30 protein-coding genes and 2 pseudogenes (2 of these 32 running past the window's edge) are annotated in these 57671 nt (G+C 74.0%); 25 read left to right on the top strand and 7 right to left on the bottom strand.

Annotated features, from left to right (window positions below):
• The 3 genes in view from ACFY3U_RS14055 to ACFY3U_RS14045 are tightly spaced (each overlapping or abutting the next) and all read right to left on the bottom strand, a layout consistent with a single transcriptional unit that may run on beyond the window.
• On the bottom strand, positions 1-137 hold the 5' end (the start) of the coding sequence (locus tag ACFY3U_RS14055; RefSeq protein ID WP_387200265.1) for an amino acid adenylation domain-containing protein. 3145 nt of this gene lie to the left of the window's left edge; only the first 137 of its 3282 coding nucleotides appear in the window; it begins with the start codon at positions 135-137; its stop codon lies beyond the left edge, outside the window.
• Positions 134-1288 carry a M20/M25/M40 family metallo-hydrolase gene (locus ACFY3U_RS14050; protein ID WP_387200262.1) on the bottom strand — a complete coding sequence of 385 codons (1155 nt, stop codon included), beginning with the start codon at positions 1286-1288 and terminating at the stop codon, positions 134-136. Before ACFY3U_RS14050 ends, ACFY3U_RS14055 begins: the two co-directional genes overlap by 4 nt.
• On the bottom strand, positions 1285-2163 hold the full coding sequence (locus ACFY3U_RS14045) for a RimK family alpha-L-glutamate ligase (protein ID WP_387200259.1): 879 nt from the start codon (positions 2161-2163) through the stop codon (positions 1285-1287). The genes ACFY3U_RS14050 and ACFY3U_RS14045 overlap by 4 nt, the downstream gene beginning before the upstream one ends.
• Positions 2164-2369: 206 nt before the next feature.
• On the opposite strand from ACFY3U_RS14045, the gene ACFY3U_RS14040 reads away from it, so the two are divergent.
• From ACFY3U_RS14040 to ACFY3U_RS13980, 13 genes are all read left to right on the top strand, one after another.
• Positions 2370-3101, top strand: coding sequence for a hypothetical protein (locus ACFY3U_RS14040; protein WP_387200256.1), 732 nt, complete (start codon positions 2370-2372; stop codon positions 3099-3101).
• A 354-nt stretch (positions 3102-3455) separates the two neighbouring features.
• Complete coding sequence (locus tag ACFY3U_RS14035) at positions 3456-4046, top strand: hypothetical protein (protein ID WP_387200254.1); 591 nt, start codon at positions 3456-3458, stop codon at positions 4044-4046.
• Positions 4036-5058, top strand: a complete 1023-nt coding sequence (locus ACFY3U_RS14030) for a BtrH N-terminal domain-containing protein (RefSeq protein WP_387200252.1) — start codon at positions 4036-4038, stop codon at positions 5056-5058. Before ACFY3U_RS14035 ends, ACFY3U_RS14030 begins: the two co-directional genes overlap by 11 nt.
• A 20-nt stretch (positions 5059-5078) precedes the next feature.
• Positions 5079-6371: a DegT/DnrJ/EryC1/StrS family aminotransferase gene (locus tag ACFY3U_RS14025; RefSeq protein ID WP_387200249.1), complete on the top strand. Its 1293-nt coding sequence runs from the start codon at positions 5079-5081 to the stop codon at positions 6369-6371.
• A complete protein-coding gene (locus ACFY3U_RS14020; protein ID WP_387200246.1) occupies positions 6368-7198 on the top strand; it encodes a transketolase in 831 nt (276 codons plus the stop codon). The genes ACFY3U_RS14025 and ACFY3U_RS14020 overlap by 4 nt, the downstream gene beginning before the upstream one ends.
• Positions 7195-8145 (top strand): transketolase family protein, encoded by a 951-nt coding sequence (locus ACFY3U_RS14015; protein WP_387200243.1) that lies wholly within the window; start codon positions 7195-7197, stop codon positions 8143-8145. Before ACFY3U_RS14020 ends, ACFY3U_RS14015 begins: the two co-directional genes overlap by 4 nt.
• 13 nt (positions 8146-8158) lie before the next feature.
• A complete protein-coding gene (locus ACFY3U_RS14010) occupies positions 8159-8332 on the top strand; it encodes a lysine biosynthesis protein LysW (RefSeq protein WP_387200240.1) in 174 nt (57 codons plus the stop codon).
• Positions 8329-9348: an N-acetyl-gamma-glutamyl-phosphate reductase gene (argC, locus tag ACFY3U_RS14005; RefSeq protein WP_387200238.1), complete on the top strand. Its 1020-nt coding sequence runs from the start codon at positions 8329-8331 to the stop codon at positions 9346-9348. The genes ACFY3U_RS14010 and argC overlap by 4 nt, the downstream gene beginning before the upstream one ends.
• Positions 9349-9355: 7 nt before the next feature.
• Positions 9356-10219: a [LysW]-aminoadipate kinase gene (locus ACFY3U_RS14000; RefSeq protein ID WP_387200235.1), complete on the top strand. Its 864-nt coding sequence runs from the start codon at positions 9356-9358 to the stop codon at positions 10217-10219.
• Positions 10220-10221: 2 nt separating this feature from the next.
• The gene (locus tag ACFY3U_RS13995) at positions 10222-10416 is read left to right on the top strand and encodes an MbtH family NRPS accessory protein (protein ID WP_363675101.1); all 195 of its coding nucleotides are present in this window, start codon (positions 10222-10224) and stop codon (positions 10414-10416) included.
• Positions 10417-10464: 48 nt separating this feature from the next.
• Positions 10465-17835: an amino acid adenylation domain-containing protein gene (locus ACFY3U_RS13990; protein WP_387200232.1), complete on the top strand. Its 7371-nt coding sequence runs from the start codon at positions 10465-10467 to the stop codon at positions 17833-17835.
• Between the two features lie 3 nt (positions 17836-17838).
• Positions 17839-20976: an amino acid adenylation domain-containing protein gene (locus ACFY3U_RS13985; RefSeq protein ID WP_387200229.1), complete on the top strand. Its 3138-nt coding sequence runs from the start codon at positions 17839-17841 to the stop codon at positions 20974-20976.
• A 345-nt stretch (positions 20977-21321) separates the two neighbouring features.
• Positions 21322-22323 carry a beta-ketoacyl-ACP synthase 3 gene (locus tag ACFY3U_RS13980; RefSeq protein WP_387200226.1) on the top strand — a complete coding sequence of 334 codons (1002 nt, stop codon included), beginning with the start codon at positions 21322-21324 and terminating at the stop codon, positions 22321-22323.
• A gap of 370 nt (positions 22324-22693) precedes the next feature.
• On the opposite strand, the gene ACFY3U_RS13975 is transcribed toward ACFY3U_RS13980, so the two are convergent.
• Positions 22694-23932 (bottom strand): alpha/beta fold hydrolase, encoded by a 1239-nt coding sequence (locus ACFY3U_RS13975; protein ID WP_387200223.1) that lies wholly within the window; start codon positions 23930-23932, stop codon positions 22694-22696.
• A 349-nt stretch (positions 23933-24281) separates the two neighbouring features.
• Here ACFY3U_RS13975 and ACFY3U_RS13970 point away from each other — a divergent pair, with 349 nt between their 5' ends.
• Genes ACFY3U_RS13970 through ACFY3U_RS13960 form a run of 3 tightly spaced genes read left to right on the top strand, consistent with a single transcriptional unit; the run spans position 24282 to position 27135 of the window.
• On the top strand, positions 24282-25052 hold the full coding sequence (locus tag ACFY3U_RS13970; protein ID WP_387200221.1) for a LuxR C-terminal-related transcriptional regulator: 771 nt from the start codon (positions 24282-24284) through the stop codon (positions 25050-25052).
• Positions 25052-25954: a branched-chain amino acid transaminase gene (locus tag ACFY3U_RS13965; RefSeq protein ID WP_387200218.1), complete on the top strand. Its 903-nt coding sequence runs from the start codon at positions 25052-25054 to the stop codon at positions 25952-25954. Before ACFY3U_RS13970 ends, ACFY3U_RS13965 begins: the two co-directional genes overlap by 1 nt.
• Entirely contained in the window at positions 25951-27135 is a 1185-nt protein-coding gene (locus ACFY3U_RS13960) for an acyl-CoA dehydrogenase family protein (RefSeq protein WP_387200215.1), read from the top strand. Before ACFY3U_RS13965 ends, ACFY3U_RS13960 begins: the two co-directional genes overlap by 4 nt.
• Positions 27136-27182: 47 nt before the next feature.
• Here ACFY3U_RS13960 and ACFY3U_RS13955 read toward each other — a convergent pair whose 3' ends face one another.
• The 3 genes from ACFY3U_RS13955 to ACFY3U_RS13945 form a co-directional block, all read right to left on the bottom strand.
• The gene (locus ACFY3U_RS13955) at positions 27183-28793 is read right to left on the bottom strand and encodes an AMP-binding protein (RefSeq protein WP_387200212.1); all 1611 of its coding nucleotides are present in this window, start codon (positions 28791-28793) and stop codon (positions 27183-27185) included.
• 119 nt (positions 28794-28912) lie between these two features.
• On the bottom strand, positions 28913-29461 hold the full coding sequence (locus tag ACFY3U_RS13950) for a ferritin-like domain-containing protein (protein WP_387200209.1): 549 nt from the start codon (positions 29459-29461) through the stop codon (positions 28913-28915).
• Positions 29458-29706 (bottom strand): acyl carrier protein, encoded by a 249-nt coding sequence (locus ACFY3U_RS13945; protein ID WP_387200206.1) that lies wholly within the window; start codon positions 29704-29706, stop codon positions 29458-29460. Before ACFY3U_RS13945 ends, ACFY3U_RS13950 begins: the two co-directional genes overlap by 4 nt.
• Before the next feature lie 307 nt (positions 29707-30013).
• Between ACFY3U_RS13945 and alr the strand changes: the two genes are divergently transcribed.
• From alr to ACFY3U_RS13900, 9 genes and pseudogenes are all read left to right on the top strand, one after another.
• The gene (gene alr / locus ACFY3U_RS13940) at positions 30014-31117 is read left to right on the top strand and encodes an alanine racemase (RefSeq protein WP_387200202.1); all 1104 of its coding nucleotides are present in this window, start codon (positions 30014-30016) and stop codon (positions 31115-31117) included.
• 173 nt (positions 31118-31290) lie between these two features.
• Positions 31291-32064 (top strand): tryptophan 2,3-dioxygenase family protein, encoded by a 774-nt coding sequence (locus tag ACFY3U_RS13935; RefSeq protein WP_387200199.1) that lies wholly within the window; start codon positions 31291-31293, stop codon positions 32062-32064.
• Positions 32065-32284: 220 nt separating this feature from the next.
• Positions 32285-33373 carry an acyltransferase domain-containing protein gene (locus ACFY3U_RS13930; RefSeq protein WP_387200196.1) on the top strand — a complete coding sequence of 363 codons (1089 nt, stop codon included), beginning with the start codon at positions 32285-32287 and terminating at the stop codon, positions 33371-33373.
• Complete coding sequence (locus ACFY3U_RS13925; protein ID WP_387200194.1) at positions 33373-36597, top strand: amino acid adenylation domain-containing protein; 3225 nt, start codon at positions 33373-33375, stop codon at positions 36595-36597. The genes ACFY3U_RS13930 and ACFY3U_RS13925 overlap by 1 nt, the downstream gene beginning before the upstream one ends.
• Positions 36598-36672: 75 nt before the next feature.
• A pseudogene (locus tag ACFY3U_RS13920) lies at positions 36673-47646 on the top strand (amino acid adenylation domain-containing protein); the annotation flags it as partial.
• A pseudogene (locus ACFY3U_RS13915) lies at positions 47620-49143 on the top strand (amino acid adenylation domain-containing protein); the annotation flags it as partial. The pseudogenes ACFY3U_RS13920 and ACFY3U_RS13915, both read left to right, overlap by 27 nt.
• The gene (locus ACFY3U_RS13910) at positions 49138-50712 is read left to right on the top strand and encodes a thioester reductase domain-containing protein (protein ID WP_387200638.1); all 1575 of its coding nucleotides are present in this window, start codon (positions 49138-49140) and stop codon (positions 50710-50712) included. The pseudogene ACFY3U_RS13915 and the gene ACFY3U_RS13910, both read left to right, overlap by 6 nt.
• Positions 50699-51916: an FAD-dependent oxidoreductase gene (locus ACFY3U_RS13905; RefSeq protein ID WP_387200191.1), complete on the top strand. Its 1218-nt coding sequence runs from the start codon at positions 50699-50701 to the stop codon at positions 51914-51916. Before ACFY3U_RS13910 ends, ACFY3U_RS13905 begins: the two co-directional genes overlap by 14 nt.
• A 312-nt stretch (positions 51917-52228) precedes the next feature.
• A protein-coding gene (locus ACFY3U_RS13900) for an amino acid adenylation domain-containing protein (protein ID WP_387200188.1) crosses the window boundary here: on the top strand, positions 52229-57671 show its 5' portion. It continues 707 nt past the right edge of the window; only the first 5443 of its 6150 coding nucleotides appear in the window; its start codon is at positions 52229-52231; the stop codon falls past the right edge of the window.

Here is a 57671-nt window from a genome sequence, read left to right as displayed (position 1 = left end):
AGCGGCACGTTGTCGCGATCCTGTCGGCGCTGCGGCCCGCCGGTGACCCTCGCACGCGCGTTGGCCAACATCGCGGCGAGCGACTGCTTCTTGTCGCCGGCGACACTGTCCGGCGCTGATCTCACGTCTGAACTCACGCGAAGCTCCCGTTCAAGTTGGTCGCATCGATCGTCGGAGGGTCTTCCCGGGAACCGGTCTGCTGATCACCGTCCGACCTGACGGGCAGGTGCGCCAGTTCCGAGATGGCGATGGACAGCACGTCGATGCCACGCAGGTAGTCGGACAACACGATGTGCTCGGTGTCAGCGTGGTCGAGCCGGCTGTCGCCGGGGCCGTAGGTGGCCATCGGGATGTCCCAGACCTCGGCGAGGGTGTTCATGTCCGAGGTGGCGGTCTTCACCAGGAACCGCGGCTGGCCGTGCAGCCGCCGGATACTGGACACCAGGGCGCGCGCCACCGGCGTGGACCGGCTCGCACGGCAGGCGGCGACCGAGTTCAGCACCTCGATGTCACCGGCCGGCAGGCGGTCACGCAGGTCGCGGACCAGCGCTTCGGCGTCGTGGCCCGGTGGGGTGCGGATGCTGAGGTCGACGGTCGCCGTGGTCAGGTCCGCGTTGAGCTGGCAGAGCGTCGCGCCCGGCCGATCGAACACGCCGAGGCTCGCGTCCGGCCCGAGCAGGTCGACCAGCGTGGTCCAGCAGGCGACCGCCAGGTCGGAGGCCTTCGGTGCCGGGTTGCTCGGGTGGGTGGACGGAAGCCTGACCGTGTAGCGCAGGTCGAGTTTGCCCTTGTAGCCGAGCACCACGCTCGACCATCCGCTCGGTTCGCCGACGATCAGCGCGTCCGGCTGTTCGTGGGTGACCCGGATCGCCATCGCCCCGCGTGAGCACGGGGTCTCCTCCTCCACGGCGCCGACCACGACGAGTCGGCCGGGGAAGTCCACCGCGCTGGCCGCGGCGCAGATCATCGCCGCCAGGGGTCCCTTCGCGTCGACCGCGCCCCGGCCGTAGAGCTTGCCGTCCTCGGAGTGGACCGGGATCTCGCCCGGGATGGTGTCGAGGTGTCCCATCAGCATCAAGGTCGGTCCGTCACCGCGATCGATCACGCCGATGACGTTGCCGACCGCGTCGATGTGGGACCGGAAGCCCAGGACCGCCATGGCGTCGGCCAGGAAATCAGCCAGCGCGCGTTCCTGGTAGGAGGGGGACGGGACCTCCAGCATCCCGCGCAGCAGACCCACGGCGTACGTCTCGGTGACCGCTCCGGACGAGGTGAATGCGAAGTTCATCGAGGTCCTCGCTCGAGTAGGTGTTCCACGATGCGGTCCGCGACGTCGACGCGGTCGCCGAGCGCGGCCTGGAAGCCGGAGAACTCGACCCGGTGGTTGACCTCCAGGACCAGCAGCCGGCCCTCGCTGTCCTCGATCAGGTCGACGCCGGCGATGTCGGCGCCGACCGCGGCGGCGGCGTCGGTCGACAGCTTGGTGATCTCGGGTGTCGGTTCGCACGGCCGGGCCTGGCCGCCGAGCGCCACGTTGGTCCGCCACACCTCGGCGACCCGGTAGACGGCGCCCAGCAGTTCACCGCCGACCATGATGGCCCGGAGGTCCCGGCCGGGCTTGTCGACGAGTTCCTGTACGTACCCGAGGTGCGACTGGGGGCCGGGCAGCGCGGCGACGTACTCGAGTACGCCTTCCGCGGCGGCGCGGTCAGGTAGCCGGACCACGAGCCGACCCCACGACCCGACCAGCGGTTTGATCAGCGCGGGATAGCCGATGGCGTCCAGCGCGTCGAGTGTGGCCTCGGGGGTGAGGCCGAGCGCGGTGCGGGGCACCGGCAGCCCGGCCGCCTGCAACGCCATGGTGGTACGCCACTTGTCCCCACACAGCGCGGTCGCGTCGGCGCTGTTGACCACGCGGACGCCGGCCGAGGTGAGGCAGCGGGCCGCGTACTCGGCCCGAACCTGGCCGATCTCCCGGTTCAGCACGAGCTGCCAGGGCAGGTCGCGCTGCCCGGCCGCGAACCAACGCCGTCGTGTGTCGACCTGGTCGAAGGCGACACCACGCCGGTCGAGCGCCTCGAACAGTCGCTTCTCGTCCGCGCCGACCCGGCTGGCCAACACGGCGATCCGGCCGTCGTCGGGATGCTCCGGTATCGATGGCATCATGTCCTCCGTGATGGGACGGCACAATTCGGCTGCCCCGTGACGCTACAGGCGACTCGACCTTGAACGCGTCCGTGCGAGGCTCATCCGGGACGACGCGTTACATTGACATGCACCAGTGCAAAGTGCGGTTTTGGCTTACCCGATCCGCACCCGACCTGTACGACAATGGACTACGTTCAATGCGTCAAAACGGAGGGAATCACATGGAAAGCAACCCCGAGCGGATGTCGGTGCTCGCGCTGTGGAGCGCGCCGCGCAGTCGCTCCACCGCCTTCGCCCGGATGATGGCGGAGCGGAACGACCACCTCGTGGTGCACGAACCGTTCTCCCAGGTGGTCGACTTCGGTGAGGCGAAGGTGGGAGACCGGGTCGCGCACAGCGAACAGGACGTGCTCGCCGCCCTGCGCGCGGTCGCCGCCGAGCGTCCGGTGTTCTTCAAGGACACCATGGACTTTCGCTACCCGGCGCTGCTCGCCGATCGAGCCTTCCTGAAGGCCGCCACCCACACGTTCATCATTCGCCACCCGACCGAGGCCATCGCCTCGCACTTCGCGCTGAACCCGAACCTGGGGCGCGACGAGATCGGCTTCGCCTGGCTGTGCGAGGTCTTCGACGCGGTGCGGTCGGCCACCGGTACGACGCCGACCGTGATTGATTCGGACGACCTGCTGGACCGGCCGGAGGACACCGTGCGGGCGTACTGCGCGGCGGTGGGCATCCCGTTCGTGCCGGAGGCGTTGAGCTGGCGGCCGGGCATGCGGCCGGAGTGGCAGGCGACCGGCCGGTGGCACCAGTCGACCAGCCAGACCACGGGTTTCGGGCGGAAGGCCGGTGACAGCGCCGCGGTGGTCGACGCGAATCCGGTGCTGCGGGGCTACCGCGATTACCACCTGCCGTACTACGAGCGGTTGCGCGTGGCGGCACTCCGGCCCTGACCACCGGGCGCGCGGCGCCGGTCGCGGATCAGCTCGGTCAGGCGGGTCGGGCCACCCGTGGGCAGCGGGGGGCTGACCGGAAGGCCGGCGATGAGGCTCCCGTGCCGGGCGGCGCGCACTGGTCCACCGCCGTCCCACCGGGAGCCTCGTCCTGTCCGGAGGATCGACATGCCCCCACCTGCCCGACCAGCCGCCCTTGATCACGATGAAAAGGGGCTAAATAGTCAGTTTGATTACCCGGAGAGTGCATCGAAAGGTCATTCTAGACATTTGCGGTAATCACTGGAGAGATGAGCAGAGGGATTCGGCCGCATAGATTGGTACCACCGAAGGGCCTTCCAGTGAGGGGGAGACATGCTCGTCTCCAGTGCCGTAACCCGGCGGTGCGATCCGGTCGACATATCCGATCACCGCAACAACGTCGCCATCTCGTCGGCGACGGCGACGAAGGCCGGCCACTTCAACGTGTGGGGAAACTCGTTCGCCGCCGAGCACCTGCCGGCCAGCGAAAGCCTCGTCCACGTCGCGGGCGTGCCCTTCCGCTTCCCACCCGTGTGCGTCGGCCCGGACAACGTCCGCTGCGAAGGACAGTTCATCGCCGTGGCGGAGGGCCGTTACGACTGGGTGCACGTGCTGGCGGCGGCCGAGCGGCGCTGCGAGGACACCGTCGAGCTGAATTTCAGTGACGGCCCGGTCGACGCCGAGTGGCTGCGGGTCTCCGACTTCTGGGCGGCACCGGCCTGGTTCGGCGAAATCCTGGCGTTCCAGAGCCCGGTCATGCACTACCCGCACCACGTACAGCAGGGCGTGCCGGCCGTCATGTGGGCCCAACGGGTGCCGGTTCCCCGGCGTGCCGACCTCGCCGGCATCCGCCTGCCGCGCAACGCCGCGATGCACATCTTCGCGGTCACCGTCCAACACGCGGAGGCCGATCATGACCAGTGAGGTGACGGCCCGGACCTACCTGATCGCCGAGCCTGAGCTGTGGTACCGCGACCTGATCAGCTGCCTGCAGGCCACGTTCGGCACGCTGGTGGCCCGGCGGGGTGCCGACCCGCTGGCCGTGCTCGGGGCGGGCTGGCGGTTCCTGCACCTGCCGGGTGACGTCCGGTTCGACGAGTTCTACTACCCCTGCCCGGACGGCGACCTGGGCGCGGCCCTGGCCCCGCACCACGAGCTGCGGGCCCGCTGGTGGCAGCCGGCCGACGAGGACGACGTCTGGCGAGAGGTCCGCGAGTCGCTGGCCCGCGACCAGCCGGTCATCGCCGCGGTGGACAACTTCTACCTGCCGTTCCGACCCGCCTACGGCGACGTGCACGCCGCTCACCTCGTGGTGATCTACGGCTTGGACGAGGACCGCGGACTCGTCCACGTCTCGGACGCGATGCCGCCGGCCTACCGCGGCCCGGTCCCGATCGGGGAGTTCCTGAACAGCTGGGGTTCGGCCAACCCGGCCGACGTGCAGGACGCGTTCTTCAGCGACTCGCGGATCGGCCGGCGCTGTCTCGACGTCCGGCTCGATGCCCCGCCCGCGCCGCTGACCCCCGAACTGCTCCGCGGGTACCTGCGCGTCGACGTCGACGGCTTCACCACCGCCACCGCGGCCCGCACCGGTCTCGCCGGGTTCGACGCGTTCGCCGGAGAACTCGTCGACCGATGCCGGGCCGGGGACGCCGCCGTGCTGCGCGAGCTGTACCCGTTCGGTTGGGGCATGCAGGCGCAGGCGTCGCTGCACGGGGAACTCCTGCGCCGCTGCGGCCGGGAGTGGGGCGACCCGGCCCTCGCCGGAGCCGGCCGGGCGGTCGAGGCGGTCGCCCACGCCTGGACCGGGCTGCGCATCACCGGCGCGCACGGGATCGCCGATGCCCGGGCGGTCTCCGCCGACATCGCTCACCACGCCACCGTCCTGCGTGGCACGTACGCGTACGCCGTTGACGCCGTCGACGCGGCGATCTGACCACCCCGGGAGAGGCAGCGATGAGCAAGCTGGCAGCGTTCGGCGGCTCGGCCGCCGTACCGAAGGACCGGCGCGGCGTGGACTGGCCGCTGATCGAGGACGAGGACCGCAAGGCCGTCCTCGACACGCTCGACGGCGGCCGGTTGGTGTCCAACACCGAGGGCGTGAACCCGGTCGCCACCCTCGAGGCGAACTGGGCGCAGCGGTTCGGCTTCGACCACTGCGTCGCGGTGTCCACCGGTACGGCCGCGCTGTCCCTGGCGCTGGCCGGGCTGGGGATCGGTCCGGGCGACGAGGTGATCGTGCCCGCGCTCAGCTTCATCGCCACCGGGCTCGCCCCGGTACACCAGATGGCCGTTCCCGTGTTCGCCGACGTCGACCCGGTCACGTTCAACCTCGACCCGGACGATGTCGAGCGTCGGATCACGCCGAGGACCGCGGCGATCATCCCGGTGCACCTGCACGGCGCGCCGGCCGACATGGACCGGATCCTCGACATCGCACGCCGGCACGGCCTCGCGGTGATCGAGGACGCGGCCCAGGCCCCCGGCGCGACCTACCGGGGTCGGCCGGTCGGCGGGATCGGTGACGCGGGAGCGTTCAGCCTGCAGGTCACGAAGAACATCCCGACCTGCGGCGAGGGCGGCCTGCTGGTGACCGGCCGTGCCGAGCTGGCCGAGGCGGTCCGGCGGGCCCGACAGTTCGGCGAGGTGATCGAGAGTGGCCGCGACCGTGACTACGTGTCCCACGGCCTGGGCTGGAACCACAAGATGAACGCGATCCAGGCCGCTTTCACCATCGCGCAGCTCGCCCGGTTCGACGAGTACGAACGCCGGCGGCAACGCAACGTCACCGAATTTCTCGCCCGGCTCGCGGCGCTGCCCGGCCTGCGCGTGCCGACCGCGCTCCCGGACACCACACATGTCTGGCACATCCTGCGGATCCGGTTCGAGCGGGCCGGGTTCGGTCTCTCCGACGACGTACGGCCGGCGGCGCTGCGCTCGGCGCTGCGGCGTTTGCTGCGCGCCGAAGGTGTGCCGATGTCGCAGTACCAGCTCATGCCGCTGCCCGACCAAAAGGTGTTCGTCGACCGCGTCGGGTTCGGCGCCGGCCATCCGTGGACGGTGACCGGCGAACCGGCCCCGGGTGGGGACTACCCGGTGGCCCGGGCGATCATCGCCGACTCCCTCGCCCTCCAGAAGCGTCACCTCAATCCGGGATCGGGCGAGCTGCTCGGCCGCTACGCGGACGCGTTCGAGAAGGTCTGGGCGAACGGGGACGCGGTGGCGACGCTCGCGGCGGCGGCGTCATGACCACGGCCCAGGACACGCTGGAGGCGGTCGCCGCCCGCATCCGCACCCACGTCGTCGACATGTGCGCGGGGCCGGAAGGCGGCCACCTCGGCGGCGCCTTCTCCTGCGTCGAGGTGCTCAGCGCGCTGTACTTCTCGGTGCTCAACGTGGACCCGGGGCGGCCGGACCACCCGGACCGCGACCGCTTCCTGCTCAGCAAGGGTCACGCCGCGCTGGCCCTCTACGCGACGCTCGCCGAACGGGGTTTCTTCCCGGTCGAGGAGCTCGCCGGATACGGACGGCCAGGTAGCCGGTTGATGGGTCATCCGGTGCGGGCGGTGCCCGGTGTCGAGCTGCCGACCGGGTCGCTCGGCCACGGTCTCGCGCTGGCATGCGGGTTCGCGCTGGCCAACCGGTACGCCGGCCGTGACTCACGCAGCTTCGTGCTGCTCGGCGACGGTGAACTCCAGGAGGGTTCGGTGTGGGAGGCGGCCATCGCGGCCGCGTCGCTGCGGCTGGACCGGTTGGTCGCGGTCGTGGACCGCAACGGGCTGCAGCTCACCGGCCCGGCCGAGCGGATCGCGCCGATGGAACCGTTGGCCGAGCGCTGGCGCAGCTTCGGTTGGGCGGTCCGCGACCTGGACGGCCACGACGCGACCGGCCTGGCCGACCACCTCGCCGCCGCACCGTGGGAGCCGGGCCGGCCGAGCGTGCTGATCGCCCGCACGGTCAAGGGGCACGGGCTCTCATTCCTCGCCGGCCGGCCCGACAGCCACTACGTGACACTGTCGCCGCGCAACCATGCCCGGGCGCTCGCCGCGCTAACCGTCACGGACGGCACCCGATGAGCCGCGCGGTCCGAGAGGCGTACCGGGACTGCCTGCTCTCCCTGCTGGAGCGGCATCCGGATGTGATCTGCCTGGACACGGACACCGGCCTGTTCCGCCCGGAGCACGCCTCGGCGGCCGGGGACCAGTACCTCAACCTCGGCATCGCCGAGCACAACCTGATGGGGATCGCCGCCGGAATGGCCGCCTGCGGGCGCATGCCGTTCGTGAACACGATGGCCGCGTTCGCCACCTCGCGCGCACTGGAAGCCATCAAGATCGACATTGCGTACAACCGGCTGCCGGTCCGCATCATGGCCACCCACGGGGGTCTCGCCGCCGGCCACCTCGGCCCGACCCACCAGGCCCTGGAGGACCTCGCCGTGCTGCGGGTGCTACCAGGGATGACCGTGGTGGTGCCGGCCGACGCGGCGGCCACGGAGGCGTTCGTCGCGCAGAGCCTGAGCCTGCCGGGACCGCTCTACGTCCGCCTCGACCGTAAACCGTCGCCGCCGCTGCCGCCGGCCCCCGCGCCGGTCATCGGTCGCGCGCAGACGCTGCGATCGGGCGGCGACGCCGTCCTCGCGTGCTGCGGCCCCTACCCCACGTTGGCCTGCCTCGCCGCGGCGGACACCCTCGCCGGGTACGGCATCGAGACCACCGTGCTGAACCTGCACACGGTGCGACCCCTCGACACCGGGACGCTGATCGAGGCGGCGCGACCGGCCGCGCTCGTGGTGACGGTCGAGGAGCACTGGCGCAGCGGCGGCCTGGGCGGCGCGGTGACCGAAGCCCTGGCCGAGGCCGCGCCGACGAAGGTCCTGCGGCTGGGGATGCCGGACCAGTTCGTCGACACGGTCGGCAACCAGGAACACCTCCTCACGCACTACGACATCACCTCGGAACGGATCGTGACCATGGTCCGCACCGCACTCGACGCGATGGCTCGCCTCGGGACCCACCAGTGAAAGGACGTCACCCATGACCACCATGTCGGCCTGCCCAGAATGCGCGGACGAGGTGCCGATCAGCGATGCGGTACGGCTCAACGAGATCATCGAGTGCGTCGGCTGCCGGAACGATCTGGAGATCGTTGCCCTGAGTCCGGCGGTGCTCGCGCTGGCTCCCGAGATCGAAGAGGACTGGGGCGAGTGATCCGCGTCGCTGTCGTTGGCGCGGGCGGATTCATCGGCGGGGAGTTGCTGCGACTGCTCGTCGGCCATCCCGCGGTCGAGGTGACGGCCGCGGTCTCGTCCCGGTTCGCCGGAAAACGGGTCGACGGGGTCCACCCGAACCTGCGATCCGCCACCGACCTGCTGTTCTGTTCGGTGGACGACGTGGACGAGTACGACACCGTCTTCCTGGCCACGCCGCACGGCACCGCGATGACCCAGATCGACCGCTGGATCGGACACACCAAGCAGGTCATCGACCTCACCGGCGACTTTCGGCTGGACGACACCGAGGTCTTCCAGCGCTACTACAGGACTCCGCACGCCGCGCCACACCTGCTCGGCGAGTTCGTCCCGGGAATTCCGGAGCTGCACCGGGAGCGCCTACGCGGCGCCGACCTGGTCAGCGTGCCCGGATGCATGGCGGTGGCCGGCGTGCTCTCGCTGCACCCGATCCGAGACATGATCGGGCCGGACGCGCGGCTGGACGCGCGCACCGGATCCAGTGGATCCGGGGCCACCGCCGGCGAGGGCAACCTCCACGCGCTCCGCAGCGGGGCGATGCGGGTGTTCGCGCCGACCGGACACCGGCACGAGGCCGAGATCACCCGGCACGTCGGCGTGCGGGTCACCATGACCGCGACCGGGGTGGAGGCGGTGCGGGGCGTGCAGACGATCTGTCACGTCACCCCGAAACCCGGCGTCGACTCCAAGGCGATACGCCGGGCGTTCCGGGAGCGGTACCGCGATGAGCCGTTCGTCCGGCTGGTCGCGCAGCAACGCGGCCTGTACCGGTACCCGGAGCCGAAGATCCTGGCGGGTTCGAACTTCTGCGACGTCGGGTTCGCGTTCGACGAGGACACCGGCCGGCTGACCGTCATCGCGGCGTTGGACAACCTCATGAAGGGCGGCGCCGGCAACGCGGTCCAGTGCCTGAACATCCGCATGGACTGGCCGGAGACCCTCGGCCTGTCCTTCGCCGGCCTGCACCCCGGCTAGGAGAGCCGTGACCAGACTGCTGACGGTCGTCAAGTGCGGCGGGAACCCGGCCGTGGACTCCACGAGCATCTGTGCCGACGTCGCCCGGCTCGTCCAGAGGGGCGAGTCCGTCGTGCTGGTGCACGGCGGCTCCGGCGAGATCGCCCGGCTGGCCGGCAAGCTGGGTGTGCCGCAGCGCACCCTGGTCGCCCCGGACGGGGTGTCGGCCCGATACACCGATCCGGCGATGCTGGAGGTCGTCCTGCTCGCGCTGGCCGGGGCGGTCAAGCCGGCGCTCGTCGCCGCGTTGTCCGGCCTCGGGGTGCCCGCCGTCGGCCTCACCGGCCTCGACGGCGGCATGCTGCAGGCCCGTCGCAAACCGGCCGTCCGCTCGGTGGTGGACGGCCGGACCGTGCTGGTGCGGGACAACCACAGCGGCCAGATCGGCGCCGTACGCACCGAACTGCTGGAATGCCTGCTGCGGTCCGGTCTCGTGCCCGTGGTGTCGCCGCCCGCCATCGACGAGCACGACCACCCGGTGAACGTCAACGCCGACCGGGTGGCGGCGGCGCTCACGGTGGCGCTCGGCGCCGACCGGCTGGTGCTGCTGACCGGCGCACCGGGCGTGCTCGCCGACCCGGGGGACGACACCAGCGTGCAGAGCACCTACGAGGTGCCCCCGACCGGCGCGCCCGGACCCGTCGCCGGCGGCGGCATGGCGCTCAAACTCGTCGCCGCCCGTGAGGCGTTGGCGGGCGGAGTGACCTCGGTGCGGATCGCCGACGGACGGGTGCCCGATCCGATCAGCCGGGCCCTGGCCGGGTCCGGAACAACGGTGACCATGTCCGCTGCCTCGTCGGTGGCCGGCCGGTCCGCGCGAGAGGGGAACTGACGATGGACCGCACCTACCTCGTGGTCGTCAACGACGAGGAGCAGTACTCGATCTGGGACGCCGACCGTGAGCTGCCGGCCGGGTGGCGCGGTGAGGGCTTCCGCGGCCCCGAGGCAGACTGCCTGGCCCACATCGAGGAGATCTGGACCGACATGCGTCCGCTGAGCCTGCGCCGTGCCATGGCGTCGGGTGCCTGACCCACGACGCCACGAATCAAGCCGCCACCACCAGAGGAAGCATGCCTGATGATCCTCGATCAGTTCCATTCCCGCGTCACCCAGGCGCCGGATGCGGTCGCCGTGCAGGACGGCGACCGGCGGCTCACCTACCGGGAGTTGGCCGGACACGCCTGCGGTCTGGCGGTCCGGCTCACCCGGCGTGGAGTGCGACCGGGTGACGCGGTCGCCGTCTACGTCGACCGGTCCGCCGAGATCGTCGTCGCCGAGCTGGCCGTGCTGCTGGCCGGCGCGGCCTACGTACCGCTCGATCCGGCCCATCCGGCGACGCGGACCACGGAGCTGCTGGGCCTGGCCCGGGCCGCCGCCGTGATCACCACCCGGCCGCTGCTGTCGGCCGGCGTGGAGCTCGACGATCCCGAGGTCGTCGACCTGGCGCAGGCGCCCACCGGACGCTACGAGCCCGTCCCGCGACCGGACGACGACGCGCTGGCCTATGTCATCTTCACGTCCGGCTCGACGGGCCGGCCCAAGGCGGCCGCGGTCCGCCACGGCGGCCTCGCGAACCTCATGCGCTGGCACGGGGACGCCTTCGGCCTGGGCCCGCAGGACCGCACGACGCTGCTGTGCGCCCCCGGATTCGACGTCTCGGTGTGGGACACCTGGCCCACGCTGGCGGCCGGCGGCACGCTGGTGGTGCCGCCCGCGGCCGTGCGCGCCTCGCCGCCGGACCTGGTCACCTGGCTGGCCGACGAGCGGATCACCGCGACCTTCCTGCCCACGCCGCTGGCCGAGGCGGTGCTCGACGTGCCGTGGCCGGCGCACAGCACGCTGCGGTGGATGCACACCGGCGGCTCCGCGCTGCAGCGCGGAGCGCCGCCCGGCCTGCCGTTCACCCTGGTCAACGTGTACGGCCCGGCCGAGTGCACGGTGGCCGCGACGACCGCCGCGGTGCCGTCGGACGGGCCGGTGCCGCCACCCATCGGCGTGCCCGTCGACGGCGTGCGCTGTCACGTGCTCGACGGCTTCGACGTGGTACCCGACGGCGAGCCCGGCGAGATGTGCCTGGCCGGCGCGTGCGTGGCTCGCGGCTACCTGAACGATCCGGCCGCCACCGCGCGGTCGTTCGTGCCCGACGTCACCGTCCCTGGCCAGCGGATGTACCGCACCGGCGATCTGGTCCGCCGCCGGCCCGACGGCACCTTCGAGTACCTCGGCCGGCTCGACGACCAGGTCAAGATCCGTGGGTTCCGGATCGAGCCCGGCGAGATCGCGGCCGTCCTGCGCCAGCACCCGGCCGTCCGGGAGTCCTACGTGGCCGCCCAGCGCACCGGCTCCGCCGACCCGGTGCTGCACGCCTACGTCGCCGCGGACGCCACACCGGCCGAGCTGCTCGCGTTCGTGGCGGCCCGGCTGCCCGACTACATGGTGCCCGCCGCCGTCGTCGTGCTGCCCGCGCTGCCGATGACCGCCAACGACAAGGTGGATCGGGCCGCGCTGCCCGCGCCCGACCGGGTGGCCGCCGGCCTGGCCGGGGTGACCGCGCCGCATCGCACGCCGACCCAGAGCGCGGTGGCCGGGATCGTGTCCGACCTGCTCGGTGGCGTGGCGGTCGGCGCCGACGACGACTTCTTCGCCCTCGGCGGCACCTCGCTGCTGGTCGGCCGGCTCTCGGCCCGGATCGCCGTCGAGCTCGACGCGAAGCTCAGCCTGGCCGAGCTGGCCTGCGCCCGTACGATCGCCGCGTTCGCCGACCTGGTCGACGAGCGGACCGGCCGACCAGAGGTGGACACCGACCCGGACCTGAACTCGCCGGTCCCACCGACCCCGCCGTCGATCGCCCGGGCCGACCGCGGTCGGCTCATTCCCCTGTCGTTCCAGCAGGAACGGGTGTGGTTCTTCGCGCAGTTGGCCCCGGACAACATCGCCTACAACTTCCAGGCCACGGTGTCGCTGCACGGCGACGTGGACACCGGGGCCCTGCGCGCCGCGCTCGACGAGATCGTGCGCCGGCACGAGATGCTGCGGACCGCCTTCGTCAGCGTCGACGGCGTCGCGGTGCAGCAGCCGGTGGCACACGTGGGCGCGCCGCTGCGCGTGGTGGACGTACCGCGCGAGCAGGCCGACGACGTGGTCGCCGCCGAGCTGGCCCAGCCGTTCGACCTGGCGAGCGCGCCGCTGGCCCGCTGGCTGCTGCTGCGCCACGGGGACGGCGAGAACACGTTCGTCCACGTCGAACACCACTTCATCCACGACGGCTGGTCGCTCGCGGTGTTCCTGTCCGAACTGTCGGCGCTCTATCCGGCGTTCGCCGCCGGTCAGCCGTCGCCCCTGCCGGAGCTGGCCGTCCAGTACGCGGACTACGCGATCTGGCAGCGGGAGTGGATGAGCGGTGACGTGCTGAAGGCCCACGTCAACCACTGGACCACCCGGCTCGCCGGCGCGTCCGCTCTGCTGGAGCTGCCGGTCGACCACTCGCGGCCGCCGGTCATGAGCCTGCGTGGCGCGGCGCCGCGGATCAAGGTCCCGGCCGAGCTGGCCCGCGCGCTGCGCGCGTTCAGCCGGCAGCACCGGGTGTCGCTGTTCTCGACCATGTACACCGCCTTCGCCGCCCTGCTGCACCGGTACACCGGGCAGCGGGACCTGCTGGTCGGCACCGGCATGGCCAACCGGAGCCTGCCCGAGATCCAGCCGTTGATCGGCATGATCGTCAACACGGTTGTGCTGCGGACCCGGCCACACGGCCGGATGTCGTTCACCGACCTGCTCGACCAGGTCCAGGAGACCGTGCTCGACGCGCTGGCCTGGTCGGACACCCCGCTGGACACGGTGATCAACGCGATCGGGCCGGAACGCGACGCCGCGCGGCTCCCACTGTTCCAGGTCATGTTCAGCTTCCACGACTCGGCCGTGCCGGACCTCGACTTCGGTGGGCTTACCGGTGCGGTCACCGAGCGGGCGAACGGCTCGGCCAAGGCCGACCTCAACATCATCGTGGTGCCGCGAGGGGCGCAGCGCGTGGGCCGGGAGTCCCGACCCGAGGATGACGATCTGAACCTGATCTGGGAGTACTCGACCGACCTGTTCGACGCGTCGACCATGTCCCGGATGGCCGAGCACTACCTGAACCTGCTCACCGACGCCCTGGCCCGACCGGGCACCGCGATCGACGGGCTGCGGCTCATCCCAGACGACGAGTCGCGGCGGCTCGCGCGCTGGAGCCGCGGGCCCGCGGTGGCCGACGCCGAGCCGGGCCGGACGATCCCCGCCCTGTTCGCGGCCCAGGTCGCGAGCCGGCCGGACGCGACGGCGCTGGTCTTCGGCACCGAATCCATGACCTACGCGGAGCTGGACCGGCGCAGCAACGCCCTGGCTTCGCGGCTGCGCCGCCACGGGGTGGCCACCGACGTGCCGGTCGCGGTGGCGATGGAGCGCGGCTTCGATCTGGTGGTGGCTCTGCTGGCCGTGTCGAAGGCCGGCGGCGCGTACCTGCCGATCGACGCGGGCGGTCCGGCGCCCAGGGTGGCGGCCATGATCGCCGCCGCTGGCGCCCGGCTCCTGCTGGCGACGCGGGCCACCGACCGGGCCGAGATGCCCGGGGTGGACACGGTGTACGTCGACGCCGAGCCCACCGACGCCGCCGAGGAGTGGACGGCGTTGCCGGAGCTGTCCCACCCGGACAGCCTGGCCTACATCAGCTTCACCTCGGGCTCGACCGGCGTACCGAAGGGTGTCGCCGTGCCGCACCGCGGGGTGGCACGGCTCGTCCACGACCCGTCGTTCGCCCCGCTCGGCCCGGGCCAGCGGCTCCTCCATCTCGCCCCGGTCGCGTTCGACGCGTCCACGTGGGAACTGTGGGGCGCGCTGCTGACCGGCGCGACGGCGGTGATCGCGCCGCCCGGCCCGCTCGGGCTGCCGGAGATCGCCGCCCTGCTGCGCACCACCGACGTGACGGTCGCCTGGCTCACCGCCGGCCTGTTCCACCAGCTGGCCGAGGCGGATGTCGAGGCCGTCGCCGGTGTCCCCGTCCTCCTGGCGGGCGGCGACGCACTCAGCCCTGGCACGGTGCGCGCCGTCCTGTCGGCCCGCGGCCGCCGACCGCTGGTCAACGGATACGGCCCGACCGAGAACACCACGTTCACCACCTGCCACGTCATGACCGACCCGCACCAGGTGGCGTCGACGGTGCCGATCGGCCGCCCGATCCAGGGCACCTCCGTGCACCTGCTCGACGAGAGCGGCCAGCCGGTGCCGATCGGTGTGACCGGCGAGCTGTTCACCGGTGGGGACGGCCTCGCCCGCGGCTACGTCGGCAACGCCTCGGCCACCGCGCGGGCCTTCGTGCCTGATCCCCACGGGTGCGGCACGCGCTTGTACCGGACCGGGGACCTGGCCCGTTGGCGCGCCGACGGGACACTCGAGTTCGTCGGCCGCGCCGATGACCAGATCAAGATCCGCGGTTTCCGGGTCGAGCCCGGCGAGGTCGCGTCGGTCCTCCGCGCGTATCCGGACGTGGGTGACACGGTCGTCCTGGCGGCCGGTCAGGGCGCGCAGCGGCACCTGGTCGCGTACGTGACACCGGCCGACGGTGTCGACCCGGGTCTCCTGCGGCCGCCGTCGCTGCGCGACTTCCTGGTCGGTCGCCTGCCGGAATACCTGGTACCCACCGGGTTCAGGGCCCTCGACCGGTTCCCGCTCAACGCCAACGGCAAGATCGACCGGGGCGCGCTGCCCGCACCGGAGGTCCAGACCCGCGGGCAGGTCACCCCGCCGCGGGGTGACACCGAGGAGCGGTTGGCCGACACCTGGCGGCGGCTGCTGCCCGCCCACGGCCCGTACGGCGGCGACGTCGGCCGCGAGGACAGCTTCTTCGCCCTCGGTGGCAACTCGCTCCTGGCGTCCCGCCTGATGTTCCGGATCCGCGAGGTGTTCGACGTCGAGCTGCCCATGGCCACCTTCTACGAGAAGCCCACGCTCGTCGACTGTGCCGCAGCGATCGACGCCGCCCGCGACCGGACCGCGACCGTCGCGGCGCGACCGGCCACCATCGGCCGCCAGGACCGCCGCGCCTACCGCGCCCGTGCCCCGAAGCCGCCGCCGGGCCGGAAACTCGCGCCGCACCTGGTCCACCTGGGTGGCGACTGGGCGCTGTGGCGGACGGTCTGCCTGCGGGCGGCCGGTTTCCCGGCCCACCTGCTGACCGGCCTCGGCGCCGCCGATCTGGCCGCGGCGGCGGACGCCGTCGTCGCCGCGGGCGAGCCGGCCAGGGCCACCTACTCGGCCGAGTTCACCGCGGCGGTACGACGCCAGTCTGCGGTCCTGCACGAGGTGGCCAGCCGGCCGGCGCTGCGGGAAGCGGTCGCCTGGCAGAACCGGCACGCGCTGACGACCGGCCTCGATCCGGTCGTCCGGCGCGGGCCGCAGCCGGCCAAGCGGGACACCAGGGACCGTCAACACGAGGCGCTCATCGCGAGCTACCTGCAGCGGTACTGCGCGAAGAACGACACCATCGGCTTCTTCGGCCCGGTGGGTTGGTCGCGGATCGACGACGGCGCCGGCATCCGGATCACGCACGATCCGGCGGGGCGGTTCCTGGCCGAGCGCCTCACCTACCTGGAGGGCTGGGCGGTCGCCGCGGTCCTGGCCGACCACACCACGGCCCTTCGGCCCTGGCTCGTACCGCGCCGGATGCCGTTCGTCGGCCTCGACGGCAGCCAGCTCCGGGTGCCACTGGCACCGCCGGTGCCGCTGACCCCGGCCGAGGCGGCGGTCCTGCGGGCCGTCGACGGCGCGCGTGACGGCGGCGCGGTCGCCGACCTGGCGCTCGCTGACGAGTCGGCCGGGCTGCGTGACGTCGAGGAGGTCTTCACCGTGCTGGCCCGGCTGGCGGACCAGCGCCGACTGGCCTGGCAGGTCGAGATCTCCCCGCCCGACATCCATCCGGAGCGGACCATGCGGGCGCTGCTGGCCCGGGTCACCCACGCCGACGTCCGGGCGGCGGCCACCCGGGCGCTCGACGAGCTGACCACCGCCCGGGACGAGCTGGCCGGGGCGGCCGGTGACCCGGAGGGGGTGGCCGCGGCCATGGCCGGCCTGGAGGCGACGTTCACCCGCCTGGCCGGCGTCCCGCCCACCCGACGGGCCGGCGAGCTGTACGCCGGCCGCACGGTCGCCTACGAGGAGTGCCGGCGCGCCGACAGCGTGCGGCTCGGCGCCGACACGCTGGACGGGATCCGGGATGCGTTGGCGCTGGTGCTCGACAGCGCCCGTTGGTTCCTCGGCGCCTGTGCCGAGGCGTACACCGGCCATTTCGAGGCGGCCTACCGGAAGCGGGCCGCCGCGCTCGGCACCGACGTCGTGCCGTTCGCCGACTTCTGGCTGCTTGTCAACGACGCCCTGTTCCACCGGGCGTCGGCCATCATCCAGCCCGCGGTGACGGCGCTGCAGGAGCGCTGGTCGGCGATCCTCGATCTGCCCGAAGGCTCCCGGCGGGTCCGGTTGCGCTCGGCCGACCTGCGACGGCGGGCGGCCGACCGGTTCCCGGCGCCGCCACGGCCGTGGCCGACGGCCGTGTTCCACAGTCCGGACCTGATGATCGCCGGAGCGGACGCCGCCACTGGCGGCCGGCTCACCTGGGTGCTCGGTGAGGTCCACCCCAGCAAGGTCACCGCCCGCTACGGCACGTGGCTGGAGCTGCACGACGACCCGGACGGCTACCACGCGGCCATGCGGCACGACCTCGCCGGACCGGTCGTCTGGCAGGCCGAGACGGCCGAGGTCGGCGGCAGCGCCACCCGGCAGGCCGGTGCGTTGGTGTCCCCGGGCGACCGGTGGCTCGTCTGGTCGCACGACGCCAACGGCTACGACCCGGCCACGACCCTGGCCGTGGGCGACTGCGACGTGATCGACTCGTCGACCGGGCTGCGGGTCCGGCGCCGCGACGGCACATTCGAGCGCGACCTGCTCCCGGTCCTCGGCGACCTGATCATCAGCGTGATCGTCAACAGCTTCGACCCGGTGCCGCCCGCCCCCCACACGCCCCGCATCACCGTCGACGATCTCGTGGTCGGTCGGGAGCGGTGGACGTTCGCCGCCGCTGACCTGGCGTTCGCCGGTACGGGCGACGAGAGCGCCCGGTACCTGCAGGCCCGGGCCTGGGCGACCGGCCACGGACTGCCCCGGCACGTGTTCCTCCGGTTCACCGGCGAGCGCAAGCCGATCTACGCGGACCTGACCAGCCTCGCGTCGATCGACATGCTTTCCCGGTCGGTGCGACGCTGTCGCCGCCACGGCGGGGCGGAGGCGACGGTGACCGTCGTGGAGATGCTGCCGGAACCGGATCAGGCCTGGCTCGTCGACGCCGACGGCCAGCGCTACACCAGCGAAATGCGCCTGGTCGCAGTGGACCAGAAGAACGCTGAGCAGAGTCAGGAAGGCTGAGGTGTGGCAATCTACGAGCTCCCGACGTCGTTCGCCCAGCGGCGGATGTGGCTGCTGGTCGAGATGGACCCCGACCTGCCCACGTACAACATCTCCTGGGCGGTGTGGCTGGACGGTCCGCTCGACGTCGACGCGCTGCAAGGAGCCTGGGACGCGGCCCTGGCCCGGCACGAGGCCCTGCGCACCACGTTCCGCCACGAGGCCGGCGTGCCGGTGCAGATCGTCGACGACGAGCCGGATCCGCGACCGCTGCTGATCACCTCGGTCGAGCACCGGCCCGACGCCGAGCGGGTACCGGCCGCCCAGGCGCTGATCCGCGACATGGCCGGCATCACCTTCGACGTGGCTGACGGGCCGCTCGCCGTGGCCACCCTGGTCCGGATGTCGCCGGAGGCCCATGTCCTCGCGGTCGTGGCCCACCACATCGTGGCCGACGGCTGGTCGTTCCGGGTCCTCTTCGACGAGCTGTCCACCGACTACGAGGCGATGCTCCGCGACGGCGCCCCGACCGTCGCGGAGCCGGCAATCCAGTACGCCGACTACGCCATCTGGCAGCTCGGGCACGCCGAGGACGGCGGGTACGCGCCGGCCGGCCGGTTCTGGCAGGACGAGCTGGCCGAGGCGCCGTCGGCGCTGTCGCTGCCGAACGACGAGCCGTACCCGGCCCGCCAGACCTTCGCCGGTCGGTCCATCCACACCACTCTGGACAACGGCCTGGCCGACGCGCTCCGACAGCTCGCGGCCCGGCAGGGCAGCACGGTGTTCGCCGTCCTGCTGGCCGCCTACGCGGTCGTGCTGTCCCGGCTGACCGACAGCGACGACCTGGTGATCGCGGTACCGATGGCCGCCCGGACCCGACCGGAGACGGAGACGATGGTCGGCCTGCTGATGAACACCGTGCCGATCCGGGTCCGGATCGACCGGGACGCCACGCTCGGCGACCTGGTGCGATCCGTCCACCGCGCGACCGTGCGGGCGCTGGCCCACCAGGAGCTGCCGTTCGAGCGGATGGTGGAGCTGTTGCGCCCGGACCGCGACCCGGCCCGGTTCACGCTGACCCAGGTGATGTTCGCGATGGAGGAGTCCTGGGCCGTCCCGGACCGCGGCGGGCTCCACTGGCGACCCGAGCTGGTGGAGAACGGCACCGCGAAGTTCGAGATCGAGCTGACCGTCACCGAGGCGGCGGACGGCCCGCGGGTGCGGGTCAGCTACAACAGCGACCTCTTTCACGACGCGACCGGGCAACTCGTGACCGACGGCTTCCGGGCGATCCTGCGCCGCCTCGCCGACGACCCGGACGGCGTGGTCGCCGACGCGGAGATCATGTCCCCCGATCTGTCGGCCCTGGTCACCGACCGCTGGCCGGACGGCGGCCCGCACCTCGACCCGGGGGCGACCGCGGTGGCCCGGCTGCACGCGGCATGTGACGGCGACGCGGTCGTCGTCACCGGCGGCGACGGCGAGCTGACCGGCGCGCAGGTGCGGGACCGGGCTCGGCGGATCGCCGCCGCGCTCGCCGACCGGGGCGTCGGCGCGGCCGACCGGGTGGGGATCCTGCTGCCCCGCGGCGCCCGGCTCCTGCCCACGGTCCTCGGCGTCTGGTCGACCGGCGCGGCCTACATACCGCTGGACCCGATCTATCCGGAACAGCGCATCGCCATGATGCTGGCCGATGCCGGGGCGGCCGCGATCGTGGTCGACAGCGGCGTCGCGGTCGCGCCGGCCCTCCCGCCGGCGGCGGCGTCGATACCGGTCGTGGATCTGGCCGCGCTCCCGGCGGACCTCGAGCAGCCCGATCCCGTACTCGACGGGCCGCCGTCGGCCCCGGCCGTGACCATCTTCACCTCGGGGTCGACCGGCCGGCCCAAGGCGGTCACCGTGACCCAGGGCGGCATCGCGGCGCTGCTCGACGCGGTCGTGCCGATGCTGGCCCTCGGCCCGCGGGACCGGTTCGTCGCCGTGTCGACGTTCGCGTTCGACATCGCCCTGGTCGAGCTGCTCGCGCCGGTACTGGCCGGCGGCCGCGTCGCGGTCGCCGATACCGACCAGGTCAAGGACCCGGCCCGACTGCGCGACCTGCTGATCGACAGCGGCGCGACGGCCATGCAGGCCACGCCGGCCGGCTGGCGGATGCTCGTCGACGCCGACGGCATCCCGGAGACCGTGACGCTGCGGATGACCGCCGGGGAGCCGCTGCCCAGGGACCTCGCCGACGTGATGGGCGCCGGCCGTGGAGCGCGGGTGTGGAACCTGTACGGCCCGACCGAGACGACGATCTACTCCGGCGGTGACCTCGTCGCCGGATCGCCGGCCCCGATCGAGATCGGGTCGATCATCGCCGGGACCCGGCTGTACGTGCTGGACTCCCGGCAGCGGCCGGTCCCGCCCGGCGTCTTCGGCGAGGTCTACATCGCGGGAGCCGGGGTGGCCCACGGCTATCACGGTTCACCCGGGATGACCGCGGCCCGTTTCCGGCCCGACCCGTTCACCGGGCGGCCGGGTGCCCGCCTGTACCGCACCGGTGACGTCGGCCGGTGGCGCCGGACCGGTCGGATCGAGCTGGCCGGTCGGGCCGACCGGCAGATCAAGATCCGCGGGTACCGGATCGAGAGCGGCGAGGTGGAGGTGGCCCTACGCAGCCACCCGGACGTCGCCGAGGCCGTGGTGTCGGTGCGTGGCGGCAGAGACGACGTGCGCCTCGTCGGCTACATCGTCACCGCGAACGGCGCCGACCGGCCGCCTGCGGGGCTGAGCGAACACCTGCGGCGGACGCTTCCCGACTACATGGTCCCGGCCGCGTACGTGGTGCTTCCCGAGCTGCCGCTCACGCGCAGCGGCAAGGTCGACCACCGCAAGCTGCCCGAGCCCGACTGGAGCGCGTCGTCGAGTCAGGAGTCGGTCGCTCCGCGCACACCGGTCGAGGCCCGCCTGGCCGCGGTCGTGGCCGAGCTGTTGCTGCTGCCGGCGCCGGTCGGCGTGCGGGACAACTTCTTCGCCCTCGGCGGGCACTCGCTGACGGCGGCCCGGTTGATGGCCCGGATCCGCGCGGACTACGGCATCGACCTACCGATCCGTACGCTGTTCGCCGATCCCACGGTCGCCGGTCTGGCCGCCACGATGGCTGCCGGCGGGCCCGGCTGACCCGACCGATCGGTCCCCGCTCCTGGAATCGCGGCACCTGGACTCGGGTGCGCTCCACGCTCTCGATGATCACCATCGGCCGCGGTCGGACCTCGGCAGCGGTGGGATCGGTTCGACGGCGCCCGAAAACGGCGGGCAATGGCCCGTCAGGGCGTACGTCCGGAGTGGACGGACGGGTTGCCGGGGGTGACCGGACGGAGGGTACGAACGGGTACTCCGGTCGTCCTGATGCGCCGGCACGGACGGGCCATGCGGGCGGGGATCGTCGCCACCGGCGCACCCGGGTGAGGATGGCTGCGACGCCCGTAGCCGGGCGCCGAGCCGACCACGGGCAGGGAGGGACTGGTGGAGGTGTCGAGACTGACCGGGCGGCACGCCTCGATCGTCGGTGTCGGGAGCTGTCTGCCCGAGCGGGTGGTCGGCAACCAGGAGGTGTGCGCCGGCATCGACTCGACCGACGAGTGGATCGTGCGGCGTTCCGGCATCCGCCAGCGGAGGTTTGCCGGGCCGCAGGAGAGCCTGGCGGTGATGGGGTACGGCGCGGGCACGAAGGCGCTCGCGGCGGCCGGTCTCCCGGTGGAGCGGGTCGACTGCGTGATTGCCACGACCATGAGCCACCTGCGGCAGGCCCCGGCCGTCGCGACCCAGATCGTGCGCCTGTTCGGCCCGGGGGCGGACGTGGCGGCCGCCTTCGACCTCAACGCCGGGTGTGCCGGCTTCTGCTACGCGCTGGGCGTGGCGCGGGACCTGGTCGCCGCCGGCTCCGCGGAGCACGTCCTGGTGGTCGGGGTCGAGCGGATGAGCGACATCGTGGATCCGCGCGACCGGTCCTCGGCCTTCCTCTTCGGTGACGGTGCCGGTGCGGCGGTGGTGGCGCCGTCCCGTCAGCCGGGCATCTCGCCGGTGGTCTGGGGGTCGGAGAGCGGCCGCGGTGACGCCATCGCGCAGCCCCGGTCCTGGTCGGCGTTGCGCGATGACCCGGACGCCGGCTTCCCCTACCTGCGCCTGCAGGGGCCGACGGTCTTCCGGTGGGCGGTCACCCGGATGCGGGAGGTGGCCCGGGCCGCGCTGGCGGCGGCGGGCGTGACGGCGGCCGAGCTGACCGCGTTCGTTCCCCACCAGGCCAACGACCGGATCACGGACGCCCTGGTGGAGGGGCTCGACCTGCCCTCGTCGGTGGTCGTGGCGCGGGACGTGGCGGAGCTGGGCAACACGGCCGCCGCGTCGGTGCCGATGGCGATGGACCGGTTGGTGGCCCGGGTTCCGGAGGTGAGCGGTGGCCTCGCCCTGCTGCTCGGCTTCGGCGCGGGACTGCTCTACGCCGGTCAGGTCGTCCGGCTGCCCTGAGCTCCGTGCCGGGTCGGCTCGTCCGGCTGCCCGAACGCCCTCGGGTGGGCCCGGTGCACCGGCGACCGGCGCCGGCCATTGCCGTTCCGGAAACGGCCGTTAATATTTGCGCGCTCAAGAATTTAGTTACTGTCGAGTATCTCCGGCGCGGGCTGCCAAAATGCTTCTGCGAAGGGGTGGAGAGCAGTTCTGTCGCCGGTTGAGCGGGTCGTGGCGGCGTGGCTAAATCGACACGGTGAACGGGTGAACACCATCTCGGTGAGCAGAAGCTAGCACAATTTCCAACGATGAAGGAAAGCCCTGTTCAGAGGCCATGTCCGGCACCCTGGTCGGCCGTCGAGTCGTCGTCCGTCGATGCCGGCGGGCGGGGTCAACGCGTCCCGCGATAGCCCGCGGGAGGCTCGGCGCCCAACCAGACCGGCCAGGGGACCGGCCGGTCGGCCAGGAACGCGTCGATCACGGCCAGGAACCGGTCGGGCTGTTCCAGGTAGTGCTGGTGGCCGCAGTCGCCGAAGTAGAGCAGCCGACTGCCGGGCACGCTGTCCCGGTAGTCGACCGCCAACGACCAGGGCAGGTAGTCGCAGCCGCCCTTGAGGATCAGGGCCGGTACGCGCACCGCACCGAGGGCGGGGCGGATGTCGTCGGCCGGCCGGGTGCTGTTCAACGGCACCTCGTTGGCGTAGAAGCCGGGTCGGACCGGCGGCGGTGGCGGCGGGCTGCCGGGGCACACCAGGCCGGGCGCCGACTGCGCGTAGAGGGTGACGAAGCGGCTGTCCATCTCGTCGTCGCCGGAGAGCGCGTGCGCCGCCCGGGGGTCGGCCTTGAGTAGGCTGTAGGTCAGCGTCGCCCGCGGCCGTAGCAGGGTCGCGAACGCCGCCAGCCGCTGCCGCGGGGCCAGCCGGCCGAGCATTCCGGTGCCACTGACGTCCCCGACCTCGGGCACCAGCCGCCCGGGCGAGGAGAAGACCACCCGGGAGACGTGCTCGGGGCGGCGGGCGAGGTACGTCGCGGCCAGCGTGGCCCCGTAGGAGTGGCCGATCAGCGCCATCCGGGGCGTGCCGATCAGCCGACGGACCTGCTCCAGGTCCGCCACGTCGCGCTCCAGCGAATACCCGCGCGGATCGGCCAGCCGGCTGGAGCGACCCGCCCCGACCTGGTCGTACAACCAGACGTCACGGCCGCTGTCGGCCAGCCGGGCCAGCACCGGGGCGTCGTGGTCCGGGTCCGCCACACCCGGGCCGCCGTGCAGGAACACCACCGGGTCGGCGGTCGCCGCGGGACGCGCGGAAATCCGCAGCGCGGCGATCCGGTTGCCGTCCGGCAGGGTCCAGAAGCGGGTGCCTTCCGGTGCGGGTGGCACGTCGGGCCGCTGCGGGTCGAGGACCGCCCACGCCGCCGGCACGAGGACCAGGGCCACCGCGACGGCGGCCAGCGCGACGCGCGAGCGTCCGGTCGGTTCGCCGGCCGGGTGCCGGGTGAGCCACCACACGGCCGGTGTCAGCGTGAGGGCGTACCCCAGCAGCCCGGCGGTGAGGAAGAGCGCCGGCCGCTCGGTGGCCCGCGCCACGGCGAACGTCGCTGCCCAGCCGACCCCAATCGCAACGGCCATCAATGCTAATGCGCCTGCTGTGCGCAGAACGGTCATTATCGCCCGCCTCGTTGCTGAGTTGATCGGCACAACGCATGCTTGCACGACCGGCCCAGCAGCGAAAGCCGCTATGCCGGCCGTCGCCGACCGAACCGCCAACCACTCACCAGAGTTCTATTCCTGTTTTCTGGTGCGAACGGCCGATCGCAGTTAGCATTCGCTGAAATGATCGACCGGGCCGGATGTCTGGCCCTGTCCGTCCGGTCAGTCACGTCCCCCTCGACGGTGTCGGCGAAACGCGGCCAGGGGTCGGCCGCCGGTGTCGGATGCCGGGTGCGCGAGGGGCCAAACCGGCCCGCGGAGGAGAAGCATGCACGAGGTGAGCGAGAACCGGCTGCGGGCGGGGGCCGTCGCGGTCCTGGTGGTGATCGACAACGAGTTGACCCGGTGCGGTCTCAGTCAGATGCTGACCGACCTGCCGGGCGTGACGGCCGTGGACGCTGGTGAGGATCCGCAGGCCACCATCGGGCTGCTGGAGACCGGGAGGTACCAGATCCTGATCGTCGCGGTGGACGGGGCGGCGCAGGGCACGGGGGAGCTGCTCGCGGCCGCCGCCCGGGCCGGTACGTCGACGCTGTTCCTGCTGCGCAGGACCGAGGACGCGCTGCTGCCCGATGTCGCGGCGCTGCCGGTCGACGGGTTTCTGCTCGAACCCGGCCTCAACCGGGCCATTCTCGCCGACAGCCTGCGCAAGTTGCGGCACGGCGAGATGCCCATCCCGGGCTCGCTGGCGCGGCGCATTCTCGACGAGCTGCGGACCACTGGCAAGCCCCGGTCGGACCCGCCGTTCATGCTCACGCCCCGTGAGCGGCAGGCCCTTAAGCTCCTCGCCGAAGGGCTCAGCAACAAGCAGATCGCCCGTCGGCTCGGCATCTCCGAGCACGGCGCGAAGCGGCACGTCGGCAACGTCCTGGCCAAGCTCAACTGTCCCAACCGGACAGTGGCGGTGACCGTCGCCCTCAACCACGGCCTGCTCACCGAGGAGCGTGCGGCCCCTCCGGATCCCGCCGTGGTGAACCTTCGCCGCCGCATCGTGTCCGCGCCGGAGCAGCAGCGGTGGGGCAATGGAGGGAGAGCGTGATGACCGGTGCCAAGGTGTGGCTGGACGGTTCGCTGGTCGACTGGGACGACGCGCAGGTGCATGTCAGCGCGCACGGCCTGCACTACGGGATCGGATTCTTCGAGGGGGTCCGCTGTCACGGCACCCCGCAGGGGCCGGCGGTGTTCCGGCTCACCGACCACCTGCGCCGCCTCGCCCGGTCCGCCGCGACCTACCTGGTCCGGCTGCCGTACGAAGTGGAGGACCTGGCCGAGGCCTGCCGGTCGGTGGTACGCGCCAACGGGCTCACCGACGCGTACCTGCGGCCGATCGTCTTCCTCGGCGCCGGGGAGAGCCCACTCACCGCGCCGTACCGGGTGGCGGTGCTGGCCTCCTCCGACGGGCCGCTCGCCGGCGGCGCCAAGCAGCACGGGGTGAAGGCCAAGGTGGCCAGCTTCCAGCGGATGCCCTCGAACGTGCTGCCCCCCGCGGCGAAGGCCACCGGCCAGTACCTCAACTCCTACCTGGCCCAGATGGAGGCCCTCACCAGCGGGTACGACGAGGCGATCATGCTCAACACCGAGGGGCACGTCACCGACGGCTGGGCACACAACCTCTTCGTGGTCCGCGACGGCGAGCTGCGTACCCCACAGCTGGCCTCCGGCGCGTTGGAGGGCGTCGTCCGGGACACGGTGTTGACGCTGGCCACCGAGGCCGGCGTGCCGGCCCGCGCCGACGTCCTGGTCCGGACCGACCTCTACCACGCCGACGAGTGCTTCCTCACCGGCACGGCGGCCGGGATCGTCCCGGTGCTCAACGTGGATGGTCGCCCGATCGGCGGCGGCAAGGTCGGCCCGGTGACCCAGCGGATCGCCGCCGGCTACGTCGACCTGACCACCGGGCGCGACACCGCCCACCCCGAGTGGCGGGAGCTGGTGGCGTGAGCGCGCCGGCCACCGTGACGGAGCGCGAGTACCGCGGCTCGGTGCGGGCCGCGCTCGCCGCCCTCGACGCGGACCGGAGGCCGGACTGGGCCGCGGCCGGGCATCTCCCGCGGGAGGTGCTGCCCATCCTGGCGGCGCACGGGGTGTTCCGGGAGCGGTGGCTGCCCGGTGCCGCGGCCGGCGTGCCCCGGCTGATCGCCATGGCCGAGGAGTTGAGCGAGTTCGACAGCGGGCTCGCGCTCGCCGCGATGGGGCACAGCGAGGTCTTCGTCGGGGCGCTGCGCTGGCTGGCCGACGGCGACGCCCAGCGGACGCTGCTCGACGACGCGCTCGACGGGCGGGCCGTCGGCTGCTTCGGGGCGACCGAGCCGCATGGCGGGTCGGACCTGGCCGGCCTGCGCACCACCGCGACCCGGCAAGGGGACGGCTGGCGCCTGGTCGGCCGGAAACGCTACGTGTCGAACCTGGGAGCCGCGACCCACCTGCTCGCGGTGGGCCGGGTCGCCGGCAGCGGCCCCCGTGACCTCGCCCTGTTCCTGGTGCCGCTGGACGCGCCGGGAGTCCACGTGGAGGGCTTCTTCGCCGCCGCCGGCCTGCGCTCCTGCGACGTGGGCGAGGTCGGCCTCGACGCCCACCTCGGCCCGGAGGCGCTGCTCGGCGCGCCCGGCATGGGTCTGGCGTACGCCAGCCGGCTGCTGCAGTTCGAGCGGCTGTCCATCTGCGCCCAGCTGCTCACCGCCGGCCGGATGGCCCTGGGCCTCGCGGCCGCGTTCGCCCGCCGTCGGGTTATCGAGGGCAGGCCGCTGCTGGACAAGCAGGTGGTCCGGCACCGGCTCGCCCACGCCCACGCGCGGCTCGGCGTGGCCGCCGCCGCCCTGCGCGACACCGTGGCCCGCGCGGTCGCCGGAGAGGGCTTCGCGCACGAGGTGGCCGCGCTCAAACTGGTCGTCTGCGACACGGTGGAGGGCGTCACCGACGACTGCCTCCAGACCTTCGGCGCCCGCGGCTACACCACCAACTTCCCGCTGGAGGGCTGGTGGCGCGACGTGCGGCTGGCCCGCATCGGCGGTGGCGCCGACGAGGTGCTCACCGAGCTGCTGGCCAGCCGGTTGTTCCGGGCCGACCCCCGCTTCGACGCGGAGCTGGACCTGCTGGCCGCCGGGGACGCGCCGCGACCGTGAGACATCGGAAGGGGGTGGGGCGCGCCGTGCGCCCCACCCCCTTCCCTTCAGGCCAGGGTGGCCAGTACCCGACGGGGTGGCAGTTCCCCGCCGAGAACGGCGTCCCGCAGCGCCCAGCGGCGCGGCTTGCCGGAGGTGGTACGCGGAATCGCCCCCCGCTGCACCACCAGGACCGGCGCCGCCCGGGTGCCGAGCGCCTCGCTGACCGCTCGCCGGGCCGTACGGGCCAGCTCGGTGGCGGCCTGCCGTTCGCGCGGGGAGATCTCCAGCACCAGTCCGAAGCGCTCGCCGCCCTCGGTCCGGTGCTTGAACGCCGCACAGCCCAGCAGCTCCGGTCCGCCCGAGCCGAGCGCCACCGCCTCGACGTCCTCGGCGAACACGTTGTGGCCCGAGACCGACGCCACATCGGCCCGCCGACCGATCACGAACAGCTCGCCGTCGTGCACGAACGCCGCGTCGTCGGTGTCGAACGGCCCGGGCGTCCGGTCCTGGAAACCGTCGGCAGTCCAGTAGCCCTCGAAGAGCCAGTCGGAGTCGAGCAGCAAGCTGCCGGCGGGGTCCCCGCCCGAGACGGCGTACCGGTTTCCGGGCAGCGGCGGGCCGAGTGAGACGTGCCCGTCGGGCCCGAGCACCGGGCCCCGGTCGTGCGGGGCGCAGGACACGCCGACCGTCCCCTCCGCCAGCCCGTACGCGGGCATGACGGCCTCCCAGGGGAACCCGAGCGGGCCGGCCACCCGGTGGAAGTCCAGCAGGTCCGACCAGACCACCCGCTCGGCGGCGTTCAGGCAGGCCCGCATCGCGGACAGGTCCAGCCCCGGCGGGTACGGCACCCGGGAGGCGAGCCGGAATCCGAAGTTCGGCGCCCCGCTGATCGTGGCCCGCTCGGCCGCGAGCAGCGTCAGCCAGCGGCTCGGGTCCAGCACGAACGCCCTGGGATCGAGGTGCGTCTGGGTGATCCGGGCGTAGAACGCCGAGCCGAAGAAGCACACGAAGCCCAGGTCGTGGTAGAGCGGCAACCAGGTCGCCATCGTGTCGCGGTCGGGATCGAGGCCGAAGCAGCGACTGATCATCTTGACGTGCCCGGCGAAGGTGTCGCCGCGCACGGCGACGCCCTTGGGCGTGCCGATGCTGCCGGAGGTGAACTGCACCAGCGCCGTACGGGGGATGGTGGGCTCGGGATCGGCCACCCGCTCCTCGCCGTGCAGGGCGGCGACCGGCAGGCCGCGCACCCGGGGAGTCAACGGCGCCTCGTCCGGCGCGTCGGTCAGGTACAGCCGGCACTCCATGGCGTCGAGCACCGGGCCGAACCGCTGAGCGTACCCGGCGCGGTCGCGTCGCGGCGGCGGCGGCAGCGAGACCAGGGTGCCACCGGCGGCCCAGATCCCCAACGCGGCAGTGACCGTGGGCAGGTCGTTGGCGACGGTGAGGGCCACCGGGTCGCCCGGGCGCAGACCGGCGGCCCGCAACCGGTGTGCGGCGTAGGTGATCCGCCGGGCCAGCAGGTCGTAACTGGCGCCGTCACGGGCGCCGTCGGCGGCGAGGAAGCTGACCATCGCCGACGACCCGTACGGCCGGACGATCTCTTCGAGGCTCAGGCCCGGCTCGGTCGCGTAGCTCTCCGGCCAGGTGACGGTGGGGGACAGGTCGAGCTGCGTCATCGGGTCGCCAATCGTCGTCGAGGCTGCGGCGGAGTCGAACTGGCCCGGCGGGTGGCGTGGGTGCCGGACGGGACACCGGCTGCGCCCGCCGCCGCGGGCACAGCCGGTACGACCTCGCGTCAGGCGTTCGTCGCCTCGGCCTCCAGCTCGGCCACCGCCCGCACGTCGGCCTCGTGGGCGCGGTCGATGATGTCGTCCACCCGTCGGTCCTCCCGGGCCCGTTCCCGCAGCGCCTCCTCGATGTAGGAGACGTGCCAGGCCTCGTCACGGATGATGGCGCGCAGCGGGCGGCGGACCTCCTGCGGCAGGTCCTCCTGGCCCACGTGCAGCTCGTACTCCGACAGCCCGCGCTTCTCCGACACCAGGGTCAGCGCCAGCATGTCGGTGAGCGTCTTCGGGATGCCGAAGTGCGCGGAGAGGCGGGCCTGGTAGGGCTGTGCCACCTCCACCACCTCGCCGCCGAACTCCTCGATCGCACGGGTCCACAACCAGGCGTGCACCGCCTCGTCCCGCAGGTGCCGGGACAGGTCGCTGCGCAGCCGGCCGGTGTCGGCGAGCCGGGCCATCCGCATGATGGCGCCCGCGCCGTGCACCTCCGCGGCGCGGTACTGGTTGAGGATCCAGACCGGATCCTCCGGGTCGATGTGTCGGCCGGTAGCGGTGATCACGGGGTGGCCTCCTGCTGGGTCAGCGCACGTCCGACGTCCCCGATCGTGCGCAGGTCGGACAGGTCGGACAGGGGAAGGTGGGTGCCGGTCTCGGTGTGCAGGGCCGCGAGCAGCTCCGAGGCGTCCAGGGAATCGAAACCGAGGTCGTCCACGAGACTCGTCTCCGGGCTCAGGGCGCGCACGTCCACTCCCCGGCCCCGGGCCACCAGGCTGGTCACCAGTGCCAATGCCTGTTGTTCGTCCATCGCTCGCTCCCACCGGTCTGCCGCACGCGGATACCTGTCGGCTTGCCGGTCCACGGGGACGGGCAGCCGCGTTCCGGACGCTAAGCCCGCCCCGGTGGCCCCGTACCCCCGGAAGAGGGACCCACTTCGTCGCCGCCGGCCGGCCGTGGCGGTCGGAGTACCCGACCAGGCCCGGTCGGGGTGCCGGTTCGTACCCACCCGGTCCGGGGCGGGTGGGCCGCGGGCCGTTCCCCGGCCACGCGGACCGGCACACCGGACGGTCCGATCGGGTAGTGCGCCGCGCCAGCCCGCGGACCACAGTCGCGGCATGGTCGGATGCGAAGCGGAGATCGATCTCGCGGCCATCGCGCACAACGTCTCCGCGCTGCGCCACCTGCGGGCCGCGGAGGTGATGGCCGTGGTCAAGGCGGACGGGTACGGCCACGGCCTGGTCCCCGCCGCCCGGGCGGCGCTCACCGGCGGCGCGAGCTGGCTCGGCACCGCCTACCTGCCGGAGGCGCTGGCGTTGCGGGCCGCCGGGATCACCGCGCCGGTGCTGTGCTGGCTGCCCCGGCCGGGCGAGGACCTGGCGCCGGCCGTATCGGCGGACGTCGACGTCTCCGTCTCCGACCGGTGGGTGCTCGACGAACTGCTGGCCGCCGCCCGGCGGACCGGACGGGCGGCCCGGGTGCACCTCAAGGTCGACACCGGCTGCGCCCGCGCCGGCGCCACCCCGGCCCGCTGGCCGGAGCTGCTGCTCGCAGCCGGGAAGTCCGTCGGGGACGAGCTGGACGTGGTCGGCGTGTGGAGCCACCTGGCCAACGCCGACCAGCCGGGTCATCCGTCGACCGAACGACAGCTGGCGGCCTTCGCGGAGGCGCTCGAGGTGGCGGCGGCCCACGGCATCACCCCCCGGCTGCGCCACCTGGCCAACTCGGCCGCCGCGCTGTCCGTGCCGGCGGCCGGGTACGACCTGGTCCGGCCCGGCATCGCGATCTACGGCGTCAACCCACTGCCCGGACCGCCGCCGGTGGAGCTGATCCCGGCGATGACCCTGCGCGCCCCGGTCGTGCTGGCCCGTGAGGTGGCGGCCGGCACCCCGGTCTCCTACGGCCACGAGTACGTCACCACCCGCCGCACCACCCTCGCCCTGGTGGCCGCCGGGTACGCCGACGGCGTGCCGCGCGCCGCCGGGAACCGGGCCGAGGTCCTGCTCGCCGCGCGGCGGCGCCGGATCAGCGGCCGGGTCTGCATGGACCAGTTCGTGGTCGACGTGCCCGACGCCCCGGTGGTCGCCGGCGACCCGGTGGTGCTCTTCGGGCCGGGCACCGGTGGCGAGCCGACGCTGGTGGAGCTGGCCGACGCGGTCGGCACCATCCCCAACGAGCTGCTCACCCGCCTCGGCCCACGGGTGCACCGGACCTACCGCTGACCGCCCCGGTGTCGCACCGACGTCCGCCCCGATCGGGCCGGTCCATCGGGTGGGTGGCGGGGCCCCGGTCGTCGGGGGCGTTGGTGGCTGTCCGCGGTGACGGGACGGTGCCAGATTCACCATCGTCGGTGGCGACCCACGCCGCCGACCGGAACGGAAGGCGGTTCGCGGCGATGACCCTCCACCAGGACCAGCGCGCCGAGCCGGGCGCCGCCGCGTCGGCCCCGGCACCCGTCGACTACGGCTCCTTCCTGCACCTGGACGCCCTGATGGCGGCGACCGAACAGGTGCCGGACCACCCGGACGGCCGGTTCTTCGTGCTGGTGCACCAGGCGTTCGAGGTGTGGTTCGAGCTGATCCTGCACGAGCTGGTCGCCGCCCGTGCCGCCCTTTACGCCGATGCGCTGCCCGCCGCGCTGGACCGGCTTCGCCGGGTGGTGGCGGTGGACCGGTTGCTGGTGAGCCAGCTCGACACCCTCACCACCCTCACCCCGGCCGGCTTCGCCGGCCTGCGCTCCCACCTCGGCTCCGCCAGCGGATTCCAGTCCGTCCGCTACCGGGAGATCGAGTACCTGTCCGGCCTGCGGCGCCGGCGGCACGCGGGGGTGCTCACGCCCGGCAGCGTCGACCTCGCCCGGCTGGAGCGCCGGCTGGGTGAGCCGAGCGTCGGCGACGCCTTCCGGGCGGTGCTGCGCCGACGGGGCGTGGCCGACCCGGTCCGGCTGCTGCGCGCCGACGGCGCCGACCGGGACCTGCTCGCCGTCGCCGAGTCGCTGCTCGACCACGACGAGTCGTGGGCGATGTGGCGCTCGCGGCACGCCCTGGCCGTGGAGCGGTTGATCGGCCACCGGCCGGGCACCGGCGGCTCCAGCGGGGTGGAGTACCTCCGATCGCGGCGCGACGAACGGTTCTTCCCGGAGCTGTGGGAGATGCGGACCCGGTTGTGACCGCGTCGATCACCCCCACTGCACCGCCCACCCGCCCCGGGGCGCCCGGTGCGGGTAGCCGTTCGGGCACCGCGGGCGGGCCCCGCCGGGGTGTGCCCGGGCGGAGTCTCCGTCCGAGGGCGGCCGGGCCGCCGGCCGGACGGCAACGTGATCGACGGGCGGTGTCGCGGCGCCGGTGCCGGCGCACCGACCGGCGTGGGCACGGCGGAGAGGGGACCCGATGACCGAGACGTCCCGGTCCACCGCGTGGGTGGACGCGCCGGCGCCGGACGCCCTGACCACCGATCGCCCGCCCCGACTGGTCCTCCTGTACCCCGGGCGGGCGGCCGTGCGGGCCGGCATGGGACGCGCCCCGTACGACGCCGAGCCGGTGGTCCGCGCCGAACTCGACGCCGCGCTGGCCACCCTGGATGCGACCCTCCGTGACCGGGTACGGGCGGCGCTGCTCGGCCCACCGAACCGGGCCGTGCCGGCGGACTGCGCGGCTGTCGCCCTGTTCGCCCTGGAGTACGCGCTGACCCGGCAGCTCGCCGCCGGCGGGCTGCGCCCCGACGCCGTGCTCGGCTACGGCGCGGGTGAACTCACCGCCGCCTGCGTGGCCGGCGTCCTCGACCCGACGGAGGCGTTGTGGCTGGCGACCGCGTACGGCCGACTCGACGCCGACCTGCCGCCGACCGCGACCATGACGGTCGGGATGCCTGCCAGCGAGGTGACCCGGCAACTGCCACCGGGCGTCCGGTTGGTGGCCGTGGACACGCCGGAGTGCTGCGTGGTCGCCGGACCGGAACCGGAGCTGCGGCGGTGGGAACGCGCCCTCGCCCAGCTCTACGTGACCTGCCACCGGCCGGTGGTGCCGGTCACCGGACACCCCGACGACGTGCCGTCCCGGCTCGGGCCGGTCGCCGCGGCACTGAGCCGCACGACGCCCCGCCCGCCCCGGATCACCTGGATCAGCACGGTCAGCGGACGCCCGGTCAGCGCCGAGGAGTCGGTCGACCGGGAGCACTGGCTGCGCCTGCCCGGCTGGCCCGTCCGCTTCGCCGACGCGGCCGGGCAGCTCGCCGACCGCGACGTGCCGGTGGAGGTGGGGCCGGGCGGCACCCTGACCGCGCTGTTGACCCAGCTCACCCCGGACCGGCCGGCCCTGCCCGTCGGGCCGGCCCGCGCCGGCGCCGAACCGGCCGGGCGGCGCCCGGATCCCGTCGCCGCCGTCCGGGCGCTGCTCGCGGACCCCGCCGCCCGGCGGGACCGACCCCACCCGCCCGACCACACGCGAGCCGGCACACCCCGGCCCGGGAGGAGAATCTGATGGAGCTCGAGGGCATCGAGGACGTCTACGAGCTGTCCCCGATCCAGGAGGGGCTGCTGTTCCACAATCTGTACTCGCCCGGCAGCGGCATCTACCTGGAACAGGTGACCATGCGGATGCGCGGCCCGCTCGACGTCGGCGCGTACCGGTCCGCCTGGCAGGCCATCGTGGACCGGCACGCGGTGCTGCGGACCAGCTTCCACTGGGAGGGCGTCGACAAGGCCCTCCAGGTGGTGCACCGGGACGTGGAGTTCCCGATCGACGTGCTGGACTGGCGCGCCGCGGACCCGGCCGAGCAGCGGGAGCGGTACGACGAGTTCGCCCACGCGGACCGGATGACCGGCTTCGACTACGCCACCGCTCCGCTGATGCGTGGGCGGCTGATCCGCTTCGCCGACGAGGAGTGGGAGTTCTTCTGGAGCTTCTCGCACCTGCTGATGGACGGCTGGTCGTTCGGCCTCGCCTTCGCGGAGCTGACCAGCCTCTACAACGCGTACGCCACCGGCGGTGCCGCGGACCTGCCGCCGGCCCGGCCCTACCGGGCGTACCTGTCCTGGTGGGCCCGGCAGGACCGGTCGGCGACCGAGGAGTTCTGGCGCGAGCACCTGGCCGGCTACACCGCCCCGGACACGCTCGAGCTGGGCCCCGCGCCCGTCGTGCCGCTGCCCGAGGGTGAGCCCACCCACGCGGTGCTGCCGACGCCGGAGCTGCTGGAGCAGATCCCTCCACTGACCACCTTCGCCCGGGAGCACGGTCTCACCCTGAACACCGTCATGCAGGGCGCCTGGATGCTGGTGCTCAGCCGCTACCTGGGCCGGGCCGATGTCCTGGCCGGCTCCACCGGCACCCAGCGCCCGGCGACCCTGACCGGCAGCGAACGGATCATGGGGCCGATGCTGGCCACCATGCCGGTGCGGGCCCGGATCCGCGACGACGCACCGCTCGTCGACTGGCTGCGGGAGCTGCAGACGGACATGGCCCGGGCTCGTGAGCACGCCGACATCTCGCTGACCGACCTGCGCCGGCTGGCCGACCTGCCGGGCAACCGTCCGCTGTTCGAGCTGGACCTGGCCTTCGAGAACGTGCCCGTGCCCGACCTCGGTCTGGACGGCGTCGAGCTGGTGGAGTCCACCTACGACGGCCGCCCACACTTCCCGATCACCATGATCGTGATGCCGGGCGAGGCGATGCCGGTGCCGCGGATGGTCTACGACCAGACCCGGTTCACCGCCACCGCGGTGCGTCGGCTGGTGGACCAGTTCTCCGCCACCCTGACCAACATGACGCGCTACCCCGAGCTGCGGCTGGGCGACATGGACATCATGCCCACCGAGCAGTGGCGACAGGTGCTGCTGGAGTGGAACGCCACCGAGCCGCAGCCGGTCGCCGCGCTGCCCGAGCTGTTCTCCCGCGCCGTCACGGCCACCCCGGACGCCACCGCGGTGGTGTACGCGGGACAGCGGCTCAGCTACGCCGAGCTCGCCGCCCGGGCCAACCGACTCGCCCACCACCTGCGCGAATCCGGCGTACGCCCCGGCGACCGGGTCGGGCTGTGCCTGCACCGGTCGCTGGAGACCGTGGTCGGCGTGCTCGGCGTGCTCACCGCCGGGGCGGCGTACGTGCCGCTGGACCTGGGTCACCCGGCCGAGCGGATGCGCTGGATCCTCGCCGACGCCGAGGTGGACGTGCTGGTGACCCACCGGGCGGCGGCCGAAGCCGTACCGGAGTTCGCCGGCCGGGTGGTGGACCTGGACGCCGAGGCCGATGCCATCGCGGCGCGTCCGGCCGAGCCGCCGGCGGACGGCCCGGTCCCCGACGACGTCGCCTACCTGATCTACACCTCCGGCTCCACCGGGCACCCGAAGGGGGTGCTGGTCAGCCACGCCAACGTGGCCCGACTGGTGGCCGGTGCGGGCACCCGGATGGAGTTCACCGCCGAGGACGGGTGGAGCATGGTCCACTCGTACGCCTTCGACGTGTCGGTGTTCGAGATGTGGGGCGCGTTCGGGCACGGGGCCCGGCTGGTGGTGGTGCCGCACGAGGCGGTCCGCGACCCGGAGGCGCTGCTGGCCCTGCTCGCCGCCGAGCGGGTCACCGTGTTCAGCCAGACCCCGTCGGCGTTCCGGCAGTTCATGCCCCCGGCCCTGGCCGACGGCGCGCCCCGGCTGCCGCTGCGGTACGTGATCTTCGCCGGTGAGTACCTGGACATCCCGGCGCTGGCGCCCTGGGTCGACCGGTACGGCGACGAGCAGCCCCGCCTGGTCAACATGTACGGGATCACCGAGACCACGGTGCACTCCACCTACCGGCGGATCACCCGCGCCGACCTCACCGGCCCGGTCCGCAGCAACGTCGGCCGACCCCTGCCCGACCTGCGGATCTACCTGCTCGACGAGCGCGGCATGCCGGTGCCGCCGGGGATGCGGGGCGAGATCTTCGTGGCCGGCGCCGGGGTCACCCTCGGCTACCGGAACCTGCCCGAGCTGACCGCCGCCCGCTTCCGGTCCGACCCGTACGCCGGCGAGGGCGAGCAGCGCATGTACCGCTCCGGCGACCTGGCCCGGTGGACCGACGACGGCGAGCTGGAGTTCCTCGGCCGCGCCGACCAGCAGGTCAAGATTCGGGGCTTCCGGGTGGAGCCGGGCGAGATCGAGGCGGTGCTGCGGGACCGGCCGGAGATCGCCGACGCCGTGGTGCTGCCGAGGGAGATCGCCGGGGACACCCGGCTGGTGGCGTACCTGGTGCCGGCGGACTCCACGACCGTGGTCGACGTCGAGGTGACCGAGGGGCTGCGCGCGCTGCTGCCGGAGTACATGGTCCCCGCCCACCTGGTGACGCTGGACCGGTTCCCGCTCACCCCGAACGGAAAGACCGACCGGGGCGCGCTGCCGGACTTCGACGGCGCCCGGACGAGCGTGGACCGGGAGTACGTCGCGCCCCGCACCGGGACCGAGGAGGCGGTGGCGGCGGCCTGGCGGGAGATGCTCGGGGTGGAGAAGGCCGGCGCGCACGACGACTTCTTCGCCCTCGGCGGGCACTCCCTGCTCGCCACCCGGGTCGCCTTCAAGCTGCGCGGCAGCCTCGGCGTCGAGGTGCCGGTCCGCGCGGTCTTCGACCACCCCGTCCTGGAACGGCTGGCCGCCGCCATCGACGACCTGGCGAAGCGGCCGGCCGTCGCCGCGCCGGCGATCACCCGCCAGCCCCGGCTGGCCCAGCGGGTCTGACCCCCACGGCCCGCGCGCCCGGACGGGCGCGCGGGCCCCCGCACCGTCCGTGCCACCACAGCGAGGAGTGTCCGCGTGAGCGTCGATGACAACCCGGTCAGCACCCGGGAGGCGTACCTGCTGCCGGCGTCGTACGGGCAGCGCCGGCTCTGGTTCCTGGACCTGCTCGAACCGGGCAGCGCGACGTCGTACACCGAGCACGGCGCGCTGCGGATCACCGGCGAGCTGGACCGGGCCGCCCTCGACGCGGCGGTGGCGGCCATGGTCCGCCGGCACGAGACCCTGCGCACCGGGCTGGTCCTGGTCGACGGGGAACCGGCGCAGGCCGTGGCCACCGAGCTGACCGTGGGGGTGGAGTGGGTCGACGTCACCGGTCTGGTGCCCGCCGGGTCGGACACGGCGACCGTGCACGCCGCCCTGGCCGAGCGGATCCGCGAGCTGCTGGCCCGCCCGTTCGACCTGACCCGGCCGCCGCTGTTCCGGGTGGTGGTCCACCGCCTCGGCCCGGCCGACCAGGTGCTGGTGGTGGCGTTCCACCACGCCGTCTACGACCAGTGGTCCGGGGCGGTCTTCGTGCGCGAGCTGCTGGCCTGCTACGACGCCGCCCTGGCCGGGGTGGAACCGACGCTGCCCGAGCTGACCGTGCAGTACGGCGACTTCGCCGCCTGGCAGCGCCAGTGGGTCGGCGGCGAGGAGGAGGCCGGGCAGCTCGACCACTGGGAGCGCCGCCTGGCCGGGCTGCCGCCGCTGGAGCTGCCCACCGACCGGCCGCGGCCGAGCACCCAGACCTTCGCCGGCGGCACCGTCGAGGCGGTGCTCCCCACCGAGCTGACCGCCGGCCTGGACCGGCTCGGGCGCGACCACCAGGCCACCCTCTTCATGACCGTGCTGACCGGCTTCGCGGCGGTGTTGGCCCGGCACTGCAACCAGGACGACCTGGCGGTCGGTACCCCCGTCGCGGGGCGGCGCGCCCCCGAGCTGGAGAACCTGATCGGCTTCTTCGTCAACAACCTGGTGCTCCGGATCGACGCCGGCGCCGACCCGGGCTTCGCCGACCTGCTCGATCGGGTCCGGGACACCTGCCTGGACGCGTACGCGCACGCCGACGTGCCGTTCGAGCGGGTGGTGGAGCGGGTCCGCCCGGAGCGGGACCTGGCCCGCAGCCCGCTGTTCCAGGTGATGTTCGTCTTCGGCAACGTGCCGCTGCCCGCGCTGACCGCCACCGGGTTCACCGCCGAACTGTTCCGGGTCGACCCCGGCACCGCCAAGTTCGACCTCTTCGTCACCTGCGTGCCCCGCGCGGACGGCGGCCTCACCGTCACCGTGGAGCACAACACCGCACTGTTCGATCCGGACACCGCCCGGCGGCTGCTGGCCCACCTTCGGCAGGTGCTCGACGCGGCGGTCGACACGCCGGACCGGCCGCTGTCCGCGCTGCCGCTGCTCACCGAGGACGAGCGGACGCTACTCGTCGACCGGGGGCGCGGGCCGCGGCGGGAGCTGCCGGCCGAGACGTTGCCCGCCCTGGTCGCCGCCCGGGCCGCCGCCGACCCGGACCGCACCGCGGTGACCGGCGTCTCCGGCCGCCTCGGGTACGCGGACCTGGTGGCCCGCGCCCGGCGGATCGCCGCCGCCCTGCACGCCGCCGGGGTACGCCCCGGGCAGCTCGTCGGGGTGGCCGTGGACCGGGACGTCGACCTGCCGCCGGCGCTGCTCGGCGTCCTCGGCGCCGGGGCGGCCTATCTGCCGGTGGACCCGGCGCTGCCGGCCGAGCGGCTGCGCTTCGTGCTCGCCGACGGCGAGGCCGCGCTGGTGCTCACCGACGGGACGACCGTCGACGCGCTGCCCGAGGGCACACCGGTGCTGCGCCTCGACGGTGACCTGCCCGAGGCCGCCGACTGGCCGGCGTCCCCGGGGCCGGACGACCTGGCGTACGTCATCCACACCTCCGGCTCCACCGGCACGCCCAAGGGCGTCGCCGTGCCGCACCGGGCGCTGGTCAACCTGCTGAACACCCTCGCCGAGCGGCCCGGCCTGGACGCGGACACCGTGCTGTCCGCCGTCACCACGCTGTCGTTCGACATCGCCGCGCTGGAACTGCTCGGCCCGCTGCTGGTCGGTGGCCGGGTCGACGTCGTGCCCCGGGAGGTCGCCGCCGACGGCCCCCGGCTCGCCGCCCACCTGGCGAAGGCCGGTGCGACAGTGGTGCAGGCCACCCCGGCCACCTGGCGGCTGCTGCTGGCCGCCGACTGGCGCCCGGGCCCCGGCTTCGCGGTCTGGTGCGGCGGCGAGGCGTTCCCGCCCGACCTGGCCCACGCCCTGACCGGCGCCGGCGCCGCCGTGTGGAACCTGTACGGGCCGACCGAGACCACCGTCTGGTCCACCGTGTACCCGGTGGCCGGCGACGAGGACCCGGTGCCGCTCGGCTCGCCGGTGGCCAACACCGAACTGCTCGTGGTGGACCCGGCCGGGCGGCGGTGCCCGGTCGGGGTGCCGGGGGAGCTGTGGGTCGGCGGCGCCGGCGTCGCCACCGGCTACCTGCGCCGCGACGAGCTGACCCGGGAACGCTTCGTGCCGCACCCGGAGCGCCCGGACGCCCGGGTCTACCGCACCGGGGACCTGGTGCGCTGGCGGGCCGACGGCCGGCTGGAGTTCCTCGGCCGACTGGACCACCAGGTCAAGGTGCGCGGGCACCGGATCGAACCGGGGGAGATCGAGTCGCTGCTGCGCGCCGAGCCCGGGGTACGCGACGCGGTGGTGGTGGTCCGCGAGGACACCCCGGGCGACCAGCGGCTGGTGGCGTACGTGGTGGGGGAGGCCGCGCCGGACGCGCTGCGCGCCGCCTGCGCCGCCCGGCTGCCCGCGTACCTGGTGCCGGCCACCGTCGCGGCCCTGCCGGCGCTGCCGCTGACCCCGAACGGCAAGCTCGACCGGCGCGCCCTGCCGGCCCCCGACCCGGTGCGGCGGGGCAGCCACTACGAGGCCCCGCGCGGGCCCGCGGAGGAACGGCTCGCCGCCATCTTCGCCACGGTGCTCGGGGTCGACCGGGTCGGCCGGGACGACGACTTCTTCGCCCTCGGCGGGCACTCCCTACTGGCCACCGGTCTGGTCGGACGGATCGCCGCCGAGCTGGATGCCGAGGTACCGGTCCGTGCCGTCTTCGCCCACCCCACGGTCGCCCGCCTCGCCGCGGTGCTCGACCTGGCCGGCCCGGGCGACTCCCCGCGGGTCACCCCGGCACCCCGCCGGCCGGGCGCCGACGGGCTGGTCCGGCTACCCGCCTCCTTCCAGCAGCGCCGAGTGTGGTTCCTCGCCCAGTTCGAGCCGGACACCGCCGCCGCGTACCACCTGCACGGCGGGCTGCGGCTGCGCGGCCGGCTCGACAGCGACGCGCTGGGCGCCGCGCTGGCCCTGGTGGTCGGGCGGCACGAGACGCTGCGGACCGGCTTCGCCGCGGTCGACGGCGAACCGGAGCAGGTGATCCACCCGGACGTGCCGACCGCGTTGTCCGAGGTGGACCTGACCGGGGCCGCCGACCCGGACGCCGCCCTGGCGGACCTGCTGCGCGAGAACGCCACCCGGCCGTTCGACCTGGCCGTCCCGCCGCTGCTGCGGGTGGTGCTGGCCACCCTCGGCGACGACGACACCGCCCTGCTGCTCACCCTGCACCACGCCATCGGCGACCGGCTGGCGATCGAGGCGCTGACCGGCGAGCTCTCCGCCGCGTACACCGCCCTGGCGACCGGCGTGGAGCCGGCGCTGCCCGACCTGCCGGTCCAGTACGGCGACTACGCGGTGGCCCAGCAGCGGTGGGCCGGCGGCCCGGCCGAGCGGCGTCAGCTCGAGCACTGGCGGAGTCGGCTCGCCGACCTGCCGGTGCTGGACCTGCCCACCGATAGGCCCCGCCCGGCGGTGCAGACCTACCGCGGCGCGACCCGCACCACCGAGCTTCCGGCCGGCCTGGTCGCCGAGCTGACCGCCGTCGCCGCCGGTCGCGGCGGCACCCTGTTCATGGCCCTGCTCGCCGGCTACGCGCTCACCCTGTCCCGGTACGCCCGCACCCTCGACGTGCCGGTCGGCTCGCCGGTCTCCGGCCGGTACCGCCCCGAGCTGGAACCGCTGATCGGTTACTTCACCAACAACCTGGTGCTGCGTACCGACCTCACCGGCGACCCGACGGTCGGCGAGCTGCTCGACCGGGTCCGGGACACCTGCCTGGACGCCTACGGCAACGCCGACGTGCCGTTCGAGCGGCTGGTGGAGCGGTTGCGCCCGGACCGGGCCCTGGCACACAGCCCGTTGTTCCAGGTGATGTTCATCGCCGCGCCGCTGCCCACCCCGTCGCTGCGCCTCGGCGAGGTGGCCGCCGCGCCGCTGCGCGCCGCGGAGAGCGCCGCCAAGTACGACCTGACCCTCACCGTCTTCCCCGCCGGTCCGGACACCGTCACCCAGCGGGTGGTGGCGGAGTACAACACCGACCTGTTCGACGCCGCGACGGTGGACCGGCTGCTCGCCCACTACCGGCTGGTCCTCGACGCGTTCACCGCCGACGCCGGACGCCGCCTCTCGGCGCTGCCGGCGCTGCCCGGCGAGGAACGGGCGTGCCTCACCAGCTGGGGCACCGGGGCCCGGCCGGCGGTGCCGGCAACCAGCGTGGACCGGTACGTCTCCGCCCGGTTCGCCGAATACGCCGACCGGGTGGCGGTCGCCGACGAGGCCGGGTCGCTGACGTACGCCCAGCTGGACGCGCGCGCCCACCGGCTCGCCCGGCACCTGCGGGACCTGGGCGTGACTCGGGGCGACCGGGTGGCGCTCGTCGCCGAGCGCGGCTGCGACGTGCTGGTGGCGCTGCTCGGAGTGCTTCGCGCCGGGGCCGCGTACGTGCCCGTCGACGTGACCTTCCCGGTGGAGCGGGTGGCGTTCATCCTGCGCGACTCCGGCGCCTCGGTGGTGCTCACCCAGGACAAGCTGGTGAAGCTGCTGCCCGAGCTGCCCGGGTCGGTGGCGGTGGTCCGGCTCGACGGCGACCGAGCGGCCATCGACGCCCGACCCGCCGACCCGCTGCCCGACGGGCCCGGCCCGGACGACCTGGCGTACCTGATCTACACCTCCGGCTCGACCGGCCGGCCGAAGGGCGTGGCGCTGCCGCACCGGCCGGTGGTGAACTTCCTGCTCAGCATGGCCGCCCGGCCGGGCCTGGCCGGTACCGACATCGTCGGGGCGGCCAACACGCTCTCCTGCGACATGCCGGTCCTGGACGTCTACCTGCCGCTGCTGGTCGGCGCGAAGATCGAGATGATCCCGCACGCCACGGTGGTCGACGGCGAGCGGCTGGCACAGCGGCTGCGGCACAGTGGAGTCACCTACCTGCAGGGCACCCCGACCACCTGGCGGCTGCTCCAGCAGGCCGGCTGGCGGCCACCGGCCGGGTTCACCGCGCTGGCCGGGGCGGAGCGGGTCCCGGCCGACCTGGCGCACTGGCTGCACGCCGCCGGGGCGACGGTCTGGCACCTCTACGGGCCCACCGAGACCACGGTCTGGTCGACCGTCCACCAGGTGCACGGCGGGGAGGACCCGCTGCCGCTGGGCGGGCCGGTGGCGAACACCGAGCTGCTCGTGGTCGACGACGCCGGCCGGCGGGTGCCGGTCGGGGTGCCGGGGGAGCTGTGGATCGGCGGCGCCGGCGTGGCGGCCGGGTACTGGCAGCGCGACGAGCTGACCGCCGCGCGGTTCGTCACCCACCCGGAGGTGCCCGACGCTCGGGTGTACCGCACCGGGGACCTGGTCCGCTGGCGGGGCGACGGCACGTTGGAGTTCCTGGGCCGGATCGACTTCCAGGTCAAGGTGCGTGGGCACCGGATCGAGCTGGGTGAGGTCGAGTCGGTGCTGCGCGGCGATCCGCGGGTGCGCGACGCGGTGGTGGTGGTCCGCGAGGACACCCCCGGCGACCAGCGGCTGGTCGGCTACGCCGACCTGCGCCAGCCGGACGACACCGACCGGTCGGAGCTGGTCGGCGCGCTGCACACCGCTTGTCGGGACCGGCTGCCCGACTACATGGTCCCGTCGGCGCTGGTGCTGCTGGACGCGCTGCCGCTGACCGCCAACCGCAACAAGGTCGACCGGGCGAAGCTGCCCGCGCCGGACGGCCTGCGCCCGGACGTCGGCGCGTACGACCCGCCGCGCGGGGCCGCCGAGGAACGGCTCGCCGCCATCTTCGCCGACGTGCTCGGCCTCGACCGGGTCGGCCGGGACGACGACTTCTTCGCCCTCGGCGGGCACTCCCTGCTGGCCACCCGGGTGGTCGCCCGGATCCGCGACGCGCTGGCGGTGGACCTGCCGGTCCGGGCCGTCTTCGCCACCCCGACCGTGGCCGGTCTGGCCGCCGTCCTGCCCTCGCCGGCCTCCGACACCACACCGTCCGGCGCCGCGCGGGCCGACGCCGACGCCACGCCGGTCGGAACCTCCAGGGGCGCTCCCGGCGGTGCCGCGGCGGCCAGCCCACAGGCCGCCACGCCGATTCCCGCGCAGTTCCGGATGCCGCAGGTCGGTGGCGACCTCGCCGGCCGGTACGTGCTCCCGGCCTCCTCCGGTCAGCGCCGGCTCTGGTTCCTCGCCCAGCTCGATCCCGGCGGCGCGGGGGCGTACACGGTGGACGGCGCGGTGCGGCTGGCCGGGCCGCTGGACGCCGAGGCGCTGCACGCCGCGCTGAACGCGGTGGTGGCCCGGCACGAGACGCTGCGCACCTCGTTCCACGAGACCGACGGCGAGCCGGTGCAGGTGGTCACGCCCGCGCTGGCCGTGCCGCTGGAGCGGGTGGATCTGACCGGGGAGGGCCGGCTCGACGAGGCGCTGACCGGGCTCTCCGGGGTGGCGTTCGACCTGCGGGTCGCGCCGCTGCTGCGGGCCACCCTGGTCCGCGTCGACGCCACCGACCACGTGCTGCACCTTGCCCTGCACCATGCGATCTGCGACCGCTGGTCGGTGCAGGTGCTGGCCCGGGACCTGGTCGCCGCGTACGCCGGAGGGGACGCCGTCGCGCCGGGTGCGCTGCCGATCCAGTACGGGGACTACGCGGCCTGGCAGCGGCAGTGGACCGCCGGGCCGGAGGCCGCCGCGCAGCTGGCGTACTGGCGGGAGCGGTTGGCCGGGCTGCCGGCGCTGGAGCTGCCCACCGACCGGCCCCGCCCGGCGACCCGCGCCTGGCGCGGCGACCTGCGCTGGCACCGGATCCCCGCCGACCTGGCCGCCCGGGTCACCGAGGCGGGCCGGCGGCGCTCCGCCACGCCGTTCATGCTGGGGCTGGCCGCCTGCCAGCTGATGCTGGCCCGGTACAGCGGGCAGCGGGACTTCGCGGTCGGCTCACCGGTCGCCGGCCGGTCCCGCACCGAGCTGGAGGGCCTGGTCGGGTTCTTCGTCAACAACCTGGTGTTCCGCGCCGACCTGGCCGGCGAGCCGACCGTCGGTGAGCTGCTGGACCGGGTCCGGGCCGCCTGCCTGGACGCGTACGCGCACGCCGACGTTCCCTTCGACCAGTTGGTCGAAGAACTCCGCCCGGTCCGCGACCGGGCCCAGACCCCGCTGTTCACCGTGCTCTTCGCGGTGCAGAACACCCCGCCGGCGGCCCGGTCGATGGGCGCGGTGGAGGTGACCCCGGTCGACCTGCGCCCCGGCACCGCCCAGTTCGACCTGTCGATCATGCTGGTGCCCGACGGCGACCGCGGCGACCTGCGGCTGCGGGTCGAGTACGACACCGAGCTCTTCGACGCCGCCACCGTGGACCGGATGGCCGAGCAGTTCCGGCTGCTCCTGGCCGAGCTGGCCGGTGACCCGGGCCGTCCGGTCGGCGCGCTCACCCCGCTCACCGACGACGAGCGGCGGTTGCTGCTGGACGAGTGGGTACGCCAGCAGCCGCAGCCGGGCCGGCCCGGCCTCGCCGCGTGCTTCCGGGAGCAGGCGGCGCGTACCCCGGACGCGGTGGCCGCCGAGTGCGGCGCCGACCGGCTCGACTACGCCGAGCTGCTGGCCCGGGCGACCGGCCTGGCCGGGCGGCTACGGGCCGCCGGGGTGCGCCGGGGCGACCGGGTCGGCATCCACCTGGACCGCAACCTCGACCTGCTGGTCGCCGTGCTCGGCGTGCTGGAGGCCGGCGCCGCCTACGTGCCGCTGGACCCGGGCTGGCCGGTCGCCCGGATGAGCTACGTGCTCGACGACGCCGGGGTGCGCGCGCTGGTCTCCACCGCGCCGCCGACCGGCTACACCGGCCCGGTCGTCCCCCCGACGGGCGCGCCGGCGGAGCCGGACGCGCTGGCGGAGACGGACGCGCTGGCGGAGACGGACGCGCCGGCCGGGCCGGACGACGTGGCCTACCTGATCTACACCTCCGGCTCCACCGGCCGGCCGAAGGGCGTGATGGTCACCCACCGCAACGTGACCCGGCTGGTCGACGGCGCGGCCACCCGCTTCCGGTTCCGCCCGGACGACGCCTGGAGCATGTTCCACTCGGTCGCCTTCGACGTGTCGGTCTTCGAGATGTGGGGGGCGTGGCTCACCGGCGCCCGGGTGGTGGTGGTGCCCTACCTGGCCGCCCGCGAGCCCGCCGAGCTGCGGGCCCTGCTGCACCGGCACCGGGTCACCGTGCTCAGCCAGACCCCCACCGCGTTCCGCCAGCTCGCCGCCGCCGACGCGGCCACGACGGAGCCGCTGACCGCGCTGCGGTACGTGGTCTTCGCCGGCGAGGCCCTGGACGTGCGGGCGCTGGCCGGTTGGTTCGACCGGTACGGCGACGAGCGCCCCGAACTGGTCAACATGTACGGCACCACGGAGACCACGGTGCACGCCACCTTCCACCGGGTACGCGCCGCCGAACTGGCCGAACCGGGCCGTAACCGGGTCGGTAGCCCCCTGCCCGACCTGCGGATCGTGCTGCTCGACCCGGCCGGCCGGCCGGTGCCGCTCGGCGCGCCCGGGGAGGTCGCCATCGGTGGTCCGGGCGTCTCCCTCGGTTACGCCGGCCGCCCCGAGCTGACCGCCGAACGCTTCGTCACCAGCGGCTACGCCGGCCCCGACGGGCGCCTCTACCGCACCGGTGACCTGGCCCGCTGGTTGCCCGACGGCACCCTGGACTTCCTGGGCAGGGCCGACGCGCAGGTCAAGATCCGCGGTTTCCGGGTCGAGCCGGGCGAGGTGGAGGCGGTGCTGCGCGAGCATCCGGACGTCGCCGACGCGGTGGTGGTGGCCCGGCCCGGCCGCGCCGACGACACCGAACTGGCCGGCTACCTGGTGCCCCACCCCGGCGCCGACCCGGCGGCGGCCGACCTGCGGGCGCACGCCCGCCGGCTGCTGCCCGAGTACCTGGTGCCGGCCACCCTCACCCTGCTCGACGTGCTGCCCCGCACCGCCAACGGCAAGCTGGACCTGAGGGCCCTGCCGCAACCCCGGCGCGGCGCCGACGAGGCCGGGCACGTCGCCCCGCGCGACGAGGTGGAGGAGGCCCTGACCGACATCTGGCGGCAGGTGCTCGACGTGGACGCCGTGGGCGTGCACGACGACTTCTTCGACCTCGGCGGGCACTCACTGCTCGCCACCCGGGCGATGAGCCGCACCCGCGCCGCCCTGGGCGTCGACGCGGGGGTGCGGGAGCTCTTCGACCGGCCCACCGTCGCCGGTCTCGCCGAGCGGCTGCGCGGCCGGCGCGGCGGGTCGATCGAACCACCCGTGCCGACCGCCGTGCCCCGGGACGGGCTGCTGCCCGCCTCCCCGGCGCAGCGCCGGCTCTGGCTGCTGCACCAGCTCGACCCGGACAGCGCCGGGGCGTACGTGATCGGTAGCGCGGTCCGGCTGCGCGGCCCGCTCGACCCGGCGGCGCTGCAGGCCGCGTTCGCCGACGTGGTGGCCCGGCACGACGCGCTGCGCACCACCTTCGCGGCCGTCGAGGGGGAACCCGCGCAACGGGTCAACCCCGACCTGGCCGTGCCGCTGGAGCGGGTCGAGCTGACCGATGATCCGGGCGCGCTCGACGCGCTGACCCGGGACCGGCTCACCGCGCCGTTCGACCTCGCCGAGGCGCCGCTGGTCCGGGCCACCCTGCTCCGGGTCGCCGTGGACGAGCACCACCTGCTGCTGGCCCTGCACCACGCGGTCGGTGACCAGTGGTCCACCCAGGTGATCGTCCGCGACCTGGTCGCCGCGTACCGGGCCCGGGTGGCCGGCCGGACCGCCGACCTGCCGCCGGTGCGGCTGCGCTACGCCGATGTGGCGGCCTGGCAGCGGGACCGGCTGGACCGGGGCGACCTCGACGAGGACCTGCGCTGGTGGACCGAGCGGCTGACCGGGTTGCCGGTGCTGGACCTGCCCACCGACCGGACCCGGCCGGCCAACCGGGGTCACCGCGGCGGCCAGCGCGAGACCGTCCTGCCGGCGGCGCTGGTCGACCGGTTGACCGAGGTGGGCCGCCGGCACGACGCCACCGGGTTCATGGTGGCGCTGGCCGCGTACCAGCTGATGCTCGCCCGGTACGCCGGGCAGGCCGACTTCGGGGTTGCCGTACCGGTGTCGGGGCGGGACCGGCCGGAGACCGAGGGGCTGGTGGGCTTCTTCGCCAACACGGTGGTGCTCCGCGCCGACCTGGCCGGTGAGCCGGAGGTCGGCGAGCTGATCGGCCGGGTCCGGGAGAGCTGCCTGGCCGCGTACGCCCGCGCGGAGGTGCCGTTCGACGTGCTGGTGGAGCGGCTCGGCCAGGCCCGCGACCTGTCCCGTACCCCGGTGGCCCAGGTGGGCTTCGCCCTGGTGGACCGGGTCGCGGCGCGTGACCGGGAGTTCGCCGGGGTACGCGCCGAGCCGCTCGCCTTCGACCCCGGCACCGCCAAGACCGACCTCACCGTGACCGTGGTGCCCACCGACGAGGGCGGCTGGCGGCTGCTCGCCGAGTACGACGCCGACCTCTACGTCCCGGCCACCGTGGACCGGATGCTGGCCCACCTCGGCATGCTGCTGACCGAGTTCACCGTCGACCCGCAGCGGCCGGTGACGGCGCTTCCGGACCTGCCCGCCGAGGAGGCCGACCAGGTGGATTCCTGGGGCCACGGGCCGGTGCGGGACCTGCCCGACGCCACCTGGCCGGAGCTGTTCGCCCGGCAGGCCGTCGCGACCCCGAACCGACCCGCCGTGCTCTTCGGCGACGAGACGGTCGGCTACGCCGAACTCAACGCCCGCGCCAACCGGCTCGCGCACCGGCTCATCGAGCTGGGCGTCGGGGCGGACGTGCTGGTGGGAGTGCTGGTGGGACGGTCGGTGGAGATGGTCGTCGCGGTGCTCGCCGTGCTCAAGGCCGGTGGCGCGTACGTGCCGATGGACCCTGCGTACCCGGCCGAGCGGGTGGCCTTCATGCTCACCGACTCGGGTGCCCCGGTGCTGCTCACCCAGGCCGCCCGCGTCGACGCGCTGCCCGGCACCACGGCCACCGTGGTCGCGGTGGACGCGGTCGACCTGACCGGGCTGCCCGAGACCGACCCACCACGGCGCAGCGGCCCGGACGACCTGGCGTACGTCATCTACACCTCGGGCTCCACCGGCACCCCCAAGGGCGTGGCGGTGACCCACCGGTCGGTGACGAACCTCTGGTTGACCCGCTACCTGGCCGGGCTGCACGCCGACAGCCGGGTGCTCCAGTTCGCCCCGTTCAGCTTCGACGTCTCCGTCTTCGAGATGGTGCTCTCCCTGCTCGGCGGGGTGCCGCTGGTGGTGCCCGCCCCGGCGGACCTGGCCGGTGGGGTGGAGATCATCGGGCTGATCAACCGGCAGCGGGTCACCTTCACCTTCCTGCCGCCGTCGCTGCTGGCCCACCTCGACCCGGAGCACCTGCCAACGGTGGAGGTGCTCGGCTCCGGCGGCGAGGACTGCCCGGCCGACGTGGCCGAGCGGTGGGGTGGCCGCAAGCGCTTCCTGATCGGGTACGGCCCGACCGAGGCCACCGTCTACGCCACGGTCACCGACGAGATCGTCGGCGGCGGGCACCCGCCGATCGGCCGGCCGGTGGTGAACACCGTGCTGCGGGTGCTCGACGAGCGGTTGCGACCCCGGCCGATCGGCGCCCCCGGCGAGCTGTACATCGGCGGGGCGGGCCTGGCCCGCGGCTACCTGCACCGGCCGGAGCTGACCGCGGCGGCCTTCGTCACCCACCCGGTCACCGGGGAGCGGCTGTACCGCACCGGCGACTCGGTCCGTTACCTGCCCGACGGCAACCTGGAGTTCCTCGGCCGCCTGGACGACCAGGTGAAGCTGCGGGGCTTCCGGATCGAGCTGGGCGAGATCGCGGCGGCGCTGCGCGCCACGCCGGGCGTGGCCGAGGCGGTCGCCGTGGTCCGCGAGGACCGCCCGGGGGACAAGCGGCTGGTCGGGTACGTCGTCCCGGCCCTGGACGCGGCCGAGGACGACGACCTGATCCGCGCCGCCCGCGCCGCGGTCGCCGAGCGGCTACCGCAGTACATGGTGCCGGCGGCCGTGGTGGCGCTGCCCGCGCTGCCGCTGACCCCGAACGGCAAGGTGGACCGGCGGGCGCTGCCGGCGCCGACCGGGCCGGTCGGTGGCACCGGGTACGTGCCGCCGCGCACCCCGACCGAGCACCGGCTCACCCGGTTGGTCGCCGAGGCGCTCGGGGTGGAACGGGTGGGCCTGGACGACGACTTCTTCGCCCTCGGTGGGCACTCGCTGCTCGCCGCCCGGCTGCACGCCACCATCCGCCGGCTCTGGAACGTCGACCTGCCGGTGCGGGTGCTCTTCGAACGCTCCCGGATCGGCGCGCTCGCGGACCTGCTCGACGAGCAGGGCGACATCGACCTGGCCGCCGCCGAGGCACAGCACGCGGCCGCGCTGCGCGCCGACGTGGTGCTGCCCGAGGAGATCCGGCCGGTCGGCGAAACCCGGTTCACGGAGCGCCCCGGCACCGTGCTGCTCACCGGGGCCACCGGGTTTCTCGGGGCGTACCTGGTCCGGCAGCTCGCCGAGGGCGGCGCCACCGTGCTCTGCCTGGTACGCGGCGTCGACGAGGCGGACGCGCAGCGCCGGCTGGTGACCCAGCTGCGCCGCTACCGGTGCTGGCGGGAGGAGTGGGCCGACCGGATCCGGGCGCTCCCCGGTGACCTCGCCACCCCTCGTCTCGGCCTGACCCCGGACCGGTTCGCCGCGCTGGCCCGGGAGGTGGACGAGATCTACCACTGCGGCGCGGTGGTGCACTTCCTGCGCCCGTACGCGATGTTGCGCGACGGCAACGTGGCCGGCACGGTGGAGATCCTGCGACTGGCCACCATGGACCGACCGGTGCCGGTGCACTACGTGTCGACCATGTCGGTCTTCGGCGGGCTCGCCGCGACCGGTGCCGACCCCGGAACCGCGGTGCTGCGCGAGGACGTGCTGCCGGACGTCCCGCCACCGGCCACCGACACCGGCTACAACCACAGCAAGTGGGTCGCCGAGCAGGTGGTGCGGCTGGCCCGGGAGCGCGGCGTCCCGGTCGCGGTGTACCGGCCCGGCCGGATCGCCGGGGACACCCGCACCGGCACCTGGCGCTCCGACGACCTGGTCTGCCAGGTGATCCGGGCCTGCGTCGCCACCGGTCTGGTCCCCGACACCGGCCTCGCCACCGACCTGGTGCCGGTCGACCACATCGCCGCCGTGATCACGACGGTGGCCCGCCGCCCGGAGTCACTGGGCCGGACCTTCCACTTCGCCCTGGACGCCAAGGTGCCACTGGTCAGGTTGGCCGACGCCCTCACCGAACGGGGCTGGCCGGTGCGCCGGGTTGCGCTGACCGAGTGGTATGACGCGGTCGCCGCCGTGGCCCGCACCGGTGACGACGCGCTCGGCCCGGTGCTGGCCATGTACGCGCCGCTGGCCGAGGGCCGGGTGGCCGGTCCCGGCGAGCCCACCTTCGACGACCGCAACACCCGGGAGTTGACCGGCGAGATGCCGCCGCCCCCGGTAGACACCGCACTGCTCGGCCGGTACCTCGACGCGCTGGTCGCGGACGGGTTCCTGGCACCGCCGCCCGGCGCGTCCACCGACCCGGCGGACGACGGGCCGCACCACCCGGAGGAAGGGAGCACCGATGGTTCCGCATAGGCCGATCGTCGTCGCCGGAGCGGGGGTGGGGGGCCTGACCGCGGCCCTCGCGCTGGCCCGGCACGGACTCCCGGTCGAGGTGTACGAGCGGCGTACCGCCGAGGAGATCCGTACCGCGCCCGGCAGCGGGCTGACGCTGTGGAGCAACGCCGCCACCCCGCTCGGCTGGCTGGGGCTGGGCGACCGGCTGCGGGCGGCCGCCGAGCGGGTGGTGGAGATCCGCAGCCTCGATCCGCGGGGCCGGCTGCGGTTCCGCATGCGCACCCACCCGTACATCGAGCCGGACGCGCTGCCGTCGCTGTCGATCGGCCGGATGGACCTGGCGGACATCCTGCTGGCCGCCTGTGCCGAACGCGGGGTGCAGGTGCACCACGGCCGGCGGGTCAGCGGCTACCAGCAGCGCGACGGCATCGTCGAGGTCAGCCTCGACGATGCCGACCGGATCAGCGGCACGGCACTGGTCGGCGCCGACGGGGTCCGTTCCGCCGTCCTACGCCAGCTGCGCGGCGACGTGCCCGGGATCTACCTGGGCCGCAGCACCTACCGTGGGGTGTGTGCGGGCACCGAGGGTCTGGTCGCCGAGGTGCCGCTGCTGTTCCACGACGACGCCACCCGCATCGGCGGAGGTGTCTACCCGATCGGCGGGGGCCGGGCGGCGTGGACGCTGTCGTGGCACGCGCCGGCCGGCGAACGGGAGCCGGCCGGGGGGGAACGGGACCACGCCGCACGGCTCGCCCGGGCACTGCCGCCGGTGCTGCGCGACCGGGTGTCGCGCACCCCGGCCGAGGCGATCATCCGCACCGACATCTGGTACCACGAGTGGCACGAGACCTGGGGTGAGGGCCTGGTGACCCTGCTCGGGGACGCCGCCCACGCCATGCCGAACGACCTTGGCCAGGGCGCCTGCCAGGCGGTGGAGGACGGTGTGGTGCTCGCCGACGCGTTGGCCGCCGGCAACCTGGACACGCCGGCCGGGGTGGCCGCCGCGCTGCGCGACTACGAGCACCGCCGGCACGACCGGGTGAAGTGGGTACGCCAGCAGTCGGTGCAGGTGGCCACGGCGGCCGAGCCGCGCACGGCGGCGACCCGCTGGCTGATGGGTCAGCTCTCCCGCCTCTACCTGGCGGTGGCCGAGAAGGGGATGTGGCAACGGATGCAGCAGACCCCCGAGCTGACGGTGCGGCCTGCCTCGCTGACCTCCTGAACACCCCCGGCCCCGGCCCGCGTCGCATCTAGGCCGGGGCCCGGGGCGCCCTGCACCCTGCCTCCGGTCCCGTCCGACGGTGGAGTGCCCGACCGGGTACCCCGGGGGAGGTGCGACGGGCGGCCGACCCGGAGGGTGCCCGGGCGGACGGCCCGTTGGAGGGCGGCTCCGGGAGGCGGCCGTTGGCACGGTGAGGGAACTTCGCGAGATCAGCAGGTTCTCCGGTCCGACGCACGCCCACCCGGCGTGGACGTCCCAGGAGAGACCCGGTGGGACCGCGCCGGACCGACAGCCTTCCAGCCAGGAGCGCGCATGACCGAGCTTTGCATCGACGGCGGCGTCCAGGCGACCACCCTGCTCGACGTCCTGCGGGCCAACGCGGCCCGCGACCCCGGGGCGGTCGCCTTCGCGCATCTGACCTACCCCGCCGGCACCGACACCTCCGACGGGCGCGGAGTGGTCCGGGAGCTCACCCGAGGGGCCTCCCATCGACGTTCAGCCGCCCTCGCGGCGGCCCTCGCCGACCACCTGCCGCCGGCCGGCCGGGTGCTGGTGCTGCTGCCCCCGGGGCTGGACTTCCTGGTCGGCCTGATCGGGGCGATGTACGCGGGGGGCGTGGCGGTGGCCTGCCCGCCTCCGGTCGACGGGGCCGGCGACCCGCGCACCGAGCGGGCCGTACAGATCGCCGGTAACGCCGAGGTGTCCGTGGTGGTCACCACCGCGGAGCTGGCCGACCGACTCGGCGAGCTGCGTGAGCGGCTCGGCGCGGACGTGCCGTGGCTCGCCGTGGACCGGCTCGACGAGGGCGCCGCCGACGGTTGGGCGCCCCCCGAGCTGACCGGTGACGACCTCGCACTGCTCCAGTACACGTCCGGTTCCACCGGTGCGCCCAAGGGCGTGATGGTGAGCCACCGCAACCTGCTGCACCAGATCGACCAGACCGTCGCGCTGGCGGGGCTGCCGGCCGGCGCGAACGTGGTGAGCTGGATCTCGCCGTACCACGCCCTCGGGGTGGGTGGACACCTGTTGTTGTCGCAGTACCTCGGGGGGCGGGCGGTCTTCCTGACCCCGGAGGACTTCGTCGCCGACCCGCTGCGCTGGCTGCGGGCCATCTCCGACACCCCCGGTCCGGTCTTCGGTTGCGCCCCGAACTTCGCCTTCGAACGCTGCATCAGCCAGGTCCCGCAGGACCGGCGGGCCGGGCTGGACCTCTCCGGTTGGCACACCACCTTCAACGCCGCCGAGCGGGTCCGGGCCAGCACCATAGCCCGGTTCAACGACGAGTTCCGCGGGTCCGGGTTCCGCCCGGAGACGATGGGCCCCGGCTTCGGGATGACCGAGGCGATGCTCTTCCTCACCGGTCGGCACGCGGAGCCGGAGCCCTTGGTGCTCCGGGTCGACGCCGCCGAACTGGAGCAGGGCCGGGTGGTGCCGGTCGACGGTGGTGAGCGCAGCCTCATCCTGGTCGGCGTCGGCCCGGCCGGGCCGCACTGCGAGATCGTGGTGGTCGACCCGCAGACCCGCCAGGTCGTCGCCGACGACCGGGTAGGGGAGCTGTGGGTGCGCGGCCCGGTGGTCTGTCAGGGCTACTGGCGGCGCCCGGAGTTGTCCGAGGAGACCTTCGGCGCGCGGCTGGCCGACGGAACGGGGCCGTTCCTGCGTACCGGTGACCTGGGTTTCCGGCACGACGGCGACCTGGTGCTCTGCGGTCGGCTCAAGGAAATGATCATCATTCGGGGGCGCAACCTTTACCCCCAGGACGTGGAGATGACCTGCGAGCGGGTGCATCCCGCGCTGGCGGGGGCTCCGGCGGCGGCCTTCGCCGTGGAGGTCGAGGACCAGGAGTGCCTGGTCGTGGTGCAGTCGATCGCCGACACCATCGGGGTCGACCTCGAGGACCTGGCCCGCCGGTTGCGCGCCGCGGTCACCAACGAACACGAGGTCGAGGCGCACGAGGTGCTGCTCGTCGGTCCGGACGGGGTCGCCAAGACGGTCAGCGGCAAGGTGCAGCGGGGAGCGTGCCGGGACCGCTACGTCGCCGGCGAGCTGCGCCCGCTGGCCCGGGCGGGCCGCCCGCCGGTCACCGCCCCGGTCGGGGGGCCGCCGACCGCCGCCCCGATGCGGGACATGCTGCTCGTCCTCGACGAGGCGCTGCGCACCCCGGTGCTCGTCGCGGAGCTGCGCCGTCGGCTGGCTGTGCTGCTGGGCGGCGCCACCGACCAGGTCGCCACCGACGTGCCGCTGGCCGGGTTGGGCCTGGAGTCGCTGCGCGCCATCGAGCTGCGCCGCGACCTGGAACGTGACCTCGGAACGCCGCTGCCCCTGGCGGAGTTCATGCGCGGGTCGGTGACCGATCTCGTCCGCCGGGTCACCGACCAGCTCGGGACCCGCGCCGAGGGCGAGGTGGTCAGCTGGCGCCCGCTCACCGCCGACCCGGCGCACCGGCACGACTCCTTCCCCCTGACCGAGCAGCAGTACGCCTACTTCGTCGGCCGGGGCGGCGGCTACGACCTGGGTGACGCCTCCGTCCACCTCTATCTGGAGGTGCAGAGCAGCGACGTCGACCTGGACCGGCTCACCGCGGCGTTGAACCGGTTGGTCGAGCGGCAGGAGATGCTCCGGGCGGTCATCGAGGCCGACGGCACCCAACGGATCCTCCCGCCGGACCGGATCGAGCCGCTGTCCATCCCCGCCGTGGACACCGAGGGCATGGACGACACCGCGCGGCGCGCCCACCTGGACGCAACGCGGGACGAGCTGAGCCACCAGGTCCTGCCCCCGGGCCACTGGCCGATGTTCGAGGTCCGGGCGACCCGCCTGCCCGGCCGGGTCACCCGACTGCATGTCAGCCTCGATCTGCTGATCGCCGATCTGGCCAGTGTCCGGCTGTTCTTCCTGGAGTGGGGGGACCTCTACCGGGACCCGCAGGCGTACCCGAAGCGGCCGGGGGTGTCCTTCCGCGACTACGTGCTCGCCCTCGACCAGGTGCGCGAGTCGGACGCCTACGCCAGGTCCCGCGCCTACTGGCTGGAGCGCATCCCGGGGTTGGCCGCCGGGCCGGAACTGCCCACCGTGACCGCGCCGGCCGGGGTCGAGCGCAGCCGGCGTGCCCAGGTGCTCAAGTCGGACCGCTGGGGCCGCTTGCGGGAGCGGGCCTCCGAGCTCGGGGTCACTCCCACCGTGGTGCTGCTCGCCGCGTTCTCGGCGGTACTGGGCAGGTGGAGCCGGAGTCCCCGGTTCGTGCTCAACGTGCCGCTGTTCAACCGGCTTCCGCTGCACCCGGAGATCGACACGGTCATCGGCGACTTCACCGCCGTGACCCTGCTGGAGGTCGACGTCGCACCCGACGACGGCCTGGCCGGCCTGGCCGAACGCATCCAGCGTCAGCTCTGGCAGGACCTGGAGCACCGCTACTTCTCCGGGGTGGAGGTGCTGCGTGAGGTGAGCCGGCAGCGCGGTGTCCGCCCGGGCACCTTCGCGCCGGTGGTCTTCGCCAGCGGGCGCGAGCAGGGTCGCGACCCGGAGGGCGCCCAGGGCGCGCTGGGCGCGGCTTGGCTCGGTGAGACGACCTATGTCGTCTCACAGACCCCGCAGGTGCAGTTCGACCATCAGGTGTACGAGGACTGCGGCGCGCTGGCCTTCAACTGGGACGTGGTCGAGGGGCTGTTCCCGCCCGGCCTGGTCGACGAGATGTTCGAGGCGTACTGCGCGTTGCTCACCCGGCTGGCCGACGACGCCGACGCGTGGGGACCGGGTGCGGTGGACCTGCTGCCCGCCGCGCAGCGGGAGCTGGTGGCAATGGCCAACGACACGGCCGGTCCGCTAGCTGCGGGGTTGCTGCACGACCGGCTGCTGGAGTGGGCCCGCCGCGAGCCGGACCGTCCGGCCGTGGTGTCGCAGGAGGGCGCGCTCAGCTACGGGCAGTTGTACCGGCACGCGCTGGCGCTGGCCGACCGGTTGCGCGGCCTGGGCGTGGCCCGCAACCAACTGGTGGCGGTCGCGGCGGAGAAGTCGCCGGCGCAGGTGGTGGGGGCGTTGGCCGTCCTGGTCGCCGGGGCGGCCTACCTTCCGGTGGACCCGGACCTGCCGCCGGAGCGGCAGGACCACCTGGTCACCTTCGGCGGTTGTGGGGTGGTGCTGGCCACTGCCGACGGGCCACGCCGGCAGTGGCCGGACGGGGTGACCGAGGTGACCGTGGACCTGTCGGTCGACCCGCCGGCCCGCGACGACACCCCGGCGGAACCGGTGGCCGGACCCGACGACCTCGCATACGTGATCTTCACGTCGGGTTCGACCGGGGTGCCCAAGGGCGTGATGGTCCGCCACCGGGCGGCGCGCAACACCCTCGACGACGTGTCGTCGCGCTGGTCGGTGGGCCCGGACGACGCCGTGCTCGGACTGTCGTCGTTGAGTTTCGACCTGTCGGTGTACGACGTGTTCGGCGTGCTGGGCGCCGGCGGACGGCTGGTGCTGCCGCGGCAGGGCAGCAACCGCGACCCGGGACACTGGGCTGACCTGGTGGTCGAGCACGGGGTGACGGTGTGGAACTCGGTGCCGGCGTTGGCGCAGATGCTGGTCGACCACGTTGGCGGGCAGGACCGGGCAACGGGCCTGGACTCGTTGCGGCTGTGCCTGCTCTCCGGTGACTGGATCCCGGTCGGCCTCGCGGAGCGGTTGACGGAGCTGGCGCCGCAGTGTCTGCCGGTCAGCCTGGGCGGCGCGACCGAGGCGTCGATCTGGTCGATCTGTCACGAGATCACCGACGTGGATCCGTCGTGGGAGTCCGTCCCGTACGGCCGGGCGATGCGCAACCAGAGCTTCCACGTGCTCAACGACCGGTGGCAGGAGTGCCCGCTGTGGGTGACCGGTGAGCTGTTCATCGGGGGAGCGGGTCTGGCCGACGGCTACTGGCGGGACGAGGAGAAGACTGGCGCGCGCTTCGTCGCCCATCCGGTGACGGGCGAGCGGCTCTACCGCACCGGGGACCTGGGACGCTGGCGCCCAGAAGGACTGATCGAGTTCTTGGGCCGCGAGGACTTCCAGGTCAAGGTCGGCGGTTACCGCATCGAGCTGGGTGAGGTCGAGGCGGCGCTGACCCGTCACCCGAGGGTGGCCGCGGCCGTCGCCGCCGCCCCCGGCGACCGGCACCACCGCCGCCTCGTCGCCTGCCTCGTCCCCGCCGCGGGGACCTCGTCGGGCGGCTCCGGACATGATCTGGTGCAGGGCGACGGCGACAAGCGGATCCTCGGCGACGTGGAGACCGACGCGGCCCGACGTACCGATTTCACGGTGGCCCGCAAGGGACTGCGTCGTGATCTCACCGCACCGGCCCTCGCGCTGCCGCAGGCCGAGGACCAGGTGGCGACCCGCCGGGCATGGACCCGGCGGACCAGCAGGCGGTCCTTCCGCCCCGAGCCGGTTCCGCTGGCCGCGCTCGGCCGACTGCTCGAATGCCTGCGTTCGCACGACGCGGAGCTGCTGCCGAAGTACCGGTACGGGTCGGCCGGGTCCCTCTACCCGGTGCAGACCTATCTCCACGTCCGGGCGGACCGGGTCGACGGGCTCGCCGGCGGTGCCTACTACTACGACCCGGCAGAACACCGCCTGGTGCCGATCGACTCCGGGGTGGCGATGCCCGCAGACGTGCACGTCTCGGCCAACCGTGCCACCCACGAGCAGAGCGCCTTCGAGATCTTCCTGGTCGGCCGCATGTCGGCCATCGCCCCGCTCTACGGGGACCGGGCCGTGCACTTCT

It is taken from the genome of Micromonospora sp. NPDC000089, assembly GCF_042899365.1.
GTDB lineage: Bacteria > Actinomycetota > Actinomycetes > Mycobacteriales > Micromonosporaceae > Micromonospora.
Note: the sequence above shows the minus strand (reverse complement) of the source record. Positions and strands in the feature narration are given on the sequence as shown.

Excerpts from the sequence above, each read along its gene's own strand:
- ACFY3U_RS14050 (WP_387200262.1), bottom strand. The coding sequence starts at position 1,288 with ATGAACTTCGCATTCACCTCGTCCGGAGCGGTCACCGAGACGTACGCC.
- ACFY3U_RS14045 (WP_387200259.1), bottom strand. The coding sequence starts at position 2,163 with ATGCCATCGATACCGGAGCATCCCGACGACGGCCGGATCGCCGTGTTG.
- ACFY3U_RS14040 (WP_387200256.1), top strand. The coding sequence starts at position 2,370 with ATGGAAAGCAACCCCGAGCGGATGTCGGTGCTCGCGCTGTGGAGCGCG.
- ACFY3U_RS14035 (WP_387200254.1), top strand. The coding sequence starts at position 3,456 with ATGCTCGTCTCCAGTGCCGTAACCCGGCGGTGCGATCCGGTCGACATA.
- ACFY3U_RS14030 (WP_387200252.1), top strand. The coding sequence starts at position 4,036 with ATGACCAGTGAGGTGACGGCCCGGACCTACCTGATCGCCGAGCCTGAG.
- ACFY3U_RS14025 (WP_387200249.1), top strand. The coding sequence starts at position 5,079 with ATGAGCAAGCTGGCAGCGTTCGGCGGCTCGGCCGCCGTACCGAAGGAC.
- ACFY3U_RS14020 (WP_387200246.1), top strand. The coding sequence starts at position 6,368 with ATGACCACGGCCCAGGACACGCTGGAGGCGGTCGCCGCCCGCATCCGC.
- ACFY3U_RS14015 (WP_387200243.1), top strand. The coding sequence starts at position 7,195 with ATGAGCCGCGCGGTCCGAGAGGCGTACCGGGACTGCCTGCTCTCCCTG.
- ACFY3U_RS14010 (WP_387200240.1), top strand. The coding sequence starts at position 8,159 with ATGACCACCATGTCGGCCTGCCCAGAATGCGCGGACGAGGTGCCGATC.
- ACFY3U_RS13995 (WP_363675101.1), top strand. The coding sequence starts at position 10,222 with ATGGACCGCACCTACCTCGTGGTCGTCAACGACGAGGAGCAGTACTCG.
- ACFY3U_RS13990 (WP_387200232.1), top strand. The coding sequence starts at position 10,465 with ATGATCCTCGATCAGTTCCATTCCCGCGTCACCCAGGCGCCGGATGCG.
- ACFY3U_RS13975 (WP_387200223.1), bottom strand. The coding sequence starts at position 23,932 with ATGGCCGTTGCGATTGGGGTCGGCTGGGCAGCGACGTTCGCCGTGGCG.
- ACFY3U_RS13970 (WP_387200221.1), top strand. The coding sequence starts at position 24,282 with ATGCACGAGGTGAGCGAGAACCGGCTGCGGGCGGGGGCCGTCGCGGTC.
- ACFY3U_RS13965 (WP_387200218.1), top strand. The coding sequence starts at position 25,052 with ATGACCGGTGCCAAGGTGTGGCTGGACGGTTCGCTGGTCGACTGGGAC.
- ACFY3U_RS13955 (WP_387200212.1), bottom strand. The coding sequence starts at position 28,793 with ATGACGCAGCTCGACCTGTCCCCCACCGTCACCTGGCCGGAGAGCTAC.
- ACFY3U_RS13945 (WP_387200206.1), bottom strand. The coding sequence starts at position 29,706 with ATGGACGAACAACAGGCATTGGCACTGGTGACCAGCCTGGTGGCCCGG.
- alr (WP_387200202.1), top strand. The coding sequence starts at position 30,014 with ATGGTCGGATGCGAAGCGGAGATCGATCTCGCGGCCATCGCGCACAAC.
- ACFY3U_RS13935 (WP_387200199.1), top strand. The coding sequence starts at position 31,291 with ATGACCCTCCACCAGGACCAGCGCGCCGAGCCGGGCGCCGCCGCGTCG.
- ACFY3U_RS13930 (WP_387200196.1), top strand. The coding sequence starts at position 32,285 with ATGACCGAGACGTCCCGGTCCACCGCGTGGGTGGACGCGCCGGCGCCG.
- ACFY3U_RS13925 (WP_387200194.1), top strand. The coding sequence starts at position 33,373 with ATGGAGCTCGAGGGCATCGAGGACGTCTACGAGCTGTCCCCGATCCAG.
- ACFY3U_RS13905 (WP_387200191.1), top strand. The coding sequence starts at position 50,699 with ATGGTTCCGCATAGGCCGATCGTCGTCGCCGGAGCGGGGGTGGGGGGC.